Source organism: Halomonas faecis (assembly GCF_010993975.1).
Classification (GTDB): domain Bacteria; phylum Pseudomonadota; class Gammaproteobacteria; order Pseudomonadales; family Halomonadaceae; genus Halomonas; species Halomonas faecis.
In genome coordinates this window covers 57,363-113,112 of record NZ_JAACZO010000004.1, presented here as the reverse complement: position 1 = coordinate 113,112, position 55,750 = coordinate 57,363, and the positions used below count along the sequence as shown (strand labels likewise).

50 protein-coding genes, 1 pseudogene and 1 riboswitch (2 of these 52 only partly in view) are annotated in these 55,750 nt (G+C 67.7%); of the genes and pseudogenes, 27 read left to right on the top strand and 24 right to left on the bottom strand.

Annotation, left to right across the window (positions count from 1 at the left end):
- Window positions 1-503 carry the 5' portion of a ribulose-phosphate 3-epimerase gene (gene rpe, locus GFD32_RS02935; RefSeq protein ID WP_163575072.1) on the bottom strand. Its footprint begins 199 nt before the window's first position, so only the first 503 of its 702 coding nucleotides appear in the window; the start codon lies at window positions 501-503; its stop codon lies off the left edge, out of view.
- A 165-nt stretch (window positions 504-668) separates the two neighbouring features.
- Between rpe and cysP the strand changes: the two genes are divergently transcribed.
- From cysP to GFD32_RS02910, 5 genes are all read left to right on the top strand, one after another.
- Window positions 669-1,679, top strand: coding sequence for a thiosulfate ABC transporter substrate-binding protein CysP (cysP, locus tag GFD32_RS02930; protein ID WP_163575071.1), 1,011 nt, complete (start codon window positions 669-671; stop codon window positions 1,677-1,679).
- Complete coding sequence (gene cysT / locus GFD32_RS02925; RefSeq protein WP_163575070.1) at window positions 1,676-2,533, top strand: sulfate ABC transporter permease subunit CysT; 858 nt, start codon at window positions 1,676-1,678, stop codon at window positions 2,531-2,533. The genes cysP and cysT overlap by 4 nt, the downstream gene beginning before the upstream one ends.
- Window positions 2,533-3,360 carry a sulfate ABC transporter permease subunit CysW gene (gene cysW / locus GFD32_RS02920; protein ID WP_163575069.1) on the top strand — a complete coding sequence of 276 codons (828 nt, stop codon included), beginning with the start codon at window positions 2,533-2,535 and terminating at the stop codon, window positions 3,358-3,360. The genes cysT and cysW overlap by 1 nt, the downstream gene beginning before the upstream one ends.
- On the top strand, window positions 3,357-4,466 hold the full coding sequence (locus GFD32_RS02915; RefSeq protein WP_163575068.1) for a sulfate/molybdate ABC transporter ATP-binding protein: 1,110 nt from the start codon (window positions 3,357-3,359) through the stop codon (window positions 4,464-4,466). The genes cysW and GFD32_RS02915 overlap by 4 nt, the downstream gene beginning before the upstream one ends.
- Before the next feature lie 88 nt (window positions 4,467-4,554).
- Entirely contained in the window at window positions 4,555-5,145 is a 591-nt protein-coding gene (locus GFD32_RS02910; RefSeq protein WP_163575067.1) for a YajG family lipoprotein, read from the top strand.
- On the opposite strand, the gene GFD32_RS02905 is transcribed toward GFD32_RS02910, so the two are convergent.
- Both GFD32_RS02905 and GFD32_RS02900 read right to left on the bottom strand, forming a co-directional pair.
- Window positions 5,142-5,780: a class I SAM-dependent methyltransferase gene (locus GFD32_RS02905; RefSeq protein WP_163575066.1), complete on the bottom strand. Its 639-nt coding sequence runs from the start codon at window positions 5,778-5,780 to the stop codon at window positions 5,142-5,144. The genes GFD32_RS02910 and GFD32_RS02905 overlap by 4 nt on opposite strands.
- 48 nt (window positions 5,781-5,828) lie before the next feature.
- The gene (locus GFD32_RS02900) at window positions 5,829-6,458 is read right to left on the bottom strand and encodes a TIGR04211 family SH3 domain-containing protein (RefSeq protein WP_240455527.1); all 630 of its coding nucleotides are present in this window, start codon (window positions 6,456-6,458) and stop codon (window positions 5,829-5,831) included.
- Window positions 6,459-6,885: 427 nt separating this feature from the next.
- Here GFD32_RS02900 and miaB point away from each other — a divergent pair, with 427 nt between their 5' ends.
- From miaB to lnt, 5 genes are all read left to right on the top strand, one after another.
- A complete protein-coding gene (miaB, locus tag GFD32_RS02895; RefSeq protein WP_163575065.1) occupies window positions 6,886-8,235 on the top strand; it encodes a tRNA (N6-isopentenyl adenosine(37)-C2)-methylthiotransferase MiaB in 1,350 nt (449 codons plus the stop codon).
- A gap of 88 nt (window positions 8,236-8,323) precedes the next feature.
- Entirely contained in the window at window positions 8,324-9,424 is a 1,101-nt protein-coding gene (locus GFD32_RS02890; protein ID WP_163575064.1) for a PhoH family protein, read from the top strand.
- Window positions 9,421-9,936, top strand: a complete 516-nt coding sequence (ybeY, locus tag GFD32_RS02885; RefSeq protein ID WP_163575063.1) for an rRNA maturation RNase YbeY — start codon at window positions 9,421-9,423, stop codon at window positions 9,934-9,936. The genes GFD32_RS02890 and ybeY overlap by 4 nt, the downstream gene beginning before the upstream one ends.
- Window positions 9,933-10,796, top strand: coding sequence for an HlyC/CorC family transporter (locus GFD32_RS02880; RefSeq protein WP_163575062.1), 864 nt, complete (start codon window positions 9,933-9,935; stop codon window positions 10,794-10,796). The genes ybeY and GFD32_RS02880 overlap by 4 nt, the downstream gene beginning before the upstream one ends.
- A gap of 28 nt (window positions 10,797-10,824) precedes the next feature.
- The gene (gene lnt, locus GFD32_RS02875) at window positions 10,825-12,294 is read left to right on the top strand and encodes an apolipoprotein N-acyltransferase (protein ID WP_163575061.1); all 1,470 of its coding nucleotides are present in this window, start codon (window positions 10,825-10,827) and stop codon (window positions 12,292-12,294) included.
- A gap of 15 nt (window positions 12,295-12,309) precedes the next feature.
- Here lnt and GFD32_RS02870 read toward each other — a convergent pair whose 3' ends face one another.
- From GFD32_RS02870 to GFD32_RS02850, 5 genes are all read right to left on the bottom strand, one after another.
- The gene (locus GFD32_RS02870; RefSeq protein ID WP_240455531.1) at window positions 12,310-13,206 is read right to left on the bottom strand and encodes a 3-hydroxybutyryl-CoA dehydrogenase; all 897 of its coding nucleotides are present in this window, start codon (window positions 13,204-13,206) and stop codon (window positions 12,310-12,312) included.
- Window positions 13,173-14,804, bottom strand: coding sequence for an acyl-CoA synthetase (locus GFD32_RS02865; protein WP_163575059.1), 1,632 nt, complete (start codon window positions 14,802-14,804; stop codon window positions 13,173-13,175). The genes GFD32_RS02870 and GFD32_RS02865 overlap by 34 nt, the downstream gene beginning before the upstream one ends.
- 89 nt (window positions 14,805-14,893) lie before the next feature.
- Complete coding sequence (locus tag GFD32_RS02860; RefSeq protein WP_163575058.1) at window positions 14,894-16,684, bottom strand: acyl-CoA dehydrogenase; 1,791 nt, start codon at window positions 16,682-16,684, stop codon at window positions 14,894-14,896.
- A 131-nt stretch (window positions 16,685-16,815) separates the two neighbouring features.
- On the bottom strand, window positions 16,816-18,246 hold the full coding sequence (locus GFD32_RS02855) for an MFS transporter (protein WP_163575057.1): 1,431 nt from the start codon (window positions 18,244-18,246) through the stop codon (window positions 16,816-16,818).
- A gap of 148 nt (window positions 18,247-18,394) precedes the next feature.
- Window positions 18,395-19,099 carry a class I SAM-dependent methyltransferase gene (locus GFD32_RS02850; RefSeq protein WP_163575056.1) on the bottom strand — a complete coding sequence of 235 codons (705 nt, stop codon included), beginning with the start codon at window positions 19,097-19,099 and terminating at the stop codon, window positions 18,395-18,397.
- Window positions 19,100-19,139: 40 nt separating this feature from the next.
- Between GFD32_RS02850 and GFD32_RS02845 the strand changes: the two genes are divergently transcribed.
- From GFD32_RS02845 to GFD32_RS02835, 3 genes are all read left to right on the top strand, one after another.
- Window positions 19,140-19,532 (top strand): VOC family protein, encoded by a 393-nt coding sequence (locus GFD32_RS02845; protein WP_163575055.1) that lies wholly within the window; start codon window positions 19,140-19,142, stop codon window positions 19,530-19,532.
- A gap of 82 nt (window positions 19,533-19,614) precedes the next feature.
- Window positions 19,615-19,992 (top strand): DUF4870 family protein, encoded by a 378-nt coding sequence (locus GFD32_RS02840; protein ID WP_163575054.1) that lies wholly within the window; start codon window positions 19,615-19,617, stop codon window positions 19,990-19,992.
- Between the two features lie 7 nt (window positions 19,993-19,999).
- Complete coding sequence (locus GFD32_RS02835; protein WP_163575053.1) at window positions 20,000-20,929, top strand: lysophospholipid acyltransferase family protein; 930 nt, start codon at window positions 20,000-20,002, stop codon at window positions 20,927-20,929.
- Between the two features lie 3 nt (window positions 20,930-20,932).
- Here the strand turns inward: GFD32_RS02835 and GFD32_RS02830 are convergent, their stop codons facing one another.
- The gene (locus GFD32_RS02830) at window positions 20,933-22,339 is read right to left on the bottom strand and encodes a mannose-1-phosphate guanylyltransferase/mannose-6-phosphate isomerase (protein WP_163575052.1); all 1,407 of its coding nucleotides are present in this window, start codon (window positions 22,337-22,339) and stop codon (window positions 20,933-20,935) included.
- Window positions 22,336-23,904: a sulfatase-like hydrolase/transferase gene (locus GFD32_RS02825; RefSeq protein WP_163575051.1), complete on the bottom strand. Its 1,569-nt coding sequence runs from the start codon at window positions 23,902-23,904 to the stop codon at window positions 22,336-22,338. Before GFD32_RS02825 ends, GFD32_RS02830 begins: the two co-directional genes overlap by 4 nt.
- A gap of 185 nt (window positions 23,905-24,089) precedes the next feature.
- On the opposite strand from GFD32_RS02825, the gene GFD32_RS02820 reads away from it, so the two are divergent.
- From GFD32_RS02820 to GFD32_RS02805, 4 genes are read left to right on the top strand one after another with little or no spacing between them, the layout of a single operon-like run.
- Window positions 24,090-25,637: a glucan biosynthesis protein gene (locus GFD32_RS02820; RefSeq protein WP_163575050.1), complete on the top strand. Its 1,548-nt coding sequence runs from the start codon at window positions 24,090-24,092 to the stop codon at window positions 25,635-25,637.
- A complete protein-coding gene (gene mdoH, locus GFD32_RS02815; protein WP_163575049.1) occupies window positions 25,609-27,513 on the top strand; it encodes a glucans biosynthesis glucosyltransferase MdoH in 1,905 nt (634 codons plus the stop codon). Before GFD32_RS02820 ends, mdoH begins: the two co-directional genes overlap by 29 nt.
- Window positions 27,510-28,313 carry an FkbM family methyltransferase gene (locus tag GFD32_RS02810; protein WP_163575048.1) on the top strand — a complete coding sequence of 268 codons (804 nt, stop codon included), beginning with the start codon at window positions 27,510-27,512 and terminating at the stop codon, window positions 28,311-28,313. Before mdoH ends, GFD32_RS02810 begins: the two co-directional genes overlap by 4 nt.
- Complete coding sequence (locus GFD32_RS02805; RefSeq protein WP_163575047.1) at window positions 28,310-29,125, top strand: creatininase family protein; 816 nt, start codon at window positions 28,310-28,312, stop codon at window positions 29,123-29,125. Before GFD32_RS02810 ends, GFD32_RS02805 begins: the two co-directional genes overlap by 4 nt.
- On the opposite strand, the gene GFD32_RS02800 is transcribed toward GFD32_RS02805, so the two are convergent.
- On the bottom strand, window positions 29,100-30,206 hold the full coding sequence (locus GFD32_RS02800) for a GTP cyclohydrolase II (protein WP_163575046.1): 1,107 nt from the start codon (window positions 30,204-30,206) through the stop codon (window positions 29,100-29,102). The genes GFD32_RS02805 and GFD32_RS02800 overlap by 26 nt on opposite strands.
- Window positions 30,207-30,268: 62 nt before the next feature.
- Between GFD32_RS02800 and GFD32_RS02795 the strand changes: the two genes are divergently transcribed.
- Window positions 30,269-31,135: a RibD family protein gene (locus GFD32_RS02795; protein ID WP_320416206.1), complete on the top strand. Its 867-nt coding sequence runs from the start codon at window positions 30,269-30,271 to the stop codon at window positions 31,133-31,135.
- A 54-nt stretch (window positions 31,136-31,189) separates the two neighbouring features.
- Here the strand turns inward: GFD32_RS02795 and GFD32_RS19910 are convergent.
- The 5 genes and pseudogenes from GFD32_RS19910 to GFD32_RS02770 all read right to left on the bottom strand — a co-directional run.
- Window positions 31,190-32,197, bottom strand: a pseudogene (locus GFD32_RS19910) (lysylphosphatidylglycerol synthase transmembrane domain-containing protein); the annotation flags it as partial.
- A complete protein-coding gene (locus GFD32_RS19905; RefSeq protein WP_163575045.1) occupies window positions 32,083-32,955 on the bottom strand; it encodes a class I SAM-dependent methyltransferase in 873 nt (290 codons plus the stop codon). The gene GFD32_RS19905 and the pseudogene GFD32_RS19910, both read right to left, overlap by 115 nt.
- Window positions 32,955-34,049, bottom strand: coding sequence for a glycosyltransferase family 4 protein (locus GFD32_RS19900; protein ID WP_163575044.1), 1,095 nt, complete (start codon window positions 34,047-34,049; stop codon window positions 32,955-32,957). Before GFD32_RS19900 ends, GFD32_RS19905 begins: the two co-directional genes overlap by 1 nt.
- Window positions 34,046-34,444: a 6-pyruvoyl trahydropterin synthase family protein gene (locus GFD32_RS02775; RefSeq protein ID WP_163575043.1), complete on the bottom strand. Its 399-nt coding sequence runs from the start codon at window positions 34,442-34,444 to the stop codon at window positions 34,046-34,048. The genes GFD32_RS19900 and GFD32_RS02775 overlap by 4 nt, the downstream gene beginning before the upstream one ends.
- Before the next feature lie 28 nt (window positions 34,445-34,472).
- The gene (locus GFD32_RS02770) at window positions 34,473-35,450 is read right to left on the bottom strand and encodes a zinc-dependent alcohol dehydrogenase (RefSeq protein WP_163575042.1); all 978 of its coding nucleotides are present in this window, start codon (window positions 35,448-35,450) and stop codon (window positions 34,473-34,475) included.
- A gap of 86 nt (window positions 35,451-35,536) precedes the next feature.
- On the opposite strand from GFD32_RS02770, the gene GFD32_RS02765 reads away from it, so the two are divergent.
- From GFD32_RS02765 to GFD32_RS02750, 4 genes are all read left to right on the top strand, one after another.
- Entirely contained in the window at window positions 35,537-36,277 is a 741-nt protein-coding gene (locus tag GFD32_RS02765; RefSeq protein ID WP_163575041.1) for a CDP-alcohol phosphatidyltransferase family protein, read from the top strand.
- Window positions 36,278-36,340: 63 nt separating this feature from the next.
- Window positions 36,341-36,462: riboswitch (TPP riboswitch) on the top strand.
- Window positions 36,463-36,540: 78 nt separating this feature from the next.
- On the top strand, window positions 36,541-37,209 hold the full coding sequence (gene tenA / locus GFD32_RS02760) for a thiaminase II (RefSeq protein WP_163575040.1): 669 nt from the start codon (window positions 36,541-36,543) through the stop codon (window positions 37,207-37,209).
- Window positions 37,210-37,248: 39 nt separating this feature from the next.
- The gene (gene thiC, locus GFD32_RS02755; RefSeq protein ID WP_163575039.1) at window positions 37,249-39,138 is read left to right on the top strand and encodes a phosphomethylpyrimidine synthase ThiC; all 1,890 of its coding nucleotides are present in this window, start codon (window positions 37,249-37,251) and stop codon (window positions 39,136-39,138) included.
- A gap of 148 nt (window positions 39,139-39,286) precedes the next feature.
- Window positions 39,287-40,513, top strand: coding sequence for a Card1-like endonuclease domain-containing protein (locus GFD32_RS02750; protein ID WP_163575038.1), 1,227 nt, complete (start codon window positions 39,287-39,289; stop codon window positions 40,511-40,513).
- A 127-nt stretch (window positions 40,514-40,640) separates the two neighbouring features.
- On the opposite strand, the gene GFD32_RS02745 is transcribed toward GFD32_RS02750, so the two are convergent.
- The gene (locus GFD32_RS02745; protein ID WP_163575037.1) at window positions 40,641-41,141 is read right to left on the bottom strand and encodes a porin family protein; all 501 of its coding nucleotides are present in this window, start codon (window positions 41,139-41,141) and stop codon (window positions 40,641-40,643) included.
- 203 nt (window positions 41,142-41,344) lie between these two features.
- Here GFD32_RS02745 and GFD32_RS02740 point away from each other — a divergent pair, with 203 nt between their 5' ends.
- Entirely contained in the window at window positions 41,345-42,520 is a 1,176-nt protein-coding gene (locus GFD32_RS02740) for an acetate/propionate family kinase (RefSeq protein WP_163575036.1), read from the top strand.
- On the top strand, window positions 42,517-44,700 hold the full coding sequence (gene pta / locus GFD32_RS02735) for a phosphate acetyltransferase (protein WP_163575035.1): 2,184 nt from the start codon (window positions 42,517-42,519) through the stop codon (window positions 44,698-44,700). The genes GFD32_RS02740 and pta overlap by 4 nt, the downstream gene beginning before the upstream one ends.
- 46 nt (window positions 44,701-44,746) lie before the next feature.
- On the opposite strand, the gene GFD32_RS02730 is transcribed toward pta, so the two are convergent.
- The 4 genes from GFD32_RS02730 to GFD32_RS02715 form a co-directional block, all read right to left on the bottom strand.
- Window positions 44,747-45,571 carry an ABC transporter permease gene (locus GFD32_RS02730; protein WP_163575034.1) on the bottom strand — a complete coding sequence of 275 codons (825 nt, stop codon included), beginning with the start codon at window positions 45,569-45,571 and terminating at the stop codon, window positions 44,747-44,749.
- A gap of 3 nt (window positions 45,572-45,574) precedes the next feature.
- Window positions 45,575-46,825: an ABC transporter permease gene (locus GFD32_RS02725; protein WP_163575033.1), complete on the bottom strand. Its 1,251-nt coding sequence runs from the start codon at window positions 46,823-46,825 to the stop codon at window positions 45,575-45,577.
- 81 nt (window positions 46,826-46,906) lie between these two features.
- Window positions 46,907-47,980 carry an ABC transporter substrate-binding protein gene (locus GFD32_RS02720; RefSeq protein ID WP_240455526.1) on the bottom strand — a complete coding sequence of 358 codons (1,074 nt, stop codon included), beginning with the start codon at window positions 47,978-47,980 and terminating at the stop codon, window positions 46,907-46,909.
- 98 nt (window positions 47,981-48,078) lie between these two features.
- Window positions 48,079-49,197, bottom strand: a complete 1,119-nt coding sequence (locus tag GFD32_RS02715; protein WP_163575032.1) for an ABC transporter ATP-binding protein — start codon at window positions 49,195-49,197, stop codon at window positions 48,079-48,081.
- A gap of 248 nt (window positions 49,198-49,445) precedes the next feature.
- On the opposite strand from GFD32_RS02715, the gene GFD32_RS02710 reads away from it, so the two are divergent.
- Together GFD32_RS02710 and GFD32_RS02705 are read left to right on the top strand one after the other, a co-directional pair.
- Window positions 49,446-50,048, top strand: coding sequence for a class I SAM-dependent methyltransferase (locus GFD32_RS02710; protein WP_163575031.1), 603 nt, complete (start codon window positions 49,446-49,448; stop codon window positions 50,046-50,048).
- A gap of 117 nt (window positions 50,049-50,165) precedes the next feature.
- The gene (locus GFD32_RS02705; protein WP_163575030.1) at window positions 50,166-51,290 is read left to right on the top strand and encodes an aminotransferase class V-fold PLP-dependent enzyme; all 1,125 of its coding nucleotides are present in this window, start codon (window positions 50,166-50,168) and stop codon (window positions 51,288-51,290) included.
- Between the two features lie 74 nt (window positions 51,291-51,364).
- On the opposite strand, the gene GFD32_RS02700 is transcribed toward GFD32_RS02705, so the two are convergent.
- The 3 genes from GFD32_RS02700 to GFD32_RS02690 form a co-directional block, all read right to left on the bottom strand.
- Window positions 51,365-52,060 carry a CBS domain-containing protein gene (locus tag GFD32_RS02700; RefSeq protein ID WP_163575029.1) on the bottom strand — a complete coding sequence of 232 codons (696 nt, stop codon included), beginning with the start codon at window positions 52,058-52,060 and terminating at the stop codon, window positions 51,365-51,367.
- Between the two features lie 148 nt (window positions 52,061-52,208).
- Window positions 52,209-52,577 carry a glutaredoxin family protein gene (locus GFD32_RS02695; protein WP_163575028.1) on the bottom strand — a complete coding sequence of 123 codons (369 nt, stop codon included), beginning with the start codon at window positions 52,575-52,577 and terminating at the stop codon, window positions 52,209-52,211.
- Between the two features lie 62 nt (window positions 52,578-52,639).
- Window positions 52,640-54,991 (bottom strand): mechanosensitive ion channel family protein, encoded by a 2,352-nt coding sequence (locus tag GFD32_RS02690; RefSeq protein ID WP_240455525.1) that lies wholly within the window; start codon window positions 54,989-54,991, stop codon window positions 52,640-52,642.
- 109 nt (window positions 54,992-55,100) lie between these two features.
- On the opposite strand from GFD32_RS02690, the gene GFD32_RS02685 reads away from it, so the two are divergent.
- Window positions 55,101-55,750, top strand: the 5' portion of a protein-coding gene (locus GFD32_RS02685; RefSeq protein ID WP_163575027.1) for an amidoligase family protein. The gene runs 367 nt beyond the window's last position; 650 of the gene's 1,017 nt are visible here — the first part of the coding sequence; it begins with the start codon at window positions 55,101-55,103; its stop codon lies off the right edge, out of view.

The window sequence follows — 55,750 nt, the reverse complement described above, 5'->3', positions numbered from 1 at the left end:
CGGCGGCGCGCTTCGCGGAGCTTGTCGAGCGTACCGGGAATGAACGCCTGTCCGCCGAAGCCGGGGTTGACGCTCATCAGCAGGATCATGTCGACCTTGTCCATCACGTAGTCGAGATAGGCGAGCGGCGTGGCCGGATTGAACACCAGCCCCGACTGGCAGCCACCGTCGCGGATCAGCGAGAGCGAACGATCGATGTGGTCCGAGGCCTCGGGATGAAAGGTGATGTAGCTCGCCCCGGCATCGATGAAGTCGCCGATCAGCCGGTCCACCGGCTTGACCATCAAGTGGGCGTCGATGGGCGCGGTGACACCGTGCTTGCGCAGCGCCTCGCACACCATGGGCCCGATGGTCAGGTTGGGCACGTAGTGGTTGTCCATGACGTCGAAATGAACGATGTCGGCACCGGCGGCCAGCACATTGTCCACTTCCTCGCCGAGGCGGGCGAAGTCGGCGGAGAGAATCGAGGGGGCGATGAGGAAGTCGCGGTTCGGGTCGGTCATGGCATGTCCGTCGAGCAGGTTGTCATTCCGTAAGAGGCACAGTTTATCAGGGGGCAGAGAGCGCCACACATATATTCAAAAATAGAATAAAAGATCTCATTGTAATTCCAACAAGCTAGAATTAGCCTTGCCAACCAAGGTCCAAGATTTCAAGGAGTTTCTGGCATGGCATTGCTATCGACACTGCGCCGCTCTGCGCTGATCGCGGCTCTGGGGGCTAGCCTGGTCACCCCAACGCTGGCCGCCGACCGCGAGCTGCTCAACTCGTCCTACGACATCGCCCGCGAACTCTTCGCCGCCGTGAATCCCGAGTTTCAGGCCTGGTGGCAAGCCGAGCACGGCGAGGAAGTGACCATCAAGCAATCCCACGGCGGCTCCTCGGCCCAGGCCCGGGCCATCCTCCAGGGGCTGCGCGCCGACGTGGTCACCTACAATCAGGTCACCGACGTTCAGGTGCTGGCCGACGCCGGCCTGGTGGCCGAGGACTGGCAGCAGCAGCTGCCCAACAACGCCTCGCCCTACTACTCCACCACCGCTTTCCTGGTGCGCAAGGATAATCCCAAGGGCATCGAGAACTGGGACGACCTGGCACGCGAGGACGTGGAGATCGTCTTCCCGAACCCCAAGACGTCGGGCAACGGCCGCTACACCTACCTGGCCGCCTGGGGCTTCGCCGATCAGGCCTTCGACGGTGACGAGGAACGGATCCACGACTTCATGCGCACCTTCCTCGGCAACGTGGAAGTGTTCGACACCGGCGGTCGCGGCGCCACCACCAGCTTCATCGAGCGCGGCATCGGCGACGTGCTGATCAGCTTCGAATCCGAGGTCAACAACATCCGCGGCGAGTACGGCAGCGACGACTACGACGTGGTCGTGCCGCCGGTGAGCATCCTCGCCGAGTTTCCGGTAGCCGTGGTCGAGGAGAACGCCGAACGCAACGGTACCGAGGAGCTGGCCCGGGGCTACCTGGAATACCTCTACACCGAGGAGATGCAGCGCCTGCTCGCCGGCTTCAACTATCGGGTGCACCACGAGGCAGTGGTGGACGAGTTCGCCGACCAGTTTCCCGAGACCGAACTGCTGACGGTGGAAGAGATCGTCGGCGGCTGGGATGAGGCCATGGCGACCCACTTCGAAAGTGGCGCCCTGCTGGATCAGCTGCAACGCCGATGATCACGCTGGCATCACTGGCCGGCAGCGCCCCGAAACGGGTGCTGCCCGGCTTCGGCCTTTCGCTGGGCATCAGCCTGACCTTCGTCTCGCTGGTGCTGCTGCTGCCGCTGACCGGACTCTTCGGTCAGCTGGCCGGGGTCAGCCTCGCCGAGTATTGGGCCATCGTCACCGATGGGCGGGTGGTCGCCAGCTACCTGGTGACCATCGGCGCCGCCGCCGTGGCGGCGCTGGCCAACGCCGTCTTCGGCTTGCTGCTGGCCTGGGTTCTGGTGCGCTACGACTTTCCCGGCAAGCGCCTGCTCGACGCACTGATGGACCTGCCTTTCGCCCTGCCCACTGCCGTGGCCGGCATCACGCTGGCCACGCTCTACTCGAGCAACGGCTGGATGGGCGGGCTCCTCGCCCCGCTGGGCATCGAAGTCGCCTATACCTGGGTGGGCATCGCCCTGGCCATGGCCTTCACCAGCATCCCTTTCGTGGTGCGCACGGTGCAGCCGGTGCTCGAAGATCTTCCCCATGAAGTGGACGAGGCCGCCATGACGCTGGGCGCCCGCGATGGCGTCGCCTTCCGGCGGGTGATCCTGCCCCACCTGTGGCCGGCGCTGGTCACCGGCACGGGGCTCGCCTTCGTGCGCTCGCTGGGCGAGTTCGGCGCCATCATCTTCATCGCCGGCAACACGCCCTACGAAACCGAGATCACCGCGCTGATGATCTTCGTCCGGCTGCAGGAGTACGACTACGCCGGCGCCTCGGCCATCGCCTCGGTGGTGCTCGCCGTCTCGTTGCTGCTGTTGCTGGCCATCAACGTCTGGCAGGGCCGCTTCGTCCGACGCCTGCACGGAGGAAACGGCTGATGCAACGTATCGGTGATGCCCCGGCGGTGCGCCGCGGCCTGATCCTCGCCGCCGTGGCGCTGGCCGGGCTCTTTCTGCTGCTGCCGCTGGTAGCGATCTTCGCCCAGGCCTTCGCCCAGGGCGTGGGTACTTTCTGGAGCAACGTCAGCGACGAATACACCGTCGCGGCCATCGCCCTCACGCTGTTCGTGACGCTGATGACCATCCCGATCAACCTGGTGTTCGGCGTGGCCCTGGCGTGGCTGGTGACCCGGTTCACCTTCCCGGGGCGGCGCCTGCTGCAGACCCTGATCGACATCCCTTTCGCGGTGTCGCCGGTGGTGGCGGGTCTGGTCTACCTGCTGCTCTACGGCCGCAACGGCTGGGTCGGTGGTTGGCTCGACGCCCACGACATCCAACTGATGTTCGCCTGGCCGGGCATTCTGATGGTGACCGTCTTCGTCACCTGCCCCTTCGTGGCCCGCGAGCTGATCCCGCTGATGCAGGCCCAGGGCTCCCGCGAGGAGGAAGCCGCGGTGACGCTCGGCGCCCGGGGCTTCACGCTCTTTCGCCGGGTGACGCTGCCCAACATCCGCTGGGCGCTACTGTACGGGGTGATTCTCACCAACGCCCGGGCGGTGGGCGAATTCGGCGCCGTCTCGGTGGTTTCCGGAGCCATCCGCGGCGAGACCAATACCCTGCCGCTGCACGTCGAACTGCTCTATCAGGACTACAACACCGTGGGCGCCTTCGCCAGCGCCGCCCTGCTGGCGCTGATCGCCCTGTTCACCCTTGCCGCCAAGGCCGGCCTGGAATGGCGCGCCGCGCGCCGGGAGGCTTACCCATGAGCATCCATCTGCATGACGTCGCCAAGACCTTCGGGAAGCCGGGACGCCAGACTCGCGCGCTGGAGCCGGTGAACCTGGACATCCACGACGGTGAGCTGGTCGGGCTGCTCGGCCCCTCGGGCTCGGGCAAGACCACCCTGCTGCGCATCATCGCCGGACTGGAAAACGCCGACTGCGAACCCGCCGGACGCATCCTGTTCGGCGACCGCGACGTCACCCAGGTTCACGTGCGCGACCGGCGCATCGGCTTCGTCTTCCAGCACTACGCGCTGTTCCGCCACATGACGGTGTACGACAACGTGGCCTTCGGGCTCACCGTGCTACCGCGCCAGAGCCGTCCGAGCAGCGGCGAGATCCGTGCCCGGGTGCTTCGCCTGCTGGAAATGGTGCAGCTCGAAGCCTTCGCCAGCCGCTATCCGGCGCAGCTCTCCGGCGGCCAGCAGCAGCGCGTGTCGCTGGCCCGTGCTCTGGCGCTGCGCCCCGACGTGCTGCTGCTCGACGAGCCCTTCGGCGCCCTCGACGCCAAGGTACGCCAGGAACTGCGTCGCTGGCTTCGCCACCTGCATGACGAGTTGAACTTCACCAGCGTCTTCGTCACCCACGACCAGGAGGAGGCGCTGGAGCTCTCCGACCGGGTGGTGGTGATGAGCAACGGCCGCATCGAGCAGATCGACGCCCCGGACACGCTCTATCGCGCGCCCGCCAACCGCTTCGTCTTCGAGTTCCTGGGCGACGTCAATCACCTGGAGGGCGAGGTGCGCCGCGGCGTGCTGACCTGCGGCGATGCCAAGCTCTCGGTGGAACTCCCCGACGGCCCGGAGGAACTGCTGCTGCGCCCCCATGAAGTGCGACTGGCCGAGACGCCCAGCGCCGAGGCCCATCTACCCGTCACGGTGACTGCGATTTCCCCGGTCGGCGCCGAAGTACGCGTCGAACTCGAAGCGGATTGGCTGGCCAAGCCCTGGCTGGCCACGGTGCGGCATGCCGACTTCGAGCGCCTCGGTCTCGCCCGTGGGCAGCGCCTGTTCGCCGTGCCGCGCCGTTGGCATCGTTTCCCCGAAAGTCGCGATACCACGGCGAGCAAGACGTCTGCCGCCATTTCCTGATCGCAACCGGCAGGCGCTATACTCGCCACGCGACGGGCCACCGGCCTGTCGCGACTTGGCTAGGTGTTATCACGACCGGGAGATTCGCATGCTTGGACACCCCCTCGGGCGCGCCGCCGCGGCCCTATTGGCCACGCTGGTACTGGCCGGCTGCGCCAGCCCGCACTATCTGCAGCTCGATCCACGCCGTACCGCCGAGGTACCGCAGGCCGGCAGCGGCCAGGCGGTGACCGTCGAAGCCGCCGACGCCCGCGACGAGGAAGTGATCGGCACGCGCTCGGGCAGCGCCATGTCCACGTCCGTCATCACCGTCACACCGCGGGAGCTGACTCCCCGCCTGCAGCGCGAAGCCGAGCGCGCGGTTCGCGACATGGGCTTTTCCCCCACGACCGAATCGGCTTCCGACCGCCCCACCTTGACGCTCACTCTCCAGCGCCTGGGCTACGAACGTGGAGACGGCCAGCCGCTGCTCGGCGAAGCCCGACTGGAAGCCGTGCTCGAGGCCAAGGCCGTCAACGGCGGCACCACCTATACCGGCACCTACACCTCGCGGCGAACCCAGAGCTTCGCCCTGCGCCCCAACCGCGAGGAGAATGCGGACATGCTCAACGAGCTGATCAGCGATGCCCTGGACCGCGCTTTCCGCGATCCGGAGCTGGGACAGCTATTGGCGCGCTAGACCTTCGGACCGCGGCGCACCAACGCCCACACACTCTCGCGGAAGCCGCTGCCGGGCTCCGGTTCGCCGTCTTCCAGGTGAGTGACCCGGAAGTTGGGTTCGAAGAGGGCACGCACCTCCGCGGCATCCGTGCTGTAGGGTGGTCCTCCGGTGTCGCCCGGCGCGCGTGTCAGGCTGATCAACAGGCCGGGCGCACCGGGGGGAATCAGCTGCGCCAGATGGAAGGCATAGCGCTGCCGGGTGGCGGCGGGCAGCGCAATCAACGCCGCGCGGTCGTAGAAGGCGCCGATCTCGGCGGCCTGTTCGATGTGAAAATGGAAGAAGTCGCCGCACCACAGCTCGACACTGCCCTGCCGGCAGATGGCGAACGGCTCCTGGCGGTAGCGCGACACCGCCCCATTTCCCTCGGCCACGAACTGCTCGATGGCCTCTTCCGCCAGCTCGATGCCCAGCACCGGATGGTCATGGCGCGCCAGCCAGCGCATGTCGAGACTCTTGCCGCATAGCGGCACGAGCACCTTGGTACCGGGCCGTGCCCCGAGCAGGGGCCAGTGACGCACCAGCGCGGGGTGCGTGGCATCGCGGTGAAAGCCGATGCGCCCTTCGCGCCAGCGCTTGAGCCACTCCTGTCCCATACTCTCTCCTGCAGCTCGTCGGTTCTTGCAGTCGATCAGGGCCAGCTGCTAGAACCAGCGGTCGTTCTTGCGCCGCTTCCGCGGCAAGTGCGGAATGATCAACCCCACCAGCAGGCCGGCGCCGGCCACGCCGCCGCCGTACATGAAGTAACGTATCAGCAGGTCTTCTTCCTGGGTATCGAGACGTGCCTGAAGCTCGCGAATGGTCGCGCTGGATTCCTGCGTCTGTCCGTCCAGTTGCCGGTTGCGCTCCTCGAGTTCGGCGATGCGCCGCTCACGCTGCTCGAGGGTTTCCGTCATGGTGGCCACCCGGTTCTCCCAGGTGTCGTTGATGCTGGCGAGCTCCGCTTCCAGGGTCTCCACCTGAGACCGCAGTTCGGGCAGTTGCTCCTGGGCGCTGGGCTCCTGCTGAAGCTCCTCGCTGAGCACCCAGACGGTTTCCCCCTCGTCGTTTTCCACGCGGCTGTAGTCGCCGCTGGTCTCGAGCACCGTCACCGGCTCGCCGGCGGTGAGGGTGCCGACGATGCGATAGCCGTCGGTGGGGCCACTGCGCACCCAGGTGGTCAGTTCGTCGGAAACCCAGTGGGTCGCGTCGTCATTCTGCTGGGCGGCGAGAGGCAAGGCGAAAAGCCCCAGGGCCACTCCCACCAACAGCGTCTTGCTTCGTTGCATGATCATGCCGTAGTCCTGACTGTCGAAGGCTCCTGCAGCAACCGTTCTACCGCGATCCGAGCCATCGCCCAACCTCCCGTTGCGACGATGACCGATGAGACCTGTGCCACTCGGGCAGTTGTTCACAGCTTCTGTGGACAACCATCGGGAAAAACGCTGGAGAACCACTGCCAGGTGCCGTCCTGCGGGCCCTTCGGCACCTTGGTCATCACGTGATCGACCCGATATCGCGTTGCGCCCCGGGCCCATGAGACACCGCCCGCGACCGGCTGACAGGTTACCACAGCCAAAGTGGCGCCGGGGGCAGCCCGTGCTGGCCCCGTTCCGGGTGCTGCCGTATAATGACCGGCCTGCGCAACGGCCCAGCGCCACATCCTCGCGACGTTCCATTCACCGGTGACACGCGTCGGGCAACCGACGAAGACTCTATCTTATGGCGAAGAAACTCTTCATCAAGACTCATGGCTGCCAGATGAACGAGTACGACTCCGCACGCATGGCGGATCTGCTCGGCGAGTCCCACCAGCTGGAGCTGACCGACGACGAAGGCGAGGCCGACGTCATCCTGCTCAATACCTGCTCGATTCGTGAAAAGGCCCAGGAGAAGGTATTCCACCAGCTCGGCCGCTGGAAGAAGCTCAAGGAAGCCAATCCCGACCTGGTGATCGGCGTGGGCGGCTGCGTGGCCAGCCAGGAGGGCGAGAATCTGCGCAAGCGCGCGCCCCACGTGGACATGGTGTTCGGCCCCCAGACGCTGCACCGCGTACCCAACATGCTCGAGCAGCGCGGCAAGAGCGCTCAGCCGATCTCGGTGGTCGACGTCACCTTCCCCGAGATCGAGAAGTTCGATCACCTGCCCAAGCCGAGCTCCGACGGCGCCACGGCCTTCGTGTCGATCATGGAGGGCTGCTCCAAGTACTGCACGTTCTGCGTGGTGCCCTATACCCGCGGCGAAGAGGTCTCGCGCCCCTTCGAGGCAGTGATGGACGAGGTGATACACCTGGCCGACCAGGGCGTGCGCGAGATCAACCTGCTGGGCCAGAACGTCAACGCCTATCGCGGATTGAACCAACTGGGCGACGAGATCGACCTGGCCGAACTGATCGCTTGCGTGGCGGCGGTGGAGGGCATCGACCGCATCCGTTTCACCACCTCGCACCCGGTGGAGTTCTCCGACAGCCTGATCGAGGCGTATGGCGAGATTCCCGAACTGGTCAGTCACCTGCACCTGCCGGTTCAGGCTGGCTCCGATCGCATTCTCACGGCCATGAAGCGCGGTCACACCGTCGAGGAGTACGTCGACAAGCTGGAGCGCATCCGTGAGCTGCGCCCCGACATCAGTTTCTCCTCGGACTTCATCATCGGCTTCCCCGGCGAGACCGACGACGATTTCGAAGCCACCATGGATCTGATCCACCGCATCGGCTTCGACCACTCCTTCAGTTTCGTCTACTCGGCGCGCCCCGGCACCCCGGCCGCCGACCTTGCCGACGAGACGCCGGAGAGCGTCAAGAAGCAGCGCCTGGCGATTCTGCAGGAGCGCATCAATCAGCATGCCATGCAGATCAGCCGCCGCATGGTGGGCACCACCCAGCGCATCCTGGTCACCGGTTTTTCCCCCAAGGATCCCGGCCAGCTCTCCGGGCGCACCGAGAACAACCGGGTCGTCAACTTCCGCGCCGCCAACCCCACCGAACTCATCGGCTACTTCGTCGACGTGGAGATCAGCGAGGCGCTGCCCAACTCGCTGCGCGGCGAGCTCGCATCTCCCGAACTATACTGACGCCAGCGAGCCATCGTCACGCATTGCCCCGGCCCAGCCCGGGGCAGTAAGCTGACGCCATCACACGCAACGCAGGGATTCTTCCGCCTTGAGCCAGCATGCCACTCAGGCCAATCGCGTCATCACTCTGAGCCTCGAACCCAACGACCCCCAACGCCTGGCCAAGCTATGCGGCCAACGCGACGAGCACCTCAAACTCGTCGAATCGCGCCTCGGCGTCACCCTGCGCAACCGCGGCAACGTCTTCCAGCTGGCCGGCCCCGGCCCACGCGTCAAGGCCGCAGCCAACGTTCTCGAACACCTCTACCGCGAGGCCGAGGCGAGCGATCTTTCCCCCGACACCGTCCACCTGTTCCTGCAGGAGTCCGGCCGCGAGGCGCTGGACGAGGAAGAGGGACACGGCGACGGCGAGGTGCTGCTGCGCACCCCCAAGCAACTGATCAAGCCGCGCGGGGCCAATCAGCAGGGCTACGTCTCGAGCATTCGCGCCCACGACATCAACTTCGGCATCGGCCCGGCCGGCACCGGCAAGACCTACCTGGCGGTGGCCGCAGCCGTGGAGGCCCTCAACCAACAGGAGGTACGTCGCATCCTGTTGGTACGCCCGGCGGTGGAAGCCGGTGAGAAGCTCGGCTTCCTGCCCGGCGACCTGGCCCAGAAGATCGACCCCTACCTGCGTCCGCTCTACGATGCCCTCTACGAGATGCTCGGCTTCGAACAGGTCGGCAAGCTGATCGAGCGACAGGTGATCGAGATCGCCCCGCTGGCCTACATGCGCGGCCGCACCCTGAACAACGCCTTCATCATTCTCGACGAAAGCCAGAACACCACCCGCGAACAGATGAAGATGTTCCTCACCCGCATCGGCTTCGGTTCCACGGCGGTGATCACCGGCGACATCACCCAGGTCGACCTGCCACGGGGCCAGCACTCCGGCCTGATCCAGGTGCTGGAGGTGCTCAAGGATACCCCGGGCATCGGCGTGACACACTTCTCCGCCAAGGACGTGGTGCGCCATCCGCTGGTACAGCGCATCATCGAGGCCTACGAAAGCTTCGAGGCCGAGCAGGAGGCTCAGGAGCGCGCCCAACGAGAGGAGCGCGAGACCCTTCGCCAGGAACGACTGGAGCGCGCCATGCAAAACAAGCTGCATCATGACCAGGACAACGGCAAAGCCGACGACTCATGAGACCGCCGCTCATCGACCGACAGGTCGCCCTCGGTGCCGAAGGCCTTCCCAGCCAAGGCGAACTCGAGGCCTGGGTCCACGCAGTGCTGGCGCATCACGCGGCGGAGTCGCGCCACGAGCTGACCGTGCGCTTCGTCGACACCGCGGAGAGCCAGGCGCTGAATCGCGACTACCGCGGTCGCGACCGACCCACCAATGTGCTCTCCTTTCCGTTCGAGGCACCACCCGGCATCGCACTGCCGCTGCTCGGCGACTTGGTGATCTGCCACCCGGTGGTGGCACGCGAAGCCGTCGAGCAGCGCAAGCCGCTTGTCGAGCATTACGCCCACCTGGTCATTCATGGCACGCTGCACCTGCTGGGCTATGACCACATCGACGAAGCCGAGGCCGAGGCCATGGAACGGCTGGAGCGTGAGCTACTGGCCGAGCTTGCCATTCCCGACCCCTACGTGCCCCGATCCGCCACGAGTGCGTCGTCTGCCGACAGCGACAACGAGAGAACCGACCCATGAGCGAAGACCGATCGACCAGCCCAGGCAACCGATCCTGGCTCGACAAACTGCTCGGCGCCCTCTCCGGTGACAGCGACGAACCCAGCTCGCGGCACGAGCTGCTGGAATTCCTGCGCCAGGCGGCCAGCCGGCTCAAGCTCGATCAGGATGCCATGCGCATCATCGAAGGGGCGATGCAGATCAGCGACCAGCAGGTTCGCGAGGTGCTGATTCCACGCTCCCAGGTCGCCGCCATCGCCGTCGACCAACCCATCGACGAGTACCTTTCGCTCATCAGCGAAACCGGCCACTCGCGCTATCCGGTGATCGGCGAAAACCTGGATGAAGTCAAGGGGCTGCTGCTGGCCAAGGATCTGTTGCCGCTGATCAGCCGGTCGGCCGAAGAGCGCGAGGACTTTCGCCTCGAGGAAGTCCTGCGTCCCGCCATGTTCATCCCCGAATCCAAGCGTCTCAACAGCCTGCTCAAGGAGTTCCGCGACACCCACAACCACATGGCGGTGGTAGTCGACGAATATGGCGGCACCGCGGGCATCGTCACCATCGAGGACATCCTCGAGCAGATCGTCGGTGACATCGAGGACGAGCACGACACCGAAGAGGAGGACGACATCCGCGACCTGGGCGAGGGTCGCTACGCCATTCGCGCCTTGACCCCCATCGAGGATTTCAACGAGCGCTTCGGCACGCGTTTCTCCGACGAGGAATTCGATACCCTCGGCGGCCTGGTGATGCAGCGCTTCGGCCACCTGCCCGGTCGCGGCGAGCATACCGAGCTCGGCGGCTGGCGCTTCACCGTGCTCAACGCCGACAACCGCCGCATCCGTCTGCTCGAGGCGGCCCCCAGCCTCGAAATGGAATAGCCAGCGGCGCCATCCACAGGGACGACCGATGACTGACAAGCGCCTCTACCCCGCCCTGCACTGCCTGGCGGCGCTGGCCGCCGGAGTGCTCACCACCCTCTCCGCCGCCCCGTTCTCGCTCTGGTGGCTGGGCCCCGTGGCCGCCGGCCTGGTGTATGCCGGCCTGCATCGCCTGACGCCCGGCCAAGTAGCGCTGAAGGGCTGGCTCTACGGGGTGGGCTTGTTCGGTTCCGGCGCCTCCTGGGTCTACGTTTCCATCCACGACTACGGCTATACCGGCGTACCGCTGGCGCTGGCCCTGACCTCTCTCTTCGTGGCCGGCCTGGCTCTGTTCTTCGCCGTGACGCTATGGCTCTACCGCCGGCTCACCGGGCCGCGCCTGGCCTGGCTCTCCTTCGCCGGCGCCTGGGTGCTCGGCGAATGGCTGCGCACTTGGCTGTTCACCGGCTTTCCCTGGCTGCTGCTCGGCACGGCCCAGGTCGATTCGCCGCTGGCGGCCTGGGCACCGGTCGGTGGGGTCTACGCCCTGTCGCTGATCGTGGCGCTCACCGGCAGCCTCGGCGTGGAGTGCCTGCGCCGGCGCTGGTGGGCGGCCGCCCCCATCGCCGCACTGTGGCTCGCCCCCCTCGCCCTGCCCAGCCAGTGGACCTCGCCCGCCGGCGAACCGCTGAACGTGGCGCTGCTGCAGGGCAACCTGCCGCAGTTGATCAAGTGGACACCGGAAGGACAGCGCACGGCCGCCAATACCTATCTCGAACTGACCCGCGAACTGGAAGACGGCCACGACCTCGTCGTGTGGCCCGAAGCGGCGTTGCCGATGTTCGAAGCGGAGGCACGCCCCATCCTGGAGCGCGCCCAGGCGAGCCTACCGCCGCAAACCGCGCTGCTGACCGGCATCCTGCAGCGCGACGGCGAAGGGCTCTACTTCAACAGCGTCATCGGCCTGGGCAATGCCGAGGGCCAGTACCGCAAGACTCACCTGGTGCCCTTCGGGGAGTACCTGCCGCTGGAGGGCCTGTTGCGCGGCGCCATCGCCTTCTTCGACCTGCCGATGCCGGCCATGACGCCGGGCCCTGCGGAGCAGGCGCCCATCGAGGCGGCCGGCACGCGGCTGGGCAACGCCATCTGCTACGAGATCATCTATCCCGACCTGGTCGCGAGCCGTGCCCGCGATGCCGAAATCCTGCTGACGGTGTCCAACGACACCTGGTTCGGCGCCTCCATCGGCCCACTGCAGCACCTGCAGATGGCCCGCCTGCGCGCCCTGGAGAACGGCCGCCCGGTGGTACGCGCCACCAGCAACGGCGTCACCGCAACGATCGACGCCCAGGGGCGGGTCATCGCCCGGGCGCCGCAGTTCGAAGTGGCCACCCTCTCCGCCGAGATCACTCCCATGAGCGGCCACACGCCCTTCACCCGCACCGGCAGCTGGCCGGCATGGCTGCTGGCCGCGCTGCTGGTACTGCCCGGACTGGGTCGGCGCCGGAAAGGCGCGTAGCGCTCGAGTCGGCCGCTATTCGTAGACGTGGAAGCCGCGGCCGCTCTTCCTGCCCAGATAGCCGGCGGCCACCATGCGCTTGAGCAGCGGGCAGGGGCGGTACTTGGGATCGCCGAAGCCCTCCTGCAGCACTTCCATGATCGCCAGACAGACGTCAAGACCGATCAGGTCGGCCAGCGCCAGCGGGCCCATGGGATGGGCGGCACCGAGTTTCATGGCCTCGTCGATGGCCTGGGGCGTGGCGGCACCCTCCTGCACCAGGAAAGCCGCTTCGTTGATCATCGGCACCAGCAGTCGGTTGACGGCGAACCCCGGCGAGTCGGCGATGGCTACCGGCGTCTTGCCGAGATCCTTGGCCAGTTGCTCGATGGTGGCCACGGTAGCGTCGCTGGTCTGCTCGGCGCGAATCACCTCGACGAGTTTGAGTATCGGCACCGGGTTGAAGAAGTGCATCCCCACCACCCGTTCGGGGCGCTCGCACACCGCGGCAAGGCGGGTCAGCGACAACGACGAGGTGTTGGAGGCGAGTATCGCTTCGTGAGTCAGCCGGCTCAGGTCGGCGAACAGTTTCTCCTTGAGCGCCGGCTGCTCGGGAGCGGCCTCGACGATCACCGTACAGTCGCTCAGCGCATCCAGCGCCGTGGTGGTAGCCAGCCGATCCACAGCGGCGTTCTTCTCCACCTCGCTGAGCTTCTCTTTGGCCACCAGCTTGCCCAGGCCCTTGTCGATGGCCGCCCTCGCGCGCTCGAGCTGCGCATCGGCCACGTCGTAGAGCTGGACGGAAAACCCGCTGACCGCTACCACTTGGGCGATGCCCTGCCCCATGGTGCCGGCACCGACGACACCGATCGTTCGTTGACTCATGCTGTCTCTCCCGTTCATTGTCTGCGCGCTTCGTCGCGCAGCACGAATTTCTGAATCTTGCCGGTGGACGTCTTGGGCAGTTCGGTGAAGATCACCGTCTTGGGCACCTTGTATCCAGCCAGATGCTTGCGGCAGTGGGCGATGATGTCGGCCTCGGTAACCTCCCCATAGCCCGTCTTGAGCTTGACGAAAGCGCACGGCGTCTCGCCCCACTTCTCGTCGGGCTTGGCCACCACGGCCGCTTCCTCCACGGCCGGATGACCGTAGATCGCATCTTCGACCTCGATGGTGGAGATGTTCTCGCCGCCGGAGATGATGATGTCCTTGGAGCGGTCCTTGATCTCCACGTAGCCATCGGGATGCCACACGGCCAGGTCACCGGTATGGTACCAGCCGCCCTCCAGTGCCTGCTCGGTGGCCGCCTCGTTCTTGAGGTAGCCCTTCATGACGTTGTTGCCGCGCATCAGGATCTCGCCGATGGTCTGGCCATCCTTGGGCACCGGTTCCAGGGTGTTGGGGTCGGCCACGCACAGCGCCTCGAGCATGTGATAGCGCACGCCCTGGCGCGCCTTGATCTTAGCGCGCTGCTCGAGCGGCAGCTCGTCCCACGCCTCGCGCCAGGCGCACACCGTCACCGGGCCGTAGACCTCGGTGAGGCCGTAGACGTGGGTCACCTCGATGCCGAGCGTCTCGACGCCGGCGATCACCGAAGCGGGCGGTGCGGCGCCGGCCGTGGTGACTTTCACCGGGTGGTCGAAGTCGCGCTTGTCGGCATCGGGCAGGTTGACCAGACCGTTGAGCACGATGGGGGCACCGCTGAAGTGGGTGACGCCCTCGTCGGCGATCAGGTTCATGACCTTCTTGGGATCGACCTTGCGCAAGCACACGCTGACGCCGGCGTTGGCAGCGATGGTCCAGGGAAAGCACCAGCCGTTGCAGTGAAACATCGGCAGCGTCCACAGATAGACCGGATGGTGCGGCATGGCCCATTCGAGAATGTTGCTCACCGCGTTCAGGTAAGCGCCACGGTGGTGATAGACCACCCCCTTGGGCTTGCCGGTGGTACCGGAGGTGTAATTGAGCGAGATCGCCTGCCACTCGTCCTCGGGCAGGCGATACGGGTGCTCGGGATCGCCCTCGGCGAGCAGCGCCTCGTACTCCACCTCGCCGATGCGGCGCGCCTCGCCTTCGAACAGGGCGTCGTCGACGTCGATCACCAGCGGCTTGATGGCCAGATCCGCAATGGCCTCCTCGATCACCGGCGCGAATTCCGGGTCGACGAGCACGGCCCGAGCCTCGCCGTGCTCGAGCATGTAGGCGATGGCCGCGGCATCCAGACGGATGTTGAGCGTGTTCAGCACGCAGCCCGCCAGCGGCACCCCGAAATGGGCCTCGAACATGGCCGGCACGTTGGGCAGCATGGCCGCCACCGTTTCGCCGGGCCGAATGCCGCGCTTCTCGAGCGCCGAGGCCAGTCGGCGACAGCGCGACCAGGTCTCGGCCCAGTTGCGGCGGACATCGCCGTGGATCACCGCCGGATAGTCGGGATAGATGGAAGCGCTACGCTCGATGAAGGTGAGCGGCGAGAGCGCGACGTGATTGGCCGGCGTCTTGGGCAGGCCCTGTTCGAAGAGGCTGTCGTTCATGCTGTGTGGGCTCCGTGGTGGCGTTGTCGTTATGCTGATGCGCGATGACGGGGCCCGGCGCTGCGGGGTGGCGCGCCGGGCCTCATCGGTCACTGAGGGCGGGCGTCGAAGGCGGCGAGGCTCTCCATACCGGCCTCGATCGCCGCGCGCTGGGCGCGCCCCACTGGCAGCCAGTGGCGAATGGCATAGTCGGCGCCGGCCAGCTTGGCGGGGTAGAAGGGATCCTGGCTGCCGGCCTTGATCGCGGCCTGGGCCTTGAAAGCGGCACGCCCCATCTGCCAGGCGCACAGCACGTGGCCGACCAGGCTCAGGAAGGGCGTGGCATAGGCCTGGATGGCATCCGCTCCCTGGGCGGGATCGGCGCCCTGCTCCAGCACCACCGCCAGGGCCGCACGCAAGTCGGCCACGCCAGCCGCCAGGCCGGGGCTCAAGTAGGCCAGTTCGGGGCTGGCAGCGAGCGCCTGGGCGGTCGCCTCGACGTCATCGATCAGCCCGGCCAGGGCCGCCCCGCCGTCACGCTGCAGCTTGCGCCCGGCCAGATCGAGCGCCTGGATGCCGTTGGTGCCCTCATAGATCGGCGCGATGCGCACGTCACGCAGCAGCTGGGCGGCGCCGGTCTCCTCGATGTAGCCCATGCCACCGTGGACCTGCACGCCCAGCGAGGCGATCTCAACGGCTTGGTCGGTGGAAAACGCCTTGACCACCGGGATCAGCACGTCGACCCGTGCCTGGGCGGCACGCCGTGCCTCGGTGTCATCGCTGTGGCGCGCCTCGTCGAGTTCGGCAGCACAGGTGAGGGCCAGCGCCCGCAGGGCGTCCGTTCGCGCCCGCATGGAGAGCAGCATGCGGCGCACGTCGAGATGCTCGCTGATGGTGCTCTCGTGGCCGCGGGCCTTGCCTTGAACGCGATCCAGCGCATAGGCGAAAGCGTGCTGGCAGGCGCGCTCGGCCACGCCGATGCCCTGCACGCCCACCTTGTGGCGAGCCTCGTTCATCATGGTGAACATGTGGTTGAGGCCGCGCCCCTCCTCACCGACCAGATAGCCGATGGCACCGTCGTTCTCGCCGAAACTCAGCGTGCAGGTGGGCGAACCGTGAATGCCCAGCTTGTGCTCGATGGCCGCGCAGACGACATCATTGCGTTCCCCCAGGGAGCCGTCGTCGTTGACCAGGAACTTCGGCACCAGGAACAGCGAAATGCCCTTGTTGCCCTCGGGGGCATTCGGCGTGCGCGCCAGCACCAGATGGAGGATGTTGTCGCTGGCCTCGTGCTCGCCCCAGGTGATGAAAATCTTCTGGCCGAAGAGGCGATACTCGCCGGGCACGGCGTCGCTGGGCACGGCGCGGGTGCGCACTTTGGAGAGATCGGAGCCCGCCTGGGGCTCGGTGAGGTTCATGGTGCCGGTCCAGGAACCTTCCACCAGCCTGGGCAGGTAGATCGCCTTCTGCGCTTCGCTGCCGTGGTGGGCCAGCGCCTCGATGGCACCGGCGGTGAGCATGGGGCATAGTCCCAGCGCCATGTTGGCGCCGTGCAGCATCTCCTGCACGCTGCTCGCCACCACCTCGGGCAGCCCCTGGCCGCCCTGCGCCTCGGCCACGCCGATACCGTTCCAGCCACCCTCGGCGTAGGCGCGGTAGGCCTCGGCAAAGCCCTCGGGCAGAGTCACCCCGCCGTCATCGCGGCGCGTGCAGCCCTGGCGGTCACCGCTGACGTTGAGCGGAGCCCATACCTCGCCGGCGAGCCTCGCCGCCTCTTCCAGCACCGCCTCGACCAGCTCCGGGTTCGCCTCCTCGAAGCCCGGCAATGAGAGAGAGCGGTGCTCGAGCAACTCCTCGAGCACGAACCGCTGATCGCGAACGGGAGGGATGAAGGAAACCATGGCAACACCTCGGAAAAATGATAACGGCGATAGTAGATTCCCTACTTTACGTTAACCATTAGCCCAATGTCGCATGATCGGCAGCCCCGCTGTGCCCGGCGGGGACATCGGCAGCACGCCATGCGTGGCGATCAGCCATGGTATCCGGACTGCGGCGACTCGGTCAGGGTTTCGCCTTCCCGGTCGGCACCGTCATCGCTCGATGGTGCAGCGGCCTCGTCATAGTAGACGATATGCGGCTCGTCGGCCGCTGGTGGGCCCACCAGCGGCTCGACGACCGCCACCTCGGGCACGGCAGCGGAGAGATCCTCGACGTGTTCGTGCTCGATGGCCCCCTGCACCAGCTCCTCGGTGACCACCAGTTCGGCACCCACCGACGACATGGGCGTGGTCGGCGCGAAGGGCGCCACCGGTACCGGCGCCGGGCGTACGCTGCGCCGCCAGGCGAAGAAACCCACCAGGAATAGCCCCAACCCCCCGAAGGCCCAGAACAGTCCGGCATCGCCCATGACCACCATCAGCGGCGAGACCAGCGAGGGGCTCAGCGCCGAACCGATGGCATTGATCAACAGCAGGCCCTGGCTCATGCGCACCAGCGCCCCGGCCGGAGCACGGTCGGCGGCGTGGCCCACGGCCACCGGATAGAGCGAGAAAACGCCGCCCCCGAGCAGAAACAGCAGCCCCGCCAGCAGCCAGGGGGTCATCGGCAGCAGCAGCACGGCCGCCGAGATCGCCGTGCAGAAGCCGCCGATCAGGATCAGCACCATCTGCCGGTCGTGACGGTCGGACCAGCGCCCCACCGGGTACTGCAGCAGCAAGGCGCCGAGTACCACCACGGCCATCATCTGGCCGACCCGATCCACCGCGAAACCGACACGCTGCAGGTAGAGCGGCAGCAAGGTGTAGACCGCCGCCACCGCCAGTCCCGAGCCGAAACTGCCCATCACCCCGGTGGGCGTCAGCGTGATCAGGCGCAGCGGCGAGAGCGGCTCGGCCTTGTCGATCAGCGGCGAGACCCGTGGAATCATCGCCATGGGCAGCACGGAGAGCGACGCCAGCATGCCGATGACGATGAACGAGGCCGAACCGCCCATGGCCTCGGTCAGCCCCAGCAGCAGCTGGCCGAGAACGCCCGCGGCGTAGAGCGAGATCATGTACAGCGCCAGCAAGCGGCCGCGCACCTTCGCCTCGCCCGCGGTGAGCAGCCAGCTCTCGATGACCAGATACACGCCCACCGTCGCCCAGCCGCCGATCAGGCGCAGGCCGAACCACGCCCAGGGCTCGGCGACCAGCCCCTGCAGCAGCACGGTGACGGCAACCAGCGAAGCGAAGCTGCCGTAGGCGCGGATATGGCCGATGCGCAACAGCAGCCGGTCGTTGAGCATGGCGCCCAGTGCCAGGCCGATGAAATAGGCCGACGACACCCCGCCGATCACCACCGGCGACTCCCCGGCGGCGTCGAGACGCAGGGTGATCACCGTGGCCAGGAAACCATTGCCGATGCCGAGTATGAACAGCCCCAGCAGGGGCGCCAGGGCCATGGCCAGCAGTTGCCGCGACATGTTCTCGCCTCGCTTGGGAGTCAGCACACAGGATGGTCGATACCCCGGAAAAACGCCCGCCACCGCCGCGCCGACCGGCACGCGTCAATGGGCCGAGCGAACGAACGGCGCGGCGGAGATCATACGCCCAAGGCCCTGCGAGTCAACGTCAGTGACGCAATTTTTCGCCGTATAACAGTATGTTATCGAAATCGCTCAATAACCCGGCGGTCGCGTTCGTTTTCTGCAGCAGTACCACGTCTGCCGCGGGAAATTCGACGTGCAAGCCAAGCCTCCGTGCCACCCAGCAAAAGGTCGCCTCGCTGAAGAAGCACACGTGGGTCGGATCCTGGATGTAGTGCCAGCGGGCGAACGCCTCGCGGGACCGCACGCGCTTGGTCATGATCCCCAGCCAGCCGTCGAGGGCGAGTCTCTCGACCAGCCGCACCAGCTCACGGCCGGGGGCGTACAGATGCTCCACCACCTCGGTGGCGGTGATGAAGTCGTAGGTGTCGCTCAGTACGCTGGCGTCCGGCGCGTAGTAGGGGTCGTAGATGGCCATGGGATGGCCGGCCTCGGCAAACATCACCGACAAGGTCGGCCCCGGGCCGGCACCGAAGTCGAGCCCGCATGCATCGGGCGCGAGCCGCTCGCGCAGCGGCATGAAGAGCCGCGACAGGAAGCGCCGATAGCCGGGATCGTCGGGATGGTTCTCGTGCTTGTCGTACTCGGCCTTCTCCGCCGCCGGCGACAGGTGGAACGCCGGGGGTACGAACACCAGCTCGCAGCCCTGGCAGCGGTGATACGCACGCCGCGCATCGCGGTGATAGGGTAGGCAGTCGCGGGATGCGCATAGCGGGCAAGTCTGCATCATCGTATCCTCTGTGCCAGAACCTTCCTCCAAGGAGAAACGAATGCTGTCAGGTCTGGACCACCTGGTCATCACCGTGACCGACATTTCCCGCGCCGTGGACTTCTACACCCGAGTGCTCGGGCTCGAGGTTCGCTACCGCGACCGCGAGCGGGTCGACCTGATGCTCGACGACATCGCCCTACGCCTGCACTGGACCGCCACCGACATCGAGCCGCGTGCTGCCACGCCCACCCCCGGCAGCCTCGATCTGTGTCTACGCAGCCTGCTGCCGCTGGACGAAGTGGCGCGCCACCTGGAGGCGCTGGACGTCGCCGTGGAGCTGGGCCCGGTGGAGCGCCAGGGCGCCACCGGGCCCATCGAATCGCTCTACCTGCGCGACCCCGACGGCAACTTGCTGGAGATCAGCCGACCGACGCGGCCCAGCGTGAGCTAAAGCTAGAGTCAGCCCCCGGCTGGCATTGTCGCTCACGCCCGGTATCATTGGCGCCAACCAACGTCGTCGCAGCGGGAGTCCCATGAACGACCCAGCACACTCCGACCGGAATGCCGCCGAGCCCGGCAAACGCACCGACACCACCTTGCCCATCGTCGTCTACGCCCTCTTCCTGGCGGGCATCGTCAGCGGTGGTCTCACCGCCCTGGTGGGCGTGGTGATGGCCTACGTCTACCGCGGCGAAGGCCCCGCCTGGCTCGACGACCACTACCGCTTCCTGATCCGCACCTTCTGGATCGGCGTGCTCTATTTCGGCGTCTCGGGGGTACTCACCCTGGTGCTGATCGGCTTTCTCACCTGGCTGCTGGCGGTGCTCTGGCTGGTCATCCGCTGCGTGAAAGGGCTCAAGCGCCTGCAGGAGCAGCGCGCCCCGGACGACGTGATGACCTGGCTGTTCTGAACCGCTAATGGCCCGTCGCGATCCACGCCTCGCCGCCCTCCAGGCCCGCGCCATCGCCACCCTGTGGCGCGTCCTGGCCAATTGGCGTCTGACCGGCCTATGGCGCCTGGCCCGGCTGACCGGCCCGCTGGTCCACGCATTCAGCCGTCGCGAACGCCAGGTCACCGAGATCAATCTCGCCCAGGTCTACCCCGAGCTCGCGGACAAGGACCGCCCGCGCCTGGCGCGCGCGAGCCTCACCCACTCCGCCGCCACCATGTTCGAGCTGGGCCTGGCCTGGATGGCGCCGCCGAAACGGGTGGAAGCCAGCATTCTCGAGGTGCACGGACGCGAGCTGCTCGACGCCGCGCGCAGCGAAGGGCGCGGCGTCATCGTGCTCGCTCCCCATTTCGGCAACTGGGAAGTACTCAACTTCTGGCTGTCCGGCCACTTCCCCTTCACCGCCATGTACGAGCCGCCCAAGATCGCCCCTCTCGACCCGGTGATCCGCCAGGGTCGCGAGCGCATGGGTGCCCGGCTGGTGCCCACCAACCCGCGTGGCGTGGCGGCGCTGCTCAAGGCGCTCAAGCGCAGCGAAGCGGTGGGCATCCTGCCCGACCAGGAACCCTCCTGGGGCAGCGGCGTCTTCGCCCCCTTCTTCGGGCGGCTCGCCTACACCGCCACGCTGCTGCCCAAGCTGGTGGCACGCACCGAAGCGCGGGTGGTCACCGGCGTGGCACGCCGCCTGCCCGGCCGCGGCTTCGCTATCCACTTCCTGGCTGCCGACGAGCGAGTCTACTCGACGGACGAAGGCGAGTCGGCCAGCGGCGTCAACGCCTGCGTGGAGGCCGCCATCGCCCTCGACCCCGCGCAGTACCAGTGGGAGTACAAACGCTACCGCAAGGTGATCCAGCAACAGGAAGGCCGCCCCGACTATCGCCGCTACCGGATCTATTGAACCTCACTCCCGCCCGTAGCGGTCGTCCAGGCGCACGATGTCGTCCTCGCCCAGGTAGTCGCCGGACTGCACCTCGATCAGCTCCAGGTCGCCCGGGCCGGGGTTGGCCAGGCAGTGCACGCGCCCCACGGGAATGTCGATGGATTGCGTCGCCGCGAGAGAGACGGCCTCGTCATCCAGGGTGACCCGTGCCGTGCCGCCGACCACCACCCAGTGTTCGGCGCGATGGCGATGATACTGGCGCGACAGCCGTGCGCCGGGCTTCACGGTGAGGTGCTTGACCTGATAGCCCGGCCCGGCCTCGAGAATCCGATAGCGCCCCCAGGGGCGATGCACGGTGGCGTGCTGGGCTACCTCGGCTCGGCCCTCGACCGTCAGGCGGTCGACCAGCTGGCGCAGCTCCTGGCCGCGACGTCGGTCGGCCACCAGTACGGCGTCCGCGGTGGTGACGATCGCCAGGTTCTCCACGCCCAGCGTGGCCACCAGCTGCCCCTCGGCGTGCACCAGCAGATTGCGGCTCGCCGCACAGCGCACCTCGCCGCGCAGGGCGTTGCCGTCGGCGTCGTGAGGCAACGCTTCCCACAGCGCCTGCCACGAACCGATGTCGCTCCATCCCGCCGCCAGCGGCACCGTGGCGGCGCGTGCGGTGCACTCCATCACCGCCACGTCGATGGACCGATCGGGACTCGAACAGAACGCCTCGGCGCCGGGGCGCAGGAAATCACGGTCCAGGCTGGCCGCGGTCATGGCACGGCGGCAGGCGTCGAGAATCGCCGGTTCCAGACGTGCCAGCTCGTCGAGGTAGACGTCCGGACGCAGCACGAAGAGTCCGCTGTTCCAGCAGCACTCTCCCTCGGCCAGCAGCGCCTCGGCAGTGGCCGCATCGGGCTTCTCCACAAAGGCCGCCACCCGTCGCCCACCCTCGGAGAGCGGCGCGCCGGGACGAACGTAGCCGTAGCCGGTTTCGGCGCGGTCGGGCACCACGCCAAGGGTGGTCAGCCAACCCTGTTCGGCGAGCACCAGGGCCCGGGCGAGACTCGCCTGAAAGGCGGCGCGGTCGAGGATGCAGTGGTCGGCCGGCAGCACCACCAGCGAATGGCGCTCGTCGCGGCGCTGGACCAGCAGTGCCGCCAGGGCGATGGCCGGCGCGGTGCCACGCCCTTCCGGCTCGAGCAGCAGGGTCGCGTCGGCCACGCCGGCCCGGCGCAACTGCTCGGCCGCGAGGAAACGGTGATCCTCGTGGCAGATGACGATGGGCGGCGCATGATCCAGCCCCTCGAGTCGCGCCAGGGTGGCAGCCAGCAGCGGCGCGTCGTCGAGCAGCGAGAGGAACTGCTTGGGCCGCTGGTGACGCGACAGCGGCCACAGCCGCGTACCGGCGCCGCCGGCCAGGATCACTGGGGTCATCATGAGCCGAACTCCTCGTGCAGCCAGTCGCGCAGCCGGTCCATCCCGGGGTGGCTGTCGCGCTGGGGTGGCAGCAGGCCGGGCACGAAGCCACGGGCCCGGAAGGGGGCAAGCAGTGCCGGATCACCGGCGATGACGTGTACCGGAACGCCATCGCTGGCCGCATCGCCGGTGATCAAGGGGGCCGACTGATGGTCGCCGAGCAGGATCACCAGGCCATCGTCGGCGACATGCTCGGTGATCCATTCGAGGCTCGTCTCCAGCGAGTAGGCCACCGCGCGGGCGTAGTGTTCGCGAACTCGCCGAGTATCCTGCCACAGCGTCTCGGGGGCTTCGCCGGCACCGGCCCAGCGCGCGAACACGCGGCCATCACCCACCGACTGCCAATCCTCCAGCACCGGCAGGATCGGCGTCCAGGGCGCATGGCTGCTGATCAGGGCGATCTGGGCGAACACGGGCGAATCGACCGGGCGCAGCGCCTGCTGGAAGCGGTGCAGGGTGTACTGGTCGGGCATGGTCACCCAGTTCAGGGCGGGGCCTTCGTAGCCGAGCGCCTTCGCAGGGTACAGTGCGTCGAAACCGTAGGCCTCTCCCTCCGGCCAGGCCCGCGTGATGCCGGGCATCACCGCCAGGGTGTGGTGCCCGGTGGCGCGAAAGTCGTCGACCAGCGTCGGCCGCTCGCTGTCGAGCAACAGTCGGTACCACAGATCGTTGTCGATCCGCAGGCCGGACAGCACCGTGGCATGCGACAGCCACGACTGCCCCCCGCGCACCGGAGCCGCCAGAGTGCCGGAGACCGCTGCCAGGTCGGCACCCGCCAGGCGCGGCTCCATCTGCCTGAGCCGCTGACCCACCACCTCGGCGTAACGCGGCTGCTCGAGCGCGCTGACCCCGTAGGATTCGACGAAGACCAGCAGCACGTCGCGCCCGGCGAGCCCCGGCAGAGGCCGCGCCTCTCCCGGATGCTCGGCCAGCGTCTCAGCGAAGGCGCGCCGGGCGCGATGGGTATCGATCAGCTGCCGCACCTGGAAGCCGAAAGTGTCGACCAACGGCGTGCGCGTCACCACCAGCGGCCGGGCGTGCTGCCACTGGGCGACGATCAGCGCGGCACTGGCCACCGCCACCCCCCCGGCCAGCCAGCGCGTCGAACCGAACCGCGCCGTGCCGGGCAGAGCTGACAGAGCGCGCCCGAGCCATCCGACAAGCAGTACCAACGCCGCCATGCCGGCCGGGATCGCCAGTAGTGCCAGTAGAGCGCCCAGGCTACCGGCCAGCAGATCGAAGACGGAGCGCAGCAGCGGCCAGTCGAAGTAGAGATTGAGCGAGCGCCCCAGTGCCTGGTAAGTCGCCGCATCGCCGAGACCGACCAGCACGCCCAGCAGCACCAGCGCGGTCAACGACCAGGCGAGCCGGCGGCTGGCCGCACGCGCCGGCAGCAGGGCCAGCACGGCCACCACCAACAGCGCCTCCAGGGCGACCCAGCGCGTACCCGGCTCGCCGTAGCGCAACCACAGCGGTACCAGCAGCAAGGCATCGAGCAACAGGACGGCGGTCAATACAGGGCGCATTCTCTTTTGTCTTCCGTTCCTTCGTCTTTTCGAAGCAGGGTAACGCAGCGCGATGCTATGTACACTACAATACCCTTGTACAATTATCGTAACGCTTACACTTGGACACTGAGATGCCGTGCAGGATGCCCACAAACCGACGACACTTCACGTTGAGGGATCATCGCACCCGGGAGGAAGGAACCATGTCACCCATTCTCCCGACCATGGGCGTTGCGCTGCTGATGCTTTGCGGCAGCGCCCAGGCTACCACCGAGGACGAGGTGGCCGCCCTGTTCGACCGGGTCACCGAGCGGGCCCAGACGCTGGCCGACGACGAGTATCGCGAGGATAGCGGCGAACTGCCCGCCGCCCTGCGCGATCTCGACTACGACACCTACCGGCAGATCCGCTTCCGCCCCGAGGCGGCCCTGTGGCGAGACGAGGCCCTGTTCAGCGTGCAGCTCTTCCATACCGGCTTCCTGTTCGATGCACCCGTCCAGTTGCACGTGGTGGAAGACGGCGAGAGCCAACCGCTCGCCTTCGATCCCGCGCGCTTCCGCTACGACGACGCAGCCGCACCGCTTGCCGACGCGGACCTCGACGGCGCCGGTCACGCCGGCTTTCGCCTGCACTATCCGCTCAACGGCGCCGAGTACCACGATGAGTTCGCCGTCTTTCTCGGCGCCAGCTACTTCCGCCTGGTGGGGCGCGACCAGGGCTACGGTCTCTCGGCGCGGGGCCTGGCCATCGACGTCGCCACTTCCGGCGGCGAGGAATTTCCCGCCTTCCGCGAGTTCTGGCTGGTCGAGCCCGACCCCGACGCCACCCGGATGACGGTGCTGGCGCTGCTCGACAGCCCTTCGCTGGCCGGTGCCTACCGTTTCGACATCGTGCCCCGCAAGAACGTCGAGGTCACCGTCGAGAAACGCCTCTTCGCCCGCCGCGACGTGGAGAAACTCGGTGTCGCCCCGCTCACCAGCATGTTCGCCCACGGCGACACCACGCCCCGCCCGGTAGACGACTACCGCCCCCACGTGCACGACTCCGAGGGGCTGCTGATGCACACCGCGGGCGGCGAATGGATCTGGCGACCGCTCAACAACCCCCGCGAGCTGCGCGTCACCTCGCTGCGCGACGACGGGCCACGCGGCTTCGGTCTGGTTCAGCGCAACCGCGACTTCGATCACTACCTCGACCTGGAGGCGCGCTACGAACGTCGCCCCAGCCTGTGGGTGGAGCCCCTCGACGACTGGGGCCCCGGCGGCGTGGAACTGGTGGAGCTCCCCGCCCCCGACGAGACCCACGACAACATCGTCGCCTACTGGGTCGCCGAGGCGCCGCTACGCGAGGGCGAGTCGCGCACCCTGCGCTATCGCATCCGCACCTTCGACGCCAATCTTCCCGAGCAGCACCTGGCCCGGGTGGTGCGCACCCGGCAGGGATGGGGCGGCGTTCCCGGACGCGCCGATCCGGCCCCGGCCAGTCGCCGCCACTTCCTGGTCGACTTCCGCGGCGGCGAGCTGGAGGGGCTGGCGGCGGACCAGCCCGTCACCGTCAACGTCGAGGCGAACCGGGGCGAAGTGCGCCACCGCCAGGCACAACCGCTGCCCGACGGAAGCGGCTGGCGCGCCTCCTTTCGCCTCGACCCGGACGGCGAAAGACCCGCCGACCTGCGCCTGCACCTCAGCCTGCGCGACCGAGTGATCAGCGAGACCTGGAATCATGTCTGGTACCCCTCCGAGTCGCGCTGAGTCGTCCCGTCCAGCCGTTGCACCGCTACCCGGACTGGGCGTGCGGCGCGGTCTGCTGGCCTTTGCCGTGGGCGCCACCACCCTGGCCGGTGCCGGCCTGATGGCACGCATCCTCGCCGCCGACGGACTGGCCGTTCTCGAGCTGGCGCTGCTGTCGCTGTTCACTCTCACCTTCGCGTGGATCGCCCTCGCCTTCTGGTCGGCGCTGGCCGGCTTCGTGCTCTGCCTGACACGCCGCGACCCGCTCACCCTGGCGCCTCTGCCTGCCCGGATGGATGAGGAGGGCATGCCGCTGCGCCGACGCACCGTGCTCGCCATGCCCATCCACAACGAAGTTCCGCAGCAGGTCGTCGCCGCCCTGGAGGCCACCGCCGAGTCGTTGATCGCCACCGGCGAAGCGCAGCACTTCGAAGCCTTCGTGCTCAGCGATACCACCGACCCGACCATCGCCGATGCCGAGGCCGACGCCGTGGCGGCATTGCAGCGCCGGCTGGCGGGGCGGCTGCCCCTGCATTACCGGCGCCGTGCCGACAACCGCGGGCGCAAGGCCGGCAACCTCGCCGACTTCTGTCGCCGCTGGGGAGGCCGCTACGACTTCCTGATCGGCCTCGATGCCGACAGCCGCCTCACCGGCAGTTGTCTGGTCGGCCTGGTGCGCGCCCTTCAGGCTCGCCCGGAAGTGGCGCTGATCCAGACGGTGCCGCTGCCCGCCCGCCAGTGCACCCTGTTCGGCCGGCTCTCCCAGTTCGCCGCCGCCCTCTACGCGCCGATGCTCGCCGCCGGCCAGAGCGTCTGGCAGGGCGACACCGCCAACTACTGGGGCCACAACGCCATCCTGCGCCTGGAGGCCTTCACCGCCTGTGCCGGGCTGCCGCCGCTGCCGGGCCGCCCCCCGCTGGGCGGCGAGATACTCAGCCACGACTTCGTCGAAGCGGCACTGCTGCGCCGCGGCGGTTGGCAGGTACAGCTCGACACCCGCCTGGGCGGCAGCTACGAGGAGATGCCCGGCAACCTGCTCGACTATGCGCGCCGCGATCGCCGCTGGACCCAGGGCAACCTGCAGCATCTACGCTTGATCGCCGTTCCCGGCCTGCATCCGCTGAGCCGCCTGCACTTCATGATGGGCGCCATGGCCTTCGTGGCCTCCCTACTGTGGCTGGCCATCCTGGCGCTGGGCAGCCTCGACGCCGCCCTGCGCGCCCGCCAGGCGCCTAGCTACTTCCGTGAGGCGCCGCAACTCTTCCCGATGTGGCCCGAGGCGCACCCGGAGCTGATCGCCAGCCTCTTCGCGCTGACCCTGGCACTGCTCTTCGCCCCCAAGCTGATGGGGCTGACGCTGGCCCTGGCCCGGCGCGCTGCGGCCTTCGGCGGCGCCTGGCGTCTCATCGTTTCGGCCTTCACCGAGGCACTGGTCGCCGTGCTGCTCGCCCCTTTGATGATGGCCTTCCACAGCCGCTTCGTGCTCGAGGTGCTGGCCGGTGGCCGGATCGCCTGGTCGGCCCAGCCCCGCGAAGGCCGGCCGGTGCCCTGGCGTGCTGCGCTGGGTCACACGGCGCCGTTCGCCGCGCTGGGGGTCGCCTGGGCGGCAGCGATACACGTCTACGCCCCGCTGCTGTTCTGGTGGCTGGCCCCGATCTGGGCCGGCCTCATCCTCTCCCCGCTGCTGGTGCGCCTGAGCGGCGTGCGTGCCGACGTACTCACCCGGAGGGGGCTGCTGGCCACCCGCCGCCCGGCGGCGGACACGGCCCTGCTGACGTTCGCCCCGGCAGCGACTGGCCACCCCGGCGACAGCCCCTGGCCACCGCCCCTCGAGGCGCCTCGCGCCATGCCCGAACAACCACTGACACGCCGCCAGAGCAGGGAGCGACCAGCATGACGAGACGCCCCCTCGCCGCCCGGCTGCGTCAGGGTCTGGGCATCGCCCGCTCGCTGGCCGTCTATTGGCGGCCCGGCCGCCAGCCCGGCCTGCGCCGGCTCTACGCCGACTTCCTGGGCCCCGGCGACCTGGCCTTCGACGTGGGCGCCCACCTCGGCGACCGCACCGCCGCTTTCGTCGGGCTGGGAGCGCGCGTGGTGGCCCTGGAGCCACAGCCGGCGCTCTACGCCTGGCTGAACCGCCTGGTGGGTCGGCGGCCCGGCGTCACCTTGCTGGCCTACGCCGCCGGGGCTGCGCCGGGCCAAGCCGAGCTCGCCGTGAGCCGCGCCACGCCCACCGTCTCCACGCTGGCCGAACGCTGGCGCGACACTCTCGCCGCACGCAACCCCGGCTTCCGTCAGGTACGCTGGGAGGAGCGCGTCACGGTACCGGTCACCACGCTGGACGCCCTGATCGCCGAGTACGGCGAGCCGCGCTTCTGCAAGATCGATGTGGAAGGCTTCGAGGCGCAGGTGCTCGACGGCTTGAGTCGGCCGCTCGCGGCGCTGTCGGTGGAGTTCGTCGACGGCGCCCTGGAGGTGGCCGAAGCGTGCGTGGCGCGCCTGGAAGCCTTGGGCGACTACCGCTTCAACGCCATTGCCGGCGAAAGCCGACGCTGGCGGTGGGCCGAATGGCAGTCTCCGGCGGCAGCCCGCCAGTGGCTCGCCGCCGGCGCCGAGGGCCTCGCCTCCGGCGATCTCTATGCGCGCCGGGTGGATACGACGGCCCAATCTTCAGCCATCCAGGAGCGTCGAGCATGAGCGAAACCCGCTTTCCCCGCTGGCAGGACCTCACCAGCCGAGAGCTGGCCTGCCTCGACCCTGACAGCGTGGCCGTAGCGGTCGTCGGGGCCATCGAGCAGCACGGCGCCCACCTGCCGCTGGCCACCGATCTCGACATCGGCGAGGGGCTGCTCGACGCCGCCCTGGAACGCCTGCCCGACGACCTTCCTCTAGTGATGCTGCCCAGCCTGGCCGTGGGCACCAGCGACGAGCATCTGAGCTTTTCCGGAACCCTGAGCCTGCCTCCCCAGGTCGCCATCGCCACCCTGGAAGCACTGGGCGACGGCGTGGCAAGAGCCGGACTGTCGAGACTGGTGTTGCTCAACGGCCACGGCGGCAACAACGCGGTGATCGACATCGCCGCCCTGGCACTGCGCCGTCGCCATGCCCTGCGCGTGGTCAAGGTGCACTACCCACGACTGTCACCCCCACCCGAGCTGCGTGCCGCGCTGCCCGACGCGGAGTGGCGCCATGGCCTCCACGGCGGAGCGCTGGAGACGGCCCTGATGCACCACCTCGCACCGCACAAGGTGCGCCTCGACGCCCTCGACCGCCCGCCCTCGAGCGGCGAGGCAATGGCCGACGCCGGTTGGCTGCTGGCGCCCGAGGGCGCCGCCCCGTTCGCCTGGCTGGCCGAGGACCTGCACCCCGGCGGCGTGGTGGGCGACGCCACTCTGGGCACGGCGGCTCTCGGCGCTCGACTGGCCGCGCACTATGGCGAGGCGCTGGCGCGGGTCATTCGGGAAACCCATCGAGCGCCGCCGCTCAACGCCGCGTCGCCTTCCCGTTGAGCACCCCCTCCAGCAGGTGGCCGGCACGCTCCGCCTTGGCACTCAGGTAGCGCCGGTTGTGGTCGTTGAGGGTGCCGTAGAGTGCCTGACGCGACACCACCTCGATGCCGCCGTCGGTCAGGGCGGCGACCTTGCGCGGGTTGTTGGTGAGCAGTTGCACGCGGTGAATGCCCAGCGAGGCCAGCATGTCCACCGCCACCGCGTAGCGCCGCTCGTCCTCGGCGAAGCCCAGGCTGTGGTCGGCATCCAGCGTGTCCAGGCCGGCGTCCTGGCGGGTATAGGCACGCAGCTTGTTGGCCAGGCCGATGCCGCGCCCCTCCTGCGCCAAGTAGAGCAGCACCCCGCCACCCAGCGCTTCGATCTCGGCCACGGCGTTGCGCAGCTGCTCGCCGCAGTCGCAGCGCAGGCTGCCGAACAGGTCGCCGGTGAGACAGGCGGAGTGCAAACGCAGCGGCACCGGCCCGGCAGCGGCTTGCGGTTCGCCGATCACCACCGCCACGTGCTCGCGCAGGCCATCGGGCTCGCGGAACAGGATGAAGCGGCTGTCGAAGGCGTCCTCCAGGGGAATGCGCGCCTCGCTGATGCGCTTGAGCAGCCCGTGCGTCTCCTGGCAGCGCGCCGCCGCCTCGGCGGGCACCTCGAGAAGGGTGCCGTCGGCCACCTCGGCGGCCACGGCATCTCGCCGGGCGGGAGCCACCCGCGCCACCAGCGCGGCGGGAATCAGCAGGGCCCGGCGCATCAGCGCCAGGGCGGCACGCTCTGCCGGGTCGGCATCGACCAAGGCATCGGCCCAGACACCCAGCTCCGGCTCGGCGCCGAACGCCACCGCCGCCAGACGCTCGCCCTCGAGTCCGGGCGGCAGGGCGAGCAGCGCCGGGGTCGCGCGGGGGTGGCCCAGCCAGGCCAGACGATGGCGGCTGAGCACCAGCGCCGGCGGCGAACCGGCCCGGTCAGCGAGAGTCGCCACCGCGGTGTCGGCGGCGCTCTCCACCGGCTGCACCAGCAGCGGCGCCGACGCCTCGCCGATCAGCACCGGCAAGCCGCGTCGCAAATCGAAGATGGCGCGTTCTACCTGATGCATGTCGCACTCCTTGGGCGCCCTCTGCCGCTTGTGAAGTCGCGGCGTTCGACGCATCCTGCTCGATGACATTCCACGACGGAGCCAGCATGCGCGACCCCGCCTCTGAACTCGATCTCGCCACGGCCTGGGATCAGTTGCAGCGAGAAGCCCACGGCACGGCCACGGATGACCGCGTCGTGCGTTTCACGGCGGCAGGCGGCTGGCAGGCCACGACGCCGGTGAACGCGGCGGCGCGCGCATTGCTCGATAGCCTGGCCCCGGTGGCAGCCCATCGCGGGCCTCTGGCCATCGCTCAGCTCGGCCAGAGCCTGGACGGGCGCATCGCCACCGAGAGCGGTCACTCCCACTACGTCAACGGTCGCGAAAGCCGGGTCCATCTGCACCGTCTGCGCGCCCTGGTCGACGCCGTGGTGGTGGGCGCGGGCACCGCGGCCGCCGACGACCCCCGGCTCACCGTGCGCCACGTGACCGGCCGCCACCCGGTGCGGGTGCTCCTCGACCCGCACGGCCGGGTGCCCGCCGAACGGCACCTGCTGAACGACGCCACCGCACCCACGCTGCATTTGATCGGTGAAGGGGTCGTCCGGCCGGACGCTCAGGCCGACCACGTGACCCGCCTCGCCCTGCCACTCGACGATGGCGGCTTCCCCCCGGCCGACGTGCTCGATCTGCTGGCCTCGCGCGGGCTGACGCGGGTGCTGGTGGAGGGCGGTGGACTCACGGTGTCGCGCTTTCTCCAGGCCGACGTGCTCGACCGCCTGCACCTGCTGGTGGCGCCGCTGCTGATCGGCTCCGGCCGCCCCGGCCTGACTCTCGCGCCCATCGACACGCTGGCCGAGGCGCGTCGCCCCATGATGCGCACCTTCGCCTGCGGCAGCGACACGCTTTTCGACCTCGCCCTGCGCCACTCCACCGCTGCCGCGCCCTGAGCTGTGGCGACGCCGCGCCAGATCGACCAGCAGGCAGAGCGCACCCGGCAGGCTGGCCACCAGCACCAGGATGCCGTAGGTCGCCGAGACGGCAACGCCCTGAGCCGGAGGCAGCCCCACTGCCGCCCACACCAGCGCCGCGGCGCCCTCGCGCACGCCCCAGCCGGCCACCGCCACCGGCACCAGCATGGCGATGAGCACCGGCGGCGCCAGAGCCAGCAGCGTACCGAGAGGCAGCGTCACGCCGATGGCGCGCGCCGCACAGACGAACACCAAGGCATAGCTCGCCACCACCAGCAGCGAGCCGGCAAGCTGGCGCGGCCAGGCCGACGCGGCGAGCAGGCTGCGCCGCAGATCGCCGGCCAGCCCCGTCAGCAACCGGGGCGGCCGCCGATAGAGCCGCCGAACGCCCCCCACCGTCACGACACAGCCAAGGGCAAGCGCTAGCAGGCTCAGCACCAAAGTGCCCGGCGAAACCGCTACCAGAGGCCGCACAACGGCCTGGAAGGCTCGCGCCAGCATGCCATGCCATAGCGGTGAGGCGAGCAACACGCCCAAGGTGAACAGCAGCATGGCCAGCTGCCCCGAGGCACGTTCGATGACCACCGCCCGCCAGGCACCGCCGCGCTGCCCGCTGGCGTCGGCATGGCGCCAGGCGCGAGCGGCATCGCCCATCACCCCGCCGGGCAGCACCTGATTGAGAAACAGCGCCAGGTAGTAGTCGTGCAGGGCCCGCCGCCAGCCCAGCGGCAAGCCCAGCAGTCGCGCGGTGAGCCGCCAGCGCCAGGCGCAGAGCGCCACCTGAGGCAGCGTCAGCACCAGTCCCAGCCATACCCAGCCGGGAGCGAGACGCTCCACCGAGGCGAAGAGCTCACGCGGGCCGAGCCACAGCACGAGGGCCGCCAGCAGCCCCAGGCTGCCCAGCACGCGGAAGAGCGGTGCGGTCGTCACGCCGTCGCCCCCGTGCCCGGCGTGGCGAAGAGGTCGCGGTGGCCCACCGTCAGGCCCAGCTCGCCCGCGGCGAGCTGGGCCCGGCGCCCAGCATGCCAGCGAGCCAGCCATATGCCCTCCGGGGGCGACTGCTCCAGGGCGGCGGCGTACCAGCCGGCGACCAGCGCCTCGGCAACGGCTAGGGTGGCCCGTTCCCCACGTGGCACGAACCAGGGGGAATAGACGCTCGTCACCCGGTAGCCCGCCGCCTCGAGCCGCTCGGCAAGCACCGCCGGCGCCTGGCCGCCCAGCGCGGGTCCCAGCCCCTTGTCGCGCCGCTGGTGGGCCTGAACCAAAGCGCGCACGGCAATGTCCTCGTCGCTATCGACGCGCTCGCCGCTGGCGTCGAGAAAGGCCCAATCGCCATCCACCGTGAGCGTGATGAGCAACCCCTGGCCGCGTGCCGCGCAGCCATCGACCAGGCCTTCCGCCCAGCTTCGAGAAACCAGGTCGCACAGCGCCGAGGCCACCACCAGGTCGGCATCGTCCAACAGTGCATCGTCCACCGGGGCCAGATTGCGGCGCTCGAGGCTTACCGCCACGCGTTCGCCATGAGCATCGAGCTGGCGGGTTCGGCGGGCACGTGCCAGCAGCTCGCCGTCGTGATCGACCAGCCGCCAGCGCTGCGGCCCGGGCAGTCGCGGCGCCAGAAAACGCAGATTGCTGCCGCTGCCCGCGCCCAGGTCGACCAGCCTGTGCACGCCGGGGCGCGCCGCCAGCCAATCGGCGGCAAGACCGGTGATGCAGCGGCTGCGCGAGCGGGCATCGAGGCATTCGCGGCGCGCCAGCCAGTCGGCCGAAAAATGGGCGTCATCAACGCTGGCGTTCATCATGGGCTCTCCACAGCGGTGTTCAGCACGGGCCGTTCGCCCAGTGCGGCGGCAAATCTCGCCCCGGCGGTGGGCCAGTCGGTTAGCCGCTGGCGTGCCGCCCGGGCCCCGTCACGCAGGCGGCGGCGCAGCGTCGGTTCGTCGAGCCAGCGAGCCAGGGCCTTCCGCAGGGCCGTCGCGTCGCCGGGCGGTACGGCGAGCCCCGCCTCGGGCGGCAGGGTGTCGACCAATGCCCCGCCGGTGGTGGCGATCACCGGAAGGCCACGCGCCAACGCCTCGCTGACCACCATGCCGAACCCCTCGTAGCGCGACGCCAGCACGCCGAGATCGGCCGCCTGCCAGAGTTCGTCGAGCCGCTGGCCATCGAGCTCGCCATGCCAGGTCACCCGCCCGGCGAGCCGGTACTGCCGAGCGGCAGCGAACAGCCGCTGCGCCCAGGCCGGGTCACGCGCCGGGCTGCCCACCAGGTCGAGATGCCAGTCGCGGTCGGTGAGCCCGGCCAGCGCCTCGAGCAGGCGGTCATGCCCCTTGCGCGGCGTCAGGGTGGCCACGCACAGCAGCCGCCTACCGCCCGTATCGGTCGCCTCCGCCCGGGCCGAAGCTGCCAGCGGTGTCGGCTCGACTCCCGGCTCGACCACCCGTACCCGGTCGGCGCTCACCCCGTAGCGCGACAGACCGCGTGCGGTATGGGCACTGGTGACGATCACCCGGCTCACCCGCGCCAGCGCGCGCCGTTCGCTGTCGAAAAGGCGCTCGCGACAGGCCGCATCCAAGCCGCTCTCATCGGCCAGCGGGTGGTGCACCAAAGCAGTGATATCGAGACGCCCCGCGTGCGGCGCCACCTGCTCGGGTAACCCGCCCAGGGCCAGGCCGTCGATCACGACGCGAGCGCCATCGGGTAGGCCGGCCAGCGCCGCATCCAGACTGCGCCGGGCATCGTCGTCGGGATCGGGAAAGCGTCCGGCCAGGCCTGTCACTGTCACCTTCCAGCCGCGCGCGCGCAGCGCGTCGACGATGCGCGCGTCAAAGAGATAGCCGCCGGTGAGCTGACCGGGGTCCCCGGCGACGATCAACTGCAGCTCGGGACGGCTCACAGCGCCTCCTCGTAGCTGGCCCAGGCAATGTGCGATTCATGGAGCGTGACGCGCAGCGCTTCGAGGCCCTCGGCGCCCGGGCCCAGCTCGCCGTCGGCGATGGCCTTGGCCAAGTCGTCGAAGACGCGACGGGCCAGGAACTCGGTGGTGGTATTGCGTCCGTGGAAGGCATCGAGTTCGTCGAGATTGCGCAAATCGAAGGCCCCCAGCACTCGCTTCAGGGCGGCACCGGCCAGGCCGATGTCGACCACCAGGTCGTCGGCATCGAGCTCACGGCGCTGGAAAGTGGCGTCAACCACATAGGTGGCACCGTGGGTGCGCTGGGCCGGCCCGAAGACCTCGCCGCGGAAGCTGTGGGCGATCATGAAGTGGTCGCGAACGGTGAGGCTGTACATGCGGCTCTCCTGTCCAGGTGGGTTGCGCTCAATCCTGTGGGTAGCGCAGGCGATGGCAGAGCACTTCGCCGTCGCCGGCAACGAGCTCGGGCATCAGCTCCGGCAGGTCGCGGAAATCGCTTTCGCCGCTGATCAGGGCGTCGAGGCGGACATCGGTCAGCAGTTCCAGAGCCAGCGCCAGGCGGCGTCGATGATCCCAGCGCGCCGCGCGCTCGGCAGGCAGCCGCCCCACCTGGCTGGATATCAGTTGAAGACGCCGGGAGTGGAAGGCCTGGCCCAACGGCAAGCTGGCCTCGCGCTCGCCGTACCAGCTCAGCTCCACCACTCGCGCCTCGAGACCGGCGAGCTCCAGGGCCAGACGCAGCCCCGCAGGGTTGCCACTGGCATGGAAGACGCGATCGCAGTCCGGCGCGGCGCGCTCGGGGGAGGCGAAACCGACCCCCAGCCGCCGCGCCAGCTCGACCCGTTGCGTCGCCACGTCGATCAGTTCCACCCGCGTGCCGGGGATGGCGGCACATAGCCAGGCCACCAGTGCCCCCACCACGCCGGCGCCGACCACCGCGATGCGATCCCCCGGCCCCGGCGTGCCATCCCAGACGGCATTGATAGCGGTCTCCAGGTTGGCGGTGAGCACCGCGCGCGCCGCCGGCACGCCCTCGGGAAGCGGCAACACCGCCTCGGCGGGCACCACGTAGCGGTCCTGGTGGGGGTGCAGGCAGAACACCTCACGGCCTACCAGCTCGGCTTCGCCGGCCTCCACCACGCCCACGCTGACATAGCCGTACTTGACCGGGCCGGGAAAATCGCCAGCCTGAAAGGGAGCACGCATGCGCGCGAATTCGCTTTCCGGCACCTCGCCGCGGAACACCAGCGCTTCGGTTCCGCGGCTGACGGCGCCGAAGCGCGTGCCCACGCGCACCTCACCCGGCCCCGGCTCGGGCAACCGCTCCTCGCGCAGGGCACCATGGCCGGGAGAGAGGATCCAGAAGGCGGTGGATTGGGTCATGATGTCATCCTGAGGGGTCATTCATCTTCTACAATAATGGTACAGCCTCCACGTTATGCACAATATAGACTCGCTTGGAGTCCGTGATGTTCCTGCTGTTTCGTCAGCATAGCGACAAAGCGCCACCGACCCAGCACCGGCCATCCACGCTCGCCGAGCTGCTGCTGGGGCTGGCGGGCGTGCTGGTCCTGGGCGGCGGCCTGGGCTTCGGGCTCGGCACCTCTCCCGCCACTCTGGGGCTGGCCGTCGCCAGCTACGCCCTGCTGGCCACCCTGGTGGGTCGGTTCCACCGCCATTCCGGGGGGCTGGGCTGGGCCAATCGCATCACCCTGGCACGCGGCGTGCTGGTGGCGGTGCTTGCCGGCTGCCTGGCCGAACCGGACCTGATCGCTCGCCACGCCTGGCTTTTCGCCACCGCTAGCGGCACCGCCCTGCTGCTCGACGGCATCGACGGCTGGGTAGCGCGCCGTACCGGCACGGCCAGCGCCTTCGGCGCGCGCTTCGACATGGAGCTCGACGCCGCCTTCATCCTGGTGCTGTGCCTGGCCCTGCTGGCGGTCGGCAAGCTGGGCGCCTGGGTGCTGGCCATCGGTGTCATGCGCTATGCCTTCGTGCTGGCCGGCTGGCGTTGGCCGTGGCTGGCCGCCGAACTGCCGGCAAGCCGCCGGCGCAAGGCGATTTGCGTGTGGCAGGTAGCGGCACTGCTGCTCGCCCTGCTGCCACCGATACCTTCCACACTGGCCGGCTACCTGGCGGCCACCGCGCTACTTGGGCTGACGGTCTCCTTCGCGGTGGACATCGTCTGGCTGCGCCGCAACGCCAGGTGAACGTCCCTTCCCACCCGGCGACGTCAGGGCTGGCATTGCCTCCACGTCTTGCTACACTGCCAACGACGCTTGACGGGGTGCCGGTGAATCCGGCTGAGATGGCGCAGGTTCGTGAGAACGCAGCGCTGGTCCCGTAGAACCTGATCCGGTTGGCACCGGCGTAGGGAATCAGGCGATGGGCCACGCAGGCTTCTTCCCGGTGCAGCCCCTCTCCGTTTTCCTCTGCCCGAACCTCCGGATCCCGACCCCTGACCGGAGGCAAGATGGGTTACCGCTTCAGCGATCTGACCGCTGCCTGCCAGAGCGACTGGCGTGCCTACCTCGAGCACGACTTCGTGCGTGCCCTGGGTACGGCCACCCTCGACGAAGACGCCTTTCGCCATTACCTGCAGCAGGACTACCTGTTCCTGATCCACTTCGCCCGCGCCTATGCGCTGGCTGCCTACAAGAGCCGCACGCTCGCCGACCTTCGCCAGGCACATGAGGGCCTCAAAGCGATTCTCGACGTGGAGCTCGACCTGCACGTGAGCTACTGCCGCGAGTGGGGTATCAGCGAAGAGAAACTGCAGGCCTTGCCCGAGGCCCGCGCCACGCTCGCCTATACCCGCTACGTGCTGGATGCCGGTAGCCGCGGCGACCTGCTCGACCTGCACGTGGCGCTCGCGCCCTGCGTGGTGGGTTACGGCGAGATCGCCAATTGGCTGAACGAGCAACCCTCCACGGTACGCGGCAACGCCAACCCCTTTGACGCCTGGATCGCCATGTACGAGAGCGACGAATTCCAGAGCGCCATGCGCGCCGAGCTGGAGTGGCTCGACGCCCGTCTGGCCGAGGCGAGCCCGGCCCGCTTCGAGGAGCTGTGCACGGTATTCCGCGACGCCACGCGCCTCGAGATCGACTTCTGGCAAATGGGGCTGGATCGCAGCCTCTGACGCCTCCCTGACAACGCCACCGAACCACGAGAGCCCACCATGAGCAAGACTGCCCACTTTCTCGCCGAAACCGCTCAGGTCGACGAGGCCGCCATCCAGGCCCTGCCCGGCTCGCGCAAGGTCTACGTCGAAGGCTCACGCCCCGACATCCGCGTCCCCTTCCGCGAGATATCGCTGTCGCCGACCAAGACCTCCGGCGCCGACGAGCAGAATCCACCACTGCTGGTCTACGATACCTCCGGGCCCTACACCGACCCTGAGACCGCCAATGACCTGCGCCGCGGCCTTCCCGAGCTGCGCCGCGCCTGGATCGAGGAGCGCGGCGACACCGAGTTCCTCGACGGCCCCACCAGCGAGTACGGCCAGCGCCGCGCCAATGACCCGACGCTGGCCCCGCTGCGTTTCGACCTGACCCGCACCCCGCGCCGCGCCAAGGCCGGGAAGAACGTCACCCAGCTGCACTACGCCCGCCAGGGCATCGTCACCCCGGAGATGGAGTTCATCGCCATCCGGGAAAATCAACGCAGGCAGGCCCTCGGATCCGAGGAGGTGGAGCGCATCCTCGGTCACCAGCACCCCGGCCAGGGCTTCGGCGCCCAGCTGCCGGAAGAGATCACCCCGGAATTCGTGCGCCGGGAGGTGGCCGAGGGCCGGGCGATCATCCCCTGCAACATCAACCACCCGGAGTCCGAGCCGATGATCATCGGCCGCAACTTCCTGGTGAAGATCAACGGCAACCTCGGCAACTCGGCGGTGACCTCCTCCATCGAGGAGGAGGTCGACAAGATGACCTGGGGCATCCGCTGGGGGGCCGACACCATCATGGACCTCTCCACCGGGCAGAACATCCACGAGACCCGCGAGTGGATCATCCGCAACGCCCCGGTTCCCATCGGTACGGTGCCGATCTACCAGGCGCTGGAGAAGGTCAAGGGCGTGGCTGAGGACCTCACCTGGGAGGTGTTCCGCGACACCCTGATCGAGCAGGCCGAGCAGGGCGTGGACTACTTCACCATTCACGCCGGCGTGCTGCTGCGCTATGTGCCGCTGACCGCCAAGCGCGTCACCGGCATCGTCTCCCGCGGCGGCTCGATCATGGCCAAGTGGTGCCTCTACCACCACCAGGAAAGCTTCCTCTACACCCACTTCGAGGAGATCTGCGAGATCTGCAAGCAGTACGACGTGGCCTTCTCGCTGGGTGACGGCCTGCGCCCCGGCTCGGTAGCCGACGCCAACGACGAGGCGCAGATGGCCGAGCTCAAGACCCTGGGCGAGCTGACCCACAGCGCCTGGAAGCACGACGTCCAGGTGATGATCGAGGGCCCCGGCCACGTGCCCATGCACCTGGTCAAGGAGAACATGGACAAGCAGCTCGAGTACTGCGACGAGGCGCCGTTCTATACGCTCGGCCCGCTGGTCACCGACATCGCCCCCGGCTACGACCACATCACCTCGGGCATTGGTGCGGCGATGATCGGCTGGTACGGCTGCGCCATGCTGTGCTACGTCACGCCCAAGGAACACCTGGGGCTACCCAACAAGGACGACGTCAAGACCGGCATCATCACCTACAAGATCGCCGCCCACGCGGCGGATCTCGCCAAGGGCCACCCGGCCGCCCAGCGCCGCGACAATGCGCTGTCCAAGGCGCGCTTCGAGTTCCGCTGGGAGGATCAGTTCAATCTCGGCCTGGACCCGGACACCGCTCGCGAATACCACGACGAGACCCTGCCCAAGGACTCGGCCAAGGTGGCCCACTTCTGCTCCATGTGCGGGCCCAAGTTCTGCTCGATGAAGATCAGCCAGGAAGTGCGCGACTACGCCCGGGACAAGGGCCTCGACGGCGACCGGGAAGCGGTGATGAAGGGCATGGAGGAGCAGGCCGAGAAGTTCCGTCAGCAGGGTGCGGAGCTGTACAAGGAAGTGTGACGCCCGCCATTGCCGCGACTCAGCGACGCCGGTCGGCCGACCGGCGTTTTCGTCATCGCGCATCGGAAGGGGGCGACAGGGCCGCATCGTCGGTTGTAGCCTGAGGCTATTGGTGTGCGCATTCCGAGCGGACGAAAGGAGCAAGGCCGTGCCCCACCTGCATGTCGCCCTGGTGAGCGAGCGTCCCGAGATCACCCTGATCCCCCTTCTTCAGCTGCGCCCCCAACGGGTGCTGCTGGTCGCCACCCAGGAACGACGGCCGGTGGCGGAACGACTCGAGGTCCTGCTTGGCCATGAGCTGCCTGCCGGCACCGAGCAGCGCCTGATCGACGACCTGCCGTCGCATGACCCGCAGCTCATTCACGCCTTCGCCAACCGCTTGGCCAACGACCTCCGTCGCCTTCAGGCCACCACCCCGAACCTGACCATCAGCTATCACCTGGGCGATGCCCCGCGCCTCATGGCATTGCTCTTTCAACACGCGCTGCAGTGCTGCCAAGCCGACGGTATCGATGTCGACCTGACCGCCGGGGCCCTCTATCGGCTGGGTACGGGGCAAGATCCGCAGGCGTTCGAGACCCTGGCCATCGAGCCGCTGCTCGACTGCGACCTCTACCTGCTGGCCAACGGCTACAAGCGTACCCAGGCCTGCTCGGACCATGCCGCCTGGCGTGACGCTGCCCGGGCACGGCGCTCCGTGACCCGCTACCTGGCCCACCATGCCGACCGCCTGGGCGAGCTGCTCGCCGAACTGGCCGCGCTCGTGCGCGGCGATAGCGGCAAACCGGTCATCGTCGAGCATGCGACCCAAGGCCCGACACTCGACCCCGACGCCCAGCGTCAGCGGCTGAGCCTGCCGCCCGCCTTTCCGGAAACGGATGCCCTTAACCGGCTGACCGAAGCCGGACTGCTGGAGTGGTCGAGTCGGGCACCGCGACGCTTGCGGTTTCCCTCCTTGGCCAGCGCCCGCTATCTGGGTGGCCAGTGGCTGGCCGAGTACGTCTGGCTGTGCGCCCAGGATGCCGGCATGGAGGCGCACTGCGGCGCTCACCTGCTCGACCTCAGCGGCCGTCACAACGACGCCCCCACCGTGCTCGATGGCCTGGCCCTGCACCATAACCAGCTGCTGATGATCGCCTGCCCACCCTTCCCCGCCCGGCCTTCGGGCGGCCCGTGCAATGCCCTGCACGACCTCTACGCACTCACCGACCATACCGCCGGGCTGGCGGGCACGCGGCTGCTGGTCAGCGCCGGTCCCCTGGACACCGCTCGTCAGCGCGCCAACCGGCTCGGCGCCACGGTGATGGAAGGCAACGAGCTCAAGCGGCTGCCGATTCGCCTGGTGCAGTGGCTGGAAACCGGCTGCTGGCCCTAAGCCTCGTCCGAAAGCTGGCTGCGCTCGCCGAGTTTTCAGACAACGCCCCAGGCACTGAGCGTGATCGGCGAGCCGCGCTGAGAAGCGCGTTGCAGGGCGAACCCTGCAACGCCAAGAAGAGAGGCAGTCAGAAGCGGTAGCGCAGGCCGACGCTCGCCGCATCGAAGGTATAGTTGGACTTGTCGAGATAGCGCATGTAGTCGGCACCGACCGCCAGATTGGGAGCGACATCGAACTCGGCACCGGCGCCGTAGGAGAAGTCGCTCTTGCTGTCGGCGTCGAAATCGACCTCGGTGAAACCGGCTAGGCCGAAGAGACGAAACTCCGGTCCTACCGGGACGATGCCCTTGGCGTAGGCACCCACCAGATAGTCGAGTTCGGCGGGCCCGTCGGAGCCACCGGTTCCCAGGTGACCTTCCACGGCGAAGTAGTCGTTAAACTGCATGCCGCCGTTGACGCGCAGGCCGATGTCGTCTCGATCGGAGCCGCCGTCGGCGTCGAGCTCCCAGAACATGGCGTCACCGCCTATGTAGCCACGTGGCTGACCAGGCTGCTGAGCCTGCGCGGCGGAAACCATCAGACCTGTGAGAAGCACGCTGGAAACGGCTGAAACGAAAAAGGTTTTCATACTTCACCTCCAGTTAGGAAACAGTGTTTCCCCATGCCTTGAATAGTTTGGCTCAGTGTCCGCGGCTTGGCAAGCCGGTTCGGTGGACATTTGGACCAATGCCGTTCTCCGTGCCAGGCTTGATCGAGCGCAACCCATCGGCAGCACCCCGGCCGAGCGGTCATGGTAGACTAAGGTCTAAAATTTCGTTTCTGGGAGTCTCGATGAACGCCCCGGTACTGGTCATCAACTGCGGTTCCTCCTCGATCAAGTACGCCCTCATCCCCGCTTCCGCCGAATCCCCGCGCCAGTTCGGTCTCGCCGAACGCCTGGGCAGCGCGGAAGCCACCCTGAAAGGTTCGGACGGCCGCGGTGATACCTTCACCCGCTCGCTGTCCGGTGCCGATCACGCTACCGCCCTGGAGACGATCCTCCACTGCCTGGAGGGTCAGCATCCCGGAGCCGTGGGCCATCGCATCGTCCACGGTGGTGAACGCTTCACCCGCGCCGTGCTGATCGACGATGACGTGGTGGGGGCCATCGAGGCCACGGCAGCGCTCGCTCCGCTTCACAACCCGGCCAATCTCGAAGGCGTCAGAGCCACCCGAACCCTGTTCCCCGATCTGCCCCAGGTGGCCGTCTTCGATACCGCCTTCCACCAGAGTCTGCCGCCGCGCGCCTACCGCTACGCCCTGCCGGAGGCGCTCTACCGCGACCATGGCATTCGTCGCTACGGCTTCCACGGCACCAGCCACGCGCACGTCAGCAGGCGTGCCGACGCCCTGTCCGGCATCCAGGGCGGTTGGCTGACCGCACACCTGGGCAATGGCTGCTCGACCTGTGCGGTATGGCAGGGCGCGAGTCTGGATACCAGCATGGGCCTGACGCCACTCGAGGGGCTGGTGATGGGCACGCGCAGCGGCGACGTCGATCCAGGGCTGCACGCCCACCTGGCGCGTCAGCTGGGCTGGTCGCTGGATGACATCGACCGAGTGCTCAACCGCGACAGCGGCCTGCTCGGGCTATCGGGTCTCTCCAACGACATGCGCGAGCTGGAGCAAGCGGCCGCGGAGGGGCACGCCGGGGCTCGACTGGCCATCGAGGTCTTCTGCTATCGGGTGGCCAAGTCGCTGGCGGCGCTTTCCTGCGCCCTGCCGCGCCTCGACGGCATCGTCTTCACCGGCGGCATCGGCGAGAACGCGCCGGCCGTGCGCCGGCGCATCGTCGCCGCCCTGCCGCATTTCGGCATCGCCCTGGATGACGATGCCAATGAGGCCACGGTGCGCGGCCACGAAGCGCGCATCGACGCGGCGGGCCCCCAGCTATGGGTGATTCCCACCGACGAAGAGGGCCGCATCGCCCTGGAAACCCGCCAGTTGATCGAGGAAGCCTGCGCATGACACCCCGCGAAGCGACGCCGCACCCCCAGGTTCTGCTGATGGTGCCCACCAGCGTGGGCGTGGGCCTCACCTCGGCGAGCCTGGGCCTGATCCAGGCGCTCGACACCATCGGCCTCAAGGCCGGGTTTCTCAAGCCGTTTCGCCAGGATGAGCTCAACGGCTCGGGCGCTGATCGCTCCACCGCCCTGGTGACAAGCACCCTGGGACTACGTCCACCGCAGCCCATGGCCCAGGCCGACATGGAACGTCTGCTGCGCCACGACCGCCAGGACGTGCTGATGGAGCAGGTGATCGAGCTCTACGACCAGGCCATCGAGCGCCACGCAGGTAGCGCCCCGGACGTCCTCGTCGTCGAAGGGCTGGCACCCACTACCCATGGCACCTACGCCACGGCTCTCAACGCCCAGCTCGCCCATGCGCTCAACGCGCGGATCGTCCTGGTGGGTAGCGGCGACTGCGACGATCCCCAGGCGCTGGCCGAACAACTCGACATGCACGCCCAGAGCTTCGGCGGCCTGAGGTCGAGCCGCACCCTGGGCTGCATCCTGATGCGCATGCGCAACCTGCCCGGTGCCGAAACGACGGCAGCACTGGCCCCCGGCTCGCCCGGGCCGCTGCACGACGAGGCGCTGCTCGCCGCCCTGCGCCGCTACTCGCCGACCCTGGCCACCGATCGCTTCCACTTGATCGGTGTGGTTCCCTACAACGCCACCCTCACCGCACCACGGGTACTCGATGTGGCTCGCGCGCTGAATGCGCGCTTTCTCAGCGAAGGCGAAGCGGCTAGCCGTCGGGTACTCTCGACGAGCCTGTGCGCCCGCAGCGCCGCCAATGCGCTGCACGTCTTCCGCCCGGGCAGCCTGATCGTCGCCTCCGGCGACCGCGACGACATCGTGCTCGCCACGGCACTGGCCACCATGAACGGGGTGCCCATGGCCGGCGTGCTGCTCACCAACGGCTACATCCCCAACGACAACATGGTGGAGATGTGCCGTCCGGCGCTGAAGAGCGGCATGCCGGTGCTGGCCGTCGACACCGACAGCTTCACCACCGCCAAGAATCTCGGCGCCATGGGCAACGACATTCCCATGGACGACCTGGAGCGTGCCGAGCAGGTGACGCGCTTCGTGGCCGGGCACATCGACCTGGAGTGGCTCGAGGAGAACCTCAGCCGCGGCTATCCCGACCGCCTCTCCCCTTCCGCCTTTCGCCACCAGCTGGTCAAGCTGGCGCAAGCTGCCGACAAGCGCATCATCCTTCCCGAGGGCAGCGAACCGCGCACCGTGGAGGCCGCTTCCATCTGCCAGCGTCGCGGCATTGCCCGCTGCGTGCTGCTCGCCAAGCGCGACGAGGTCGAGGAGGTGGCCCGCAACCGTGGCATCGAACTGCCCGAGGACCTGGAGATCATCGATCCGGACGGCATCCGCGATCGCTACATCGTGCCCATGGTGGAGCGCCGGCGCGGCAAGGTGAACGAGCTCACCGCCGAGGCGCAGCTGCAGGACAATGTGGTGCTCGGTACCATGATGCTGGCACTGAACGAGGTGGATGGCCTGGTTTCCGGCGCCGTTCACACCACCGCCAACACCGTGCGCCCGGCCTTTCAGCTGATCAAGACCGCCCCTGGCTACCGCCAGGTGTCGTCGATCTTCTTCATGCTCCTGCCCGAGCAGGTGGTGGTCTACGGCGACTGCGCGGTCAACCCCGACCCGGACGCCGACACGCTGGCCGAGATCGCCCTGCAGAGCGCCCGCTCCGCCCAGGCCTTCGGCATCGAACCACGAGTGGCGATGATCAGCTATTCCACCGGCGAGTCGGGCAGCGGCGCCGACGTGGAGAAGGTACGCCAGGCCACGCAGCTAGCCCGCGCGCAGGCGCCACACCTGCTCATCGACGGTCCGCTGCAGTACGATGCCGCGGCCATCGAGAGCGTGGGCCGCCAGAAGGCGCCGGACTCGTCGGTGGCCGGCCGCGCCACTGTGTTCGTCTTTCCCGATCTGAATACTGGCAACACCACCTACAAGGCGGTGCAGAGAAGCGCCCGGGTGGTCAGCGTGGGGCCCATGCTGCAGGGTCTCAACAAGCCGGTGAACGATCTCTCGCGGGGTGCGCTGGTCGACGACATCGTCTACACCATCGCGCTGACCGCCATCCAGGCGGCGCAGGGCGACGGCGCCTAACTTCCTCTTCGTCGGCGGGCCCGGACGGGGGCCTCCTACCGAGTGCTCAGCCCTCGCCCTTGAGGCGCTCGTTGCGCCGGCGCAGCAGTTCCATGGTCACCAGCAGCAGCGTGGAGAGCAGAATGAGGATGGTGGCCATGGCGGCGATGGCCGGGCTGATGTTCTCGCGAATGCCGGAGAACATCTGGATCGGCAGGGTACGCTCGGTGGGGCTGGCGATGAACAGCGCCACCACCACCTCATCGAAGGAGGTGGCGAACGCGAACAGTCCGCCCGAGACCACCCCGGGCACGATCTGCGGCAGCACCACGGTGAAGAAGACACGCATGGGGCTCGCCCCCAGACTGGCCCCGGCGCGCATCTGGTTGAAGTCGAAGCCCTGCAGGGTGGCGTTGACGGTGATCACCACGAAAGGCACGCCCAGCACCGTATGGGCCAGCACCAACCCGCTGTAGGAGTTGAGCAGCCCCACCTGAGCGAAGAAGAAGTACATGCCCACGGCGACGATCACCAGCGGCACCACCATGGGCGAAATCAGCAGTGCCAGGATCACTCCCTTGCCGGGAAAGTCGGCGCGATTGAGCCCCACTGCCGCCAGCGTGCCGAAGGCCATGGCCAGCAGCGTCGCCAGCGGCGCCACGATCAGGCTGTTCTTCAGTGACTCGAGCCAGGGGCCGGCACTGAAGATCTCCTGGTACCAGCGCAGCGACAGCCCCGGCAGCGGGTAGGTCAGAAACGAGCCGCTGCTGAACGACAGCGGAATGATCACCAGTACCGGCGTAATCAGGAACAGCAGGACCAGGCCGCAGAAGCCGCGGAATACCCAGAACCAGATCCGCTCGATCGGCGATGCATAGGGTGGCAAGGCCATGGGTCAGCTCCCGATCATCTGCTTGCGGTTCACCAGACGGTGGTAAACCAGGTAGAGCAGCAGCGTCACCGCCAGCAAAATGCTGCCTAGTGCCGCCGCCATGCCCCAGTTGTTGGTAGTGTTGGTGTAGTAGGCCACGTAGTAGCTGACCATCTGGTCTGCCGGGCCGCCCACCAGCGCGGGAGTGATGTAATACCCCAGCGCCATGATGAACACCAGGATGGTGCCCGCCGCCACGCCAGAGACGGTCTGCGGCACGTAGACCTGCCAGAAGGCGGCGAACGGATGCGCGCCGAGCGATACCGCGGCACGCTGATAGCTCGGCGAAATGCCCTTCATCACGCTGTAGAGCGGCAGCACCATGAAAGGCAACAGGATGTGCACCATGGCGAAGAACACCCCGGTGCGGTTGAAGACCAGTTGCAATGGGGTATCGACCAGCCCCAACGTGATGAGCGTCTGGTTGGCCAGACCGTTGGACTGCAGCAGGATGATCCAGGCCGCAGTGCGCACCAACAGCGACGTCCAGAACGGCAGCAGCACGAAAATCATCAGCAGGTTGCTGGTCTTCGCCGGCAGCGTGGCCAGTAGGTAGGCGAGGGGAAAACCCAGTGCCAGACAGATCAGCATCACCCCACCGGCGATCACCATCGTGCGCTGGAAGACGGCTTGGTAGAGGCGATCCTGCTGGTCGACGCGCTGTATCTCGCCATTCGCCTCCCGCTCGAGATCGAGCGAGGCGAGCAGGTAACGATCGGTGCGCGGCGGCGCGGCAGCCTTGATGCCTTGCCAGGTTGCCGCTTCGCCCCAGGCCGGATCGATGTCGATGAGGGTTTCCCGCCAGTCGTCGCTTGCCGGTGGCAACGCCATCAGGGTGCGCATCAGCAGACCACGGTAGCCGGAATCCTCATAGTTGAGGCGGCGCCCCACGCTGCCCAGCCCCCCGCCGCTGCGCGAGTCGCGCAGCTCGTCGGCAAAGGCGGCAAAGGTCGCCTCGCTGGGCAGCCCCTGCCCATCCCATTGCTCGATCGACGCGGCAGTCCGCGGCATGACATGGCGCAGACTGCCGTTGTCGACGCTGTTCAACAGCATGTTGCCGATGGGCACCACGAAGACCACGACCAGGAACAGCGCCAGCGGCGCCACCAGGCCAATCGCCTTGAGCTTGCGCAGCCGTTCGGCACGTCGCAGCCGCGACTTGAGATTGCCCTTGGTCGGCGCAACGGCGCCGCCATCGAGAGTGGTGGTGGTCATGAGTTCCCCCGGCGGTAAGAGTCGAGTCGGGTAGACACGCAGTGGCCGGGTGGCGCCAGGTCGACGCCACCCGGCACTCGGTTACTGCGCCGCCCAGGCGTTGAAACGCTGCTCCAGCTCTTCGCCGTAGCTGACCCAAAAGGCCGTATCCATGGCCAGAGCGCCGTCGAGGTTGTCCACGTGGGTGGGCATGCGGCGTGCCTGCTCGTCGTCGAGCTCCTCGATGGCATCGGGGTGCACCGGACCGTAGGGGATCTCGCTGGAGTACACCGCCTGATTCTCGGGCTGGCTGGCGAACTCGATGAACCGGTAAGCCTCATCGACGTAGTCGCTGCCGGCGACGATGGCCCAGTAGTCGAGATCGTAAACGCTGCCGTCCCAGACGATATCCAGGGGGTTACCCTCTTCCTGGGCAGCGGCGATGCGACCGTTGTAGGAGGAGGTCATCACCACGTCACCGGCCACCAGCCACTGGGGCGGCTGCGCACCGGCCTCCCACCACTGAATGTGTTCCTTGATTTCGTCGAGCTTGGCAAAGGCGCGATCGACGCCCTCGTCGGTCGCCAGCAGTTCGTACACTTCATTGGCCGGCACACCGTCGGCCTGCAGCGCGAACTCGAGGGTGTACTTGGCACCGCGACGCAACCCACGCTTGCCGGGGAAGTCTTCGACGTTCCAGAAGTCTTCCCAGGAGGTCGGCGCGGTTTCGAGCTCATCGGCGTTGTAGGCCAGCACCGTGGACCACACGAAGGTGCCTACCCCGCACTGATTGTAGGCAGAGTCGATGAGCACGTCGCCCAGACCCAGGCGCTCCCAGTCGATGGGCTCGAACAATCCCTCGAAGCAACCCCGCACCAGTTCCGGCGATTCCATCTCGACCAGATCCCAGCTGACGTTGCCGGTCTCGACCATGGAGCGGATGCGCGACAGCTCACCATTGTAATCGCCCGGGGTGAGATCGATATCGGTACTCTCCTCGAAGGGACCGTAGTAGGCCTTCTCCATGGCATTACCGGAGGCACCGCCGAAGGAGATCACGGTCAGCGCCTGGGCCCCGGTCGACATGACCAGGCCGGCGGTGAACAAACCGCCCAGGGCCACGCCACGAGCCAGGCGCGTCATGGGCTGGGAAGGATGGTTCATGTCCTGCTTCATCTTAACTCTCCCGGTCGCAAGCGACCTTTCCATTGTTGTTGAGGGTCCAGCGATTGCCCTGCCCGAATGGGCAGGCAGGCCCCGGCCGGCAAGCCGGCTCAAGGCGCATCCAGGGCGCGCACGTCTTCGTCGCGCCAGCCGAGCTCGACGCTATCGCCCGGTTGCAAATGACTGTCGAACGTATCCACGGGCACCCGTGCCACGAAGTCGTCGTTGCCGGGCAGGGCGCAGCGCACGCGCAGGTGGTCGCCCAAGTAGATGAACTCGTGCACCCGCGCCGAGAGGCGGTTGGGCAGGTCCCGCGCCGCGCCGTTGAGCTTGACCCGTTCGGGGCGGATCGACAGATGGGTGGCATCGCCCACCGCCAGAGCCGGACCGAGTACGGCGCCGGTAGCCGCGCCTTCGCCGAAGGACGCGCGGCAGCGTTCGCCCTCCACCGACTCGATGCGCCCGGCCAGGGTGTTGTTCTCGCCGATGAACTGAGCGACGAAAGCGTTGGCGGGATATTCGTAGAGGTTGCTAGGGGTGTCGATCTGCTGGATCACACCGTCGTTGAACACGGCCACGCGATCCGACATGGTCAGCGCCTCGCTCTGATCGTGGGTCACGAAGACCACGGTCAAGCCCAGCTGTTCGTGGAGATGCTTGATCTCCAACTGCATCTGTTCGCGCAGCTGCTTGTCCAGCGCCCCCAGGGGTTCGTCCATCAGCACCAGCTGCGGCTCGAAGACCAGCGAGCGGGCCAGCGCCACGCGCTGCTGCTGGCCGCCGGAGAGCTGCGCGGGGCGACGCTTGGCGAAGTCGCGCAACTGTATCTTGTCCAGTATCTCCGACACCTTGCGATCGGCCTCGGCGGCGGGCAGACGGCGCGTCTTCAGCGGGTAGCGGATGTTCTCCTCCACCGTCATGTGGGGAAACAGCGCATAGTTCTGAAACACCATGCCGAAGTTGCGCTTGTGGGGCGGCACATTGTTGAGACGCTGATCGCGCAGGAAGATGTCACCACCGGTTGGATTCTCGAAACCCGCCAGCATCATCAGGCAGGTGGTCTTGCCGGAGCCGGAAGGGCCGAGAAGGGTGACGAATTCGCCCGGCTCGATCGCCAGGTTGAGATCCTTTACCACCAGGGTTTCGCCGTCGTAGGTCTTCTGCACCGCGGCAAAGTGGATCAGCGGCATCGAGGCATCGGAGCTGTGGTCATTGGCATTGTTCGGCATGAGTTCACCCGCGGCGTGGTAAGGGGGCGCGGTGACGTCAACAATTAAAGACGATCACGCAAAATTTCTACGTTCCACGCTAAGCAGCGACGGCATCGCCGTCAAGTATATTCCACATCCTCCTTTCGACGCATTTCAACGCTGACGCCACGTTACGGACGCTCGACCGACCCCAAGGTTGATCGGCGTCAAACGCAGCAGCCTGCTAGAGTGGGAACAGGTTTCGGACAATTAGCAGGAGACAGCCCATGACGGTGCCCGACCGCCCCGCCGCCCCGGCACGATCGCCCGAACGCTCCCAGCTATCGCTATTCGCGCGCAACTTCTTCAAACATCCGCGAATGCTGGGGTCGATCATTCCCAGCTCATCGTTTCTGGTGCGGCGGCTGCTCTCACGGGTGGACTGGGAGCGCGCCCGGGTCATCGTCGAGTACGGCCCCGGCGTGGGCACCATCACCCGCGAGATCCTCAGGCGCATGCACCCCGAAGCCACGCTAGTGGTGCTGGAGACCAACGCCGATTTCGTCGACTTCCTCGAACGGGCACTGCCCGACCCGCGTCTGCAGGTCGTCGCGGGCTCCGCCGAGACCGTGCAGGCCGAGCTGGAGCGCCTCGGCCTGCCCGCGGCCGACCACGTGCTGGCCGGCATTCCCTTCAGCACCATGCCGTCGGCGGTACGCGAACGCATCCTCACCGATACCCAGGCCGCCCTCGCCCCCCAAGGCAGCCTGTTGATCTACCAGTTCTCCTCACGGGTACGCAGCGATCTGCAGCGCGTCTTCAGCCAGGTCGAGAGCGATTTCGAACCCTGGAACATCCTGCCGGCCCGGCTCTACTACTGCCACCGCTGATCCCTGCCCATGTCGCTGCAGGCTCTCGCCGCCCTCGCCACTGGCCCGTGGCGGCGATTCGGCCTATCCTCTGCGATTCGACGCGACGAACGTCTAGCTATCGACACGGAGATTGACATGGCCGCCTTGCTTCCCAACGTGGACCCTGACGGACTGCTCGAATATTCGGTGGTCTACACCGACCGCTCGCTCAACCACATGTCCCAACGCTTCCAGGGCGTGATGCGCGATATCGCCACCACCCTCAAGCGGGTCTACGGTGCCCACAGCGCAGTGATCGTGCCCGGCAGCGGCACCTTCGGCATGGAGGCCGTGGCCCGCCAGTTCGCCACCGACAAGCGCTGCCTGGTGATCCGCAACGGCCAGTTCAGCTACCGCTGGAGCCAGATTCTCGACATGGGCGACATCCCCGCCGCTGTGACAGTGCTCAAGGCGCGTCGTCTGGATGGGGACGATCCGCAGTCGCCTTTCGCACCGGCGCCTATCGAGGAGGTCGAAGCCGCCATTCGCAACGAGCGCCCCGAGGTGGTGTTCGCCCCCCACGTCGAGACCTCGGCCGGCATTCTGCTGCCCGACGACTACCTGAAGCGCGTGGCCACCGCGGTGCACGACGTGGGTGGGCTGTTCGTGCTCGACGGCATCGCCTCCGGCACGCTGTGGGTCGACATGGCCGAGCTGGGTATCGACGTGCTGGTGAGCGCTCCGCAGAAGGGCTGGAGCGGCCAACCGTGCTGCGGCATGGTGATGCTCTCGGCGCATGCCCGCGAGGCCATCGAAGGTACCACCAGCTCGAGCTTCGCCTGCGACCTCAAGAAGTGGCTCAGCATCATGGAAACCTACGAAGCCGGCGGCCATGCCTACCACGCCACGATGCCCACCGATGCGCTGGCACGACTGCGCGACATCATGGCCGAAACGGCCGACTACGGCTTCGACGAGGTGCGCGACGAGCAGCTGGCACTCGGCGAGAGCATCCGCGCCCTGCTGGCCGACCACGGCTACCGGAGCGTGGCGGCGCCGGGATTCGAAGCCCCCGGCGTGGTGGTGTGCTATACCCGCGATGCCGGCATCGTCGGCAAGTTCGCCGCAGCGGGCGTGCAGGTCGCCGGCGGCGTGCCGCTGATGTGCGGCGAAGGCGACGACTACCAGGCCTTCCGCATTGGGCTGTTCGGCCTCGACAAGTTGCACCAGCGCGAACGCAGCGTGGCCAACTTCGCCGCAGCCCTCGAACGGATCGCCTGACGGCACGTCCCTGACGACACAACGGGGCGGCCCCGAGGCCGCCCCGCTGCGTTAAAGCGTATCCAACGGCGCGTTCAGTAACCGCCTACCCCTTTGGGCACCAGCCCCAGGTTGTTCTCGATCTTCTTGACGCCGGGCGTATTCTCTGCCGCCACCTGTACGGCCATCCTCTCCTCCTGACTTTCCACCAGGCCCCACAACTGCACGGCGCCATCCGCGACGATGACGTTGATGCGATCGACCCACACGCTGGTGTTCTTGTCGACCTCCTTGAGGATGGCATCGCGAATCTCACGGTCGTCGGCGGTAACCGGGGTATCGGCATCCGGGGCCGTGGCCGAGAAGCCGCGCAGCAGGTTGGCGCGGCTGACGATACCCACCAGTCGGCCATCGCGCACCACGGGCACGCGCTTGATGTGGTGCTTCTCGAGCAGACGCGCAACGCGGTTGAGCGGCGTATCCTCGGTGATGGTGATGAGATCGCGGGTCATGATTTCGCTGGCCTTGCGACCATGCGACTTGACGTAGTCGCCGGCATCGCCGGCCCCATGGAACAGCGACTTCAGCCACCACGACTTGCGCCGCTCGGTGCCGTTCTCGACACGCCGCATCAGATCCCCTTCGCTGACGATTCCCAGCACGGCCCGTTCCTCGTTGACTACGGGGACGGCACTGATGTGGTTCTCCAGGAGAAGCCGCGCTATCTCGCGGACATCGGTATCGGGTTCAACGGTGATGACATTGGGGGTCATGACATCGACAGCTTGCATGGGAGGTTCTCCAACGATGAGCAGGGATCAGGGGTTCGAGACGCACGGGTCGATGCTCTGACTCTAGACCGCCCGCCGCGAGCTCACAAATCGTTACGCCCTTTCACCCTAGCAAGCCGCTGCTCGTTACGTCTTGATGCAAGACAAATCAGGGTGCGAAGCGTCGTCTGAGATAGTCGCGAATCGCCGCAACGCCGAACAGCCAGTCGTCCTCGCCGCCAGCATTGACGATACGCAGGCAGGGCACCTCCACCCGGCCCGTCGCCGCCTGCAGCGCACGGCGATGCTCGGGGTCGATCTGCACGTCGCATACCGCGATGTCGAGCCCCAGTCGGGTGATTTCGCGGCGCACCTGGATGCTTTCCGGCGAATTGCGCGACTGATAGAAGGCCAGCGCACGGCACTCGCTGTCGACGCGCGCCTGAACGTCGGGGTCGCGGGTCACCTCCTGGGTCGTGCCCAACTTGCGGACTACCCACTCGACCGGCGCCAACAGGAGCTTGAGCGGAGACGTCATGGCTACCTCCCTTTCTGGCCTTTGCTTCGACAGTGGCACCCGACATTCGGCTCGGCCAAGGCCTAACCTGGGTCGGGCGAAGCACCGCGCGCACTAACGTCACCCTGCGGATCGGCAACGCCCGCTTCGCCGCGCTGGCGACCGGCGGCATCTCGGTCGCCCTGGGAGTCGCCCCATTCGGCGGTGCCGTCCAGCCGGCCACCGCCATGTCCCTCCATGGCCACGCTCAGACGGGGCACGCCCAGGTCGACGCCCTGTTCCTCCATGCGCTGCTTGAGCAGCAGGTTGAAGGCGCGCGCCACGTCCCACTGCATCTCCGGCGCGGTGCGAAAGCGCATGCGCAGGATCGGGCAACCGTCCTCGAAGGCATGAATGCCCTGCATTTCCAGCGGCGACCAGATGTAGTGGCGCATCATCGGATCCTGGCGCAGCGCCTGGGCGGTTTCCTGCATCAGGGTGATGGCATCGTCGATCTTCATCTCGTAGGGAATGCGGATCTTCATCAGCGCGATGCCGAACTGGCGCGACATGTTGTGGATCGACTCGATGCGGCTGAAGGTAATGATGTGCACGACGGCATCCAGATCGCGCAACCGCACGGTACGCAGCGTCAACCCCTCCACCGTGCCGATGTGGCCATTGATCCGCACGAAATCGTCCACCGCCAGCGAATCCTCGATGAGGATGAAGATCCCGGTGATCAGATCCTGCACCAGGGTCTGGGCGCCGAAGCCCAGCGCCAGACCGATGACGCCGGCACCGGCGAGCAGCGGCGTGACGTTCACGCCCAGGTTCGCCAAGCCGACGATGGTGGCGATGATCACGATGGTGGCGAAGATGACGTTGCGAATCATCGGCGTGATGGTCTGGGCGCGAGCCTGGTTGACCCGCCGGCCGCGGGAGCGCGCCGATGAGATCAGCGCCCGCTGGATCGCCGTGTCGGCGAAGATCCACGCCAGCCACGCCAGCAGCACCGTGAAACCGATGGCCAGCAGTGCCTGGCCGATCCGCGCACTGGCCACCGCCTGCTGGCCTACGCCGAACAGCGAGCCGCCCCACACCTGCAGCGATAACTCGACGAAGGCTACCCAGGTCACCGCATGCGAGAGCGCATAACCGAAGCGTTCGAGGCGCTTGCGATAGTCGCTGAGCCGTCGACGTCGTATGCGCCGCTCACCATGGCGGCGGATCAGACCGCTCACCACCAGGGTAAGGACCAGCAGCGATGCAGAAATCACCGACCGCGCCAACGCCGTGCCCACGTCTCCCACGGTCACGAAGATGGCCAACAGCGAGCCGCCCACCAGCAGCAGTGCCGGCACGTGCCACAGCCCACCCAGCACGCGGATCACTTCAGCCTTGCTGCCACTGTCACGGCGCTGCCCGTAGGGCCGGTTGCGGATCAAGTGCTCGATGGGACGCTTGAACATCAGGATGAAGCGCATGGAAAGCAGAGCCGCCAGCATGTTGGCCAGCACCGAGCCGAGTCCGGCCAGCTCGGTACCGATCACCGTGGACAGTCGCGCCGAGTTGAGCGCGTCGCCCAGCGCGATGAAAGCGCCGATCACGAACAGGCGACGCAGACCGTGCAGTTGCACGATCCGCACTGCCGTGAAGCGATGGCCACGGGTGAACACCGAGACCACGCACTCCACCACCACCGACAAAGCCCGGCCGCACAGCGACACGTAGGCCACCACCAGCGCCAGCGAGCGACCGGCGCTCTCCGGCAGCAGTTGCGCCAGCCCCAGCACCAGCAGAAACGCCAGTGCCCAGGGCAGCATACGACGCAGGAAGTGCACCGCCAGCAGCCAGCCGCGCGGCTCCCGGGGCAGGTCGAGCGGCCAGCGACGACGCCGTGCCAGCATGCGTCCCAGCGCGATGAGGATCACCAGCAGGCCAGCCCAGATGCCCAGCAGGATCAGGCTTTCGATGGCCAGGCGCATCAGCTCGGTGGGTCCGATACCCAGCACCAGATCGCGCAAGTCCTCCCACCCCTGTTGCAGCTGGCGGCGCCAGTCGTCTACCGGCGATTCGCCGGCTTCGGCCTGTTCCCCCAGATCGTTCAGCGTTTCGGCCAGAGCGCCCAGTAGCCCCTGCGGTGACGCAATGGACGTGCCCTCGGCCTGCTGCGCATGCACTTCGCGCAACTCGCGCAGATTGGCCAGCAGCTGATCGCGCCGCTCGCCATCTTCGAGGGTGGCAATCACCTCATCCAGCGAGCGCTGAAAAGCCTCGGGGTCGTAGTCCTCCTGTGACGAACCGGCCTGGCCCAGCGCCTGCAAGGGCAGCGACTGCGCCAGCAGCGGGCTGGCCAGACCCAGCGCCAGCCCTCCCAACAGCAACCACAGGAACAATCGGCTGGCGACCAGGCGCCGCCAGGCGAACATGGCATGCAAGCGATCCCCGGACATGGGCTCTACGTCCTTTCCTTACGTATGGCGACACAAGCGTTACGCTGGATTCGTCACTCCCGGCCCGATAGGCTGGCGGTGACCGTCAGTTGTGGAACAGGATGCCCGCATGTCACCGGAATCACCACCCGAAGCCCGTAACTTCGAGGGAAAGAATCGCAGCGTGGGGGTGGAGATCGAGTTCGCCGGGCTTCCTCCGTGGGAAACTGCCGAACTGGTTCGCGGCTGCTTTGGCGGCACGATCCACGAGATCAGTCCCCACCGACTGCGCGTCGAGGAGACTCGCTGGGGCGACTTTCTCGTCGAGCTCGACACCCAGTACGCACATCCCGACGAGAAAGTGCTCCACGACGCCCCCAAGCGGGACACCGAGTGGGAACGTCAGCGCCATCAGATGCGAGTGGACTTCCACAGCAAGACCCGCGAGCTGATCGGTGACGTGGTCACCGGCCTGGTGCCGACGGAAATCGTCTGCCCGCCGGTGCCCTGGGATGAGCTGGACGGCCTGGATGCCCTGTTCACCGCGTTGTTCGCCCGCGGCGCCAAGGGTACCGATGCCAGCTTGCTCTACGGCTTCGGTCTGCACCTCAACCCCGAAGTGGCCAGCCTCGACGTGGCGCACATCGTCGACCGGCTGCGTGCCTACCTGCTGCTGGCCGAGTGGCTGCGCGAGGAGATCGACATCGACATCACCCGCGAGGTGCTGCCCCACGCCAACCCCTTTCCCAAGGATTACGCCCTAAAGGTGCTCGATCCGGA

Coding starts and splice junctions, on each gene's coding strand:
- GFD32_RS02910 (WP_163575067.1), top strand. CDS start 4,555: ATGCTTGGACACCCCCTCGGGCGCGCCGCCGCGGCCCTATTGGCCACG.
- GFD32_RS02705 (WP_163575030.1), top strand. CDS start 50,166: ATGGCCGCCTTGCTTCCCAACGTGGACCCTGACGGACTGCTCGAATAT.
- GFD32_RS02720 (WP_240455526.1), bottom strand. CDS start 47,980: ATGAAGCAGGACATGAACCATCCTTCCCAGCCCATGACGCGCCTGGCT.
- GFD32_RS02740 (WP_163575036.1), top strand. CDS start 41,345: ATGAACGCCCCGGTACTGGTCATCAACTGCGGTTCCTCCTCGATCAAG.
- GFD32_RS02855 (WP_163575057.1), bottom strand. CDS start 18,246: ATGTCGCGGCAACTGCTGGCCATGGCCCTGGCGCCCCTGCTGGGGCTG.
- cysT (WP_163575070.1), top strand. CDS start 1,676: ATGATCACGCTGGCATCACTGGCCGGCAGCGCCCCGAAACGGGTGCTG.
- GFD32_RS02915 (WP_163575068.1), top strand. CDS start 3,357: ATGAGCATCCATCTGCATGACGTCGCCAAGACCTTCGGGAAGCCGGGA.
- thiC (WP_163575039.1), top strand. CDS start 37,249: ATGAGCAAGACTGCCCACTTTCTCGCCGAAACCGCTCAGGTCGACGAG.
- GFD32_RS02810 (WP_163575048.1), top strand. CDS start 27,510: ATGACGAGACGCCCCCTCGCCGCCCGGCTGCGTCAGGGTCTGGGCATC.
- lnt (WP_163575061.1), top strand. CDS start 10,825: ATGACTGACAAGCGCCTCTACCCCGCCCTGCACTGCCTGGCGGCGCTG.
- GFD32_RS02775 (WP_163575043.1), bottom strand. CDS start 34,444: ATGTACAGCCTCACCGTTCGCGACCACTTCATGATCGCCCACAGCTTC.
- GFD32_RS19905 (WP_163575045.1), bottom strand. CDS start 32,955: ATGAACGCCAGCGTTGATGACGCCCATTTTTCGGCCGACTGGCTGGCG.
- cysW (WP_163575069.1), top strand. CDS start 2,533: ATGCAACGTATCGGTGATGCCCCGGCGGTGCGCCGCGGCCTGATCCTC.
- GFD32_RS02865 (WP_163575059.1), bottom strand. CDS start 14,804: ATGAACGACAGCCTCTTCGAACAGGGCCTGCCCAAGACGCCGGCCAAT.
- GFD32_RS02715 (WP_163575032.1), bottom strand. CDS start 49,197: ATGCCGAACAATGCCAATGACCACAGCTCCGATGCCTCGATGCCGCTG.
- GFD32_RS02820 (WP_163575050.1), top strand. CDS start 24,090: ATGTCACCCATTCTCCCGACCATGGGCGTTGCGCTGCTGATGCTTTGC.
- GFD32_RS02905 (WP_163575066.1), bottom strand. CDS start 5,780: ATGGGACAGGAGTGGCTCAAGCGCTGGCGCGAAGGGCGCATCGGCTTT.
- GFD32_RS02840 (WP_163575054.1), top strand. CDS start 19,615: ATGAACGACCCAGCACACTCCGACCGGAATGCCGCCGAGCCCGGCAAA.
- GFD32_RS02795 (WP_320416206.1), top strand. CDS start 30,269: ATGACATTCCACGACGGAGCCAGCATGCGCGACCCCGCCTCTGAACTC.
- GFD32_RS02745 (WP_163575037.1), bottom strand. CDS start 41,141: ATGAAAACCTTTTTCGTTTCAGCCGTTTCCAGCGTGCTTCTCACAGGT.
- GFD32_RS02845 (WP_163575055.1), top strand. CDS start 19,140: ATGCTGTCAGGTCTGGACCACCTGGTCATCACCGTGACCGACATTTCC.
- GFD32_RS02725 (WP_163575033.1), bottom strand. CDS start 46,825: ATGACCACCACCACTCTCGATGGCGGCGCCGTTGCGCCGACCAAGGGC.
- GFD32_RS02805 (WP_163575047.1), top strand. CDS start 28,310: ATGAGCGAAACCCGCTTTCCCCGCTGGCAGGACCTCACCAGCCGAGAG.
- GFD32_RS02830 (WP_163575052.1), bottom strand. CDS start 22,339: ATGATGACCCCAGTGATCCTGGCCGGCGGCGCCGGTACGCGGCTGTGG.
- miaB (WP_163575065.1), top strand. CDS start 6,886: ATGGCGAAGAAACTCTTCATCAAGACTCATGGCTGCCAGATGAACGAG.
- pta (WP_163575035.1), top strand. CDS start 42,517: ATGACACCCCGCGAAGCGACGCCGCACCCCCAGGTTCTGCTGATGGTG.
- GFD32_RS02825 (WP_163575051.1), bottom strand. CDS start 23,904: ATGCGCCCTGTATTGACCGCCGTCCTGTTGCTCGATGCCTTGCTGCTG.
- tenA (WP_163575040.1), top strand. CDS start 36,541: ATGGGTTACCGCTTCAGCGATCTGACCGCTGCCTGCCAGAGCGACTGG.
- GFD32_RS02835 (WP_163575053.1), top strand. CDS start 20,000: ATGGCCCGTCGCGATCCACGCCTCGCCGCCCTCCAGGCCCGCGCCATC.
- GFD32_RS02700 (WP_163575029.1), bottom strand. CDS start 52,060: ATGCAAGCTGTCGATGTCATGACCCCCAATGTCATCACCGTTGAACCC.
- GFD32_RS02800 (WP_163575046.1), bottom strand. CDS start 30,206: ATGCATCAGGTAGAACGCGCCATCTTCGATTTGCGACGCGGCTTGCCG.
- GFD32_RS02710 (WP_163575031.1), top strand. CDS start 49,446: ATGACGGTGCCCGACCGCCCCGCCGCCCCGGCACGATCGCCCGAACGC.
- GFD32_RS02880 (WP_163575062.1), top strand. CDS start 9,933: ATGAGCGAAGACCGATCGACCAGCCCAGGCAACCGATCCTGGCTCGAC.
- GFD32_RS02695 (WP_163575028.1), bottom strand. CDS start 52,577: ATGACGTCTCCGCTCAAGCTCCTGTTGGCGCCGGTCGAGTGGGTAGTC.
- GFD32_RS02850 (WP_163575056.1), bottom strand. CDS start 19,099: ATGATGCAGACTTGCCCGCTATGCGCATCCCGCGACTGCCTACCCTAT.
- GFD32_RS02860 (WP_163575058.1), bottom strand. CDS start 16,684: ATGGTTTCCTTCATCCCTCCCGTTCGCGATCAGCGGTTCGTGCTCGAG.
- cysP (WP_163575071.1), top strand. CDS start 669: ATGGCATTGCTATCGACACTGCGCCGCTCTGCGCTGATCGCGGCTCTG.
- GFD32_RS02730 (WP_163575034.1), bottom strand. CDS start 45,571: ATGGCCTTGCCACCCTATGCATCGCCGATCGAGCGGATCTGGTTCTGG.
- GFD32_RS02900 (WP_240455527.1), bottom strand. CDS start 6,458: ATGATCATGCAACGAAGCAAGACGCTGTTGGTGGGAGTGGCCCTGGGG.
- GFD32_RS02690 (WP_240455525.1), bottom strand. CDS start 54,991: ATGTCCGGGGATCGCTTGCATGCCATGTTCGCCTGGCGGCGCCTGGTC.
- mdoH (WP_163575049.1), top strand. CDS start 25,609: ATGTCTGGTACCCCTCCGAGTCGCGCTGAGTCGTCCCGTCCAGCCGTT.
- GFD32_RS02765 (WP_163575041.1), top strand. CDS start 35,537: ATGTTCCTGCTGTTTCGTCAGCATAGCGACAAAGCGCCACCGACCCAG.
- ybeY (WP_163575063.1), top strand. CDS start 9,421: ATGAGACCGCCGCTCATCGACCGACAGGTCGCCCTCGGTGCCGAAGGC.
- GFD32_RS02770 (WP_163575042.1), bottom strand. CDS start 35,450: ATGACCCAATCCACCGCCTTCTGGATCCTCTCTCCCGGCCATGGTGCC.